Source organism: Frigoribacterium sp. 2355 (genome assembly GCF_054060695.1).
On the sequence record NZ_JBSSDL010000015.1, the window covers coordinates 1 to 57,671 of the forward strand.

A 57,671-nucleotide genomic window follows, 5' to 3' on the forward strand; every position below is an offset into this window, starting at 1 on the left:
ACCCCCCCGGGGGGGGCCCCCCCGGCCCCGGGGGGGGGGGGGCGCGGGCCGCCCCCCCCCCCCCCCCCGGGGGGCCCCCCCCGGGGGCCCCCCCCCCCCCCCCCCCGCGGGGGGGGGGGGGCGGGGGGCCCCCCCGCCTCCCGTGTGTCGGGGCGGGGAACGCCTAGAGCTGCACGCCGTCCTGCACGGACGCCGCGCGGTGGCGGCGACGCAGCACGAGGGCCGCACCGGTGCCGGCCAGCATCAGCGCGAGCAGCAGGGCGGGCAGGGCGTCGGAGCCGGTGAACGCGAGGGGGCCGCTTCCGTTGCCGGCCGTCCCCGCGCCTCCTGCGCTCGAGCCGTCACCGGGGACCGCCGCGGGCGGGGTCGTCGGAGCCGGGGTGACGGCGCCTTCGACGACGGCGACGGTCGTCGCCAGCGTCGTGCCGCTCTGCGTGCCGGTCAGCGTGATCGTGTAGCTGCCGGGCTCGGTGGGGGCGGTGACGGTGTAGGTCGCGACGCCGTCGATCACGTCGGCGATGCCGAGGTCGGTCACCGTGCCGTCGACGTCGAGCGTGCCCGTGACCTGGCGGTCGCCGGCGAGGCCGGCGGTGCTGACCGGGAACTCGGCGCCGGGGGCGACCTCGGTCGGAGCCGAGATCGTCGCGTCGGTGCTGAGGCCGTCGAGGTCGCGGTCGAGCTGCAGGGCGTTCACGATGGTGAAGAAGTTGTCGGTCTGGTCGATCAGGCCGACGACGTTCGCGGCACCGGGGCCGTAACCCGCGACGCGCAACTGCGTGCCGGTGTGCTGCTGCGACCCGCCCGCCGCGGCGGTGCCGTAGGCGATCTTCATCGTGGTGCCGTCGACCGTCGTCAGCGCGGTGCTGAGCGTGGCGGGCGGCGTCGAGTCGACGATCTGGCTGGTGTGCGCGTGGTCCGCCGTGACGATGACCATCGTGTTGCCGTCGGCCTTCGCGAAGGCGAGGGCGGACTGGACGGCCTCGTCGAGGTCGAGCACCTCACCGATCTGACCGCAGGCGTCGGCGCTGTGGTCGCGCTTGTCGATCGAGGCGCCCTCGACCTGCAGGAAGAAGCCCTGGTCACCGGTGTCGAGCAGGTCGATCGACTTCTCGGTCAGCGACTGCAACGAGAGGCCGGTGGACAGGCGGGCCGGGTTCGGCTGGCAGGTCTGCGGGGCCAGGTCGGCGCCGCCGACGGTCGCCGTGGTGGCGGCGTACCGGGTCGGGAAGTTGCCGTCGGTGAAGGTGCCGAGCACGGGCTGCGCCTGGTCGGCGGTCGTCAGGGCGTCGAGGCCGGCCGCGTCGCGCACGACCTGGTAGCCACGGTCCTGCGCCTGGGCGAACAGGGTGTCGCCCTGCCACTGACCGGCGCGGGCGGACTGGCCGAACGAGGTCGCGCCTCCGCCGAGGGTCAGGTCGGCACGGGTGCCGATGATCTGCTCGCTGATCGAGCCGAGGCCGCCCTGGTCGAGCGCGTCGGCGCCGCACTGGGTGACGCTGTCGGGGCCGTAGCAGCTGCGGGCGGCGACGTGCGCGGCCTGCACGGCCGGGGTGGCGTCCTGCAGCTCGGCGGTCGAGACGTTGCCGGTCTTCTTGCCGTTGGCCTTGGCGATCTCGAGCAGGGTGTCCTGCGGGACGCCGTCGACGTCGACCGAGATGGCGTTGTCGTAGGTCTTGGTGCCGGTGGCCCAGGCGGAGCCGGTCGCCGCGGAGTCCGGCACGTAGTCGGGCTTGCCCTTGTTCGCGCCGTCCCGGTAGACCGAGTACGTCGTGTACTGGCCGGTCAGGGGCAGGGCGTCGATGCCGGGCAGCGTTCCGCCGGCGCCGTAGGCGTAGTTGCGCGCCGACGTGATCTCGCTGTCGCCCATGCCGTCGCCGATGAGCAGGATGACGTTCTTGGCGGGGCCGGCCTCCACCGAGTCGAGCAGCAGCTGCGTGCTGTCGTCGATGCTGCGGGCGGCACCACCGTTCTGGGCGACGTTCGCGGGGGTGGCCGCGAACGCGGCGACGGGGCTGAGGGCGAGGGCGGCGGCGGCGGCCGTCGCGACGACCCCCGTCGTCAGGGCCACACGCCGGCGGTTCGGGGTGTTCTTCGACACGGTTCTGCTCCTGTGATCGTGATCGTGATCCGGTCGCCACGCGACGGAGTCGCCGCGGGGCGGGGACCAGCAGACTCCTGCCGGGTGGCCGCCACGTGAACGAGGCCGTGCGCGCGGGTGAACACCCTCGGACGGGGGTCGCCCGCTCGGCTGGCACGCACCGCCGCCCCGGCCGGCCGGCCCGCCGCGCTGCCCCGCCCCGATGCCCTGCTCAGCCGACCCGTCCCGCTCAGCCGATCCGCGCTGCCCTGCCTGCTCAGCCGGCCGTCGAGCGGAGCACCGACGACCCGTCGGGGCGACGGCGCACCTCGACCCGGTCGGCGATGCGCTGCTTGAGCTCGTCGACGTGGCTGACGATGCCGATCACCCGCCCCGAGGCACTCAGGCGACCGAGCTCGCTCATGACGGCGTCGAGGGTCTCGGGGTCGAGCGAGCCGAACCCCTCGTCGACGAACAGGGTGCCGAGCTCGAGCCCGCCGGCCTCGGCCTGCACGACGTCGGCGAGGCCGAGGGCGAGGCTGAGCGAGGCGTAGAAGGTCTCACCGCCCGAGAAGCTGCCGGGGTCGCGGGTGGTGTCGGTGGTCGCGTCCCGGATGACGAGCGAGAGCCCCGTCTTGCGCGAGCGCGACCCGACCTCGCGCTCGTCGGACGAGGCGAGCTCGTACCGCCCGCTCGACATGACCGACAGCCGGACGTTCGCCGCCGCCACGACCTCGTCGAACCGTCGCAGCAGCACGTAGGTGCCGAGCGTCACGCCCTTGACGTTCTCGCCGGTCGAGGCGCTGGCGAGGTTCGCCATGCGCACCACCGCCCGGGCGTGCTCGACGGCGGCGTCGGCCGCGGCCGTCACGGCCTCGAGGGCGGCCAGGGCCTGGCGCGCCCGCTCGGCCCGGTCGCCGGTGCGCGTCGCGCGGTCGGTGACCTCGTCGAGCTCGGCCTCGACCCGGTCGAGGGCCTCGACGGCCGACGGGACGTCCGCCACCTCGTCGCCGGTCAGCACCGCGACCTCGGGCTCGACCAGCCCGGCCGCGACGATCGCCCGTTCGCGTTCGTGCGCCGAGACCCGCGCCTCGAGGGCGGTGAGGTCGCCTGCCTCGAGGGCGGCGTCGGCGACCTGGTCGACGTCGTCGAACCCGCTGCGCTCGAGGGCGGCCGCGAGCTCGGCACGTCGGACGGCCGCCGCGTCGGACGCCACGTCGGCGGCGTCGAGGAGGGTCAGGAGGCGCGTGTCGCGTTCGACCCCGTCACCGACCGCTGCGGTGAGCTCGGCGATGGTCGGGGCCCGACCGTCGAGCAGTCGCGCGATCTCGGCCTCGTCGTCGAGCAGGGCCCGCCGGTCGGCGGCCACGCGCTCCCGGCCGGTGGCGGCTCGCTCGCGGAGGTCGTCCCGCTCGGCCCGCAGCTCGTCGACCTCGCGGTCGTGGGCCACGAGCGCCGCCTCGGCCGCCGCGAGGGCGGTACGGGCCCGGGTGGCCTCGGACACGCGCAGAGCGAGCCGGGCCAGGTCGGACTCGACGTCGTCGCGGGTCAGGTCGCCCAGGGCGCGGCGGGCCTCCGCGGCCCGCCCCTCGGCGGTCGCGTGCCGTGCGGCGGACTCGCGCTGACGGGCCTCGGCCGCTCGGGACGTCCGCGACGCGGCCTCGACCTGGTCGTCGGTGGGGTGCTCGGTGCCGGGAGCCGCCGGGGCCGGATGCTCTCGCGAGCCGCACACGGGGCACGGGTCGCCGACGACCAGAGCCGCGGCCAGGTGACCCGCCATGCCCTCGATCTGCCGACGGCGGAGGCCCGCCTCGTCGTCGAGGGCCCGCAGGGCCGCCGCCGAGTCGTCGGCCAGTCGTGCGGACGCCGCGTCGACGGCCCGGCCGAGGGCGTCGAGGTCGTCGAGGTCACGCAGGCGGAGCCGCGCCTCGGCCGTCGCCTGCTCGGCGGCGACGAGGTCGGTCGAGGCGTCGGCCAGGGCGTCGCGCTCGACGACGAGCGACGCCCGCACGGCGGGGGCCGCGACGAGGTGCGCGTCGAGCTCCCGGCGCCGCTCGTCAGCCTCCATCAGGGACTGCTCGGCCGCCTCGAGGGCCGTCCGGCGACCGGGCAGGGCCTTCTCGGTCCGGGCCGCCTCGGTCAGGAGGGCGAGTTCCGACAGTCGGGCGTCGCGACGGGCGGCGACGTCGGCTCGGATCGGGATCTCGCCGTCCGCCGCCCTCGTCTCGCCGTCTGCGACGGCCCCGGCGGCCCCGGCGGCCGCGACGACCCCGGCGGCCTCGGCGGCCTCGGCCAGGCGTGACGCCGCATCACGCTCGGCCTCGGTCGCTCGCGTGACCGCGGCGAGGGCGTCGGTCACGGTCGCGGCCCGGGTCGCCGCGGCCACGCGCGAGCGGACCGTGGCCATCTCGCCGTCACCCTCGTCGAGACGCGTCCGCCGGACGATCAGGTCGGCTCGTCGGTCGAGTGCCGCCCCCAGCGCCCGCACGCCATCGAGCGACCGTCGTGCCGCGTCTCGGGCCTCGACCACCCGTGACCGCTGAGCCGACGCGGCGACGGCCTGGGCCTCGAGATCCGCGAGCAGGGCGACCCCGCCGTCGGCGGCCAGCCCCTCGTCGAGGGCCTCGGCCTCGAGGCCGCTGGCCTCGAGCAGTCTTGCGCGCGCCAGCTCGATGTCGCGGTCGGCGGCGGCGACGGCGGCGTTCGCGACCTTCCGCCGGTCGACGAGCTCGGCCGTGGTGCGTTCGTAGATCTCGGTGCCGAAGAGCGACTGCAGGACCTCTTTGCGCTTCTCGCCGGTCGAGCGGAGGAAGGCGGCGAACTCGCCCTGGGGCAGGACGACGGTCTGCACGAACTGCTGGCGCGTGAGGCCGAGGATGCGCGAGACCTCGGCGCCGGCCTCTTGCGTGCTGATCGAGACGATCTCGCCGTCGACGGCGTCGGGCGACGAGAGGCGCCACAGCTTGGCGGTCGCGTTCGCCGGCGTCGTGCCCGTGCCGCGTGCCTTCGGACGGCGGTACGCGGGCGTGCGTCGGATGCGGTGCACGCCCGCGCCGTTCTCGAAGACGAGCTCGACGAAGGGCTCGACGTCGGGGGCGGCGTGGTGGCTGCGCAGGCGGTCGGGCGTCGAGGCCGAACCGGCGAGCCCGCCGTAGAGGGCGAAGACGATCGCGTCGATGATGGTCGACTTGCCCGAACCCGTCGGACCCTCGAGCAGGAAGGTGCCCGAGGCGCCGAGCGCGGCGAAGTCGATGCTGTGCTCGCCCGCGTAGGGCCCGATGGCCCTCAGGGTCAGCCGGTGGAGGTTCATTCGCCGACCTCGCTCGCGAGTGCGGCCTCGTAGGCGCCGCGCACCACGGCGAGTTCGGTCTCGCTCGCCGCCCCGCCCGAGGCGAAGGCGACGAACTCGGCCGCCACCTCGATCGGGTCGGACTCGGCCGTGACGGCGGCGAGCGCCGAGGCCTCGACCGCACCGACGGGCGTGTGGTGGATCGCGAGGGCGTGCGGGAAGTGCTCGGCCACCCGCGTGTAGAGCCGTTCGGGGTGCACCGGATCGGTGACGAAGACCCGGAGCCAGGCGTCGCGCAGGTCGTCGTGGCGCCCGTCGAGCAGGGCGTCGAGGGAGTCGGTCACCTCGGCCAGTCGTCGCGGGACGGGGGCCGGGACGAGCTCGACCGAGACCGAGCCGTCGGCCGTCAGCTCGACGATCGTGGACGACTTGACCTGGTTCCGCTCGCCGAACGAGAAGGCGAGGGGCGAACCCGAGTAGCGCAGGCGACCGGACGGGCCGACGCGTTGGGCACCGTGCAGGTGGCCGAGGGCGACGTAGTCGACGCCGTCGAACGCGGCCGACGGCACGGAGTCGACGCCGCCCACCCGGATGTCGCGCTCGCTCTCGCTGCGTTCGGGTGCCGGGGCGCCCTCGGGCTCGCGGTCGGCTGCGGGCCCCGCCACGACGAACGCGTGCGCCACCACGACCGACCGGGTGCCGGGTCGCCCGGCGAGGTCGTCGCGCACCCGCTGCATCGCCGCACCCACGACGGCCGCGTGCGACCGGGGCAACGGCTCGTCGGCTCCCGCCGGTGCCAGGGACCTGCGGACGCTGTCGGGGTCGAGGTAGGGCAGCCCGTAGAAGGCGACCGGCCCGTCCGGGTCGTCGACGACGACGGGCTCGTCGAGCAGGTCGACCGACGCCCGCAGGTGCAGGCCCGGGCGCATCAGCTCGGCCGCGAACCCCAGACGCACCGCCGAGTCGTGGTTGCCCGGCGTGACGATCACGGTGGCGTGCTCGGTCAGGCCGGCGAGGGCCCGGCCGAGGAGGCGCACGCTGGGCACCGCGGGGACGGCCCGGTCGTACACGTCGCCCGCGACCACCACGACGTCGATCGACCGTTCGACCACGAGCCCCACCAGGTGGTCGACGAAGGCCTGCTGGTGCTCGTGCAGGTCGACCCCGTGCAGCGTGCGCCCCAGGTGCCAGTCGCTGGTGTGCAGGATGCGCACGGCGCCCCTCTCGTGGATGTCGCGGTCGGTGCGGCAACGGGTGCCGGAGTCGGTGCCCCCGACTGTATCGGGGGCCTCCGACAGAGCCGTCCGCGCCTCCTCGGTCCGGCGCCGCGCCTCCTCGGGTCCCGCGCCGCGCCTCCCCACCGGTCGCCGCCCCGCCCACGGGAGTGAGATGGTCAGATGCCCGCACACCGCGGCGGGCCCGACGAGAGCGAGACCGTGAGCCACGACGCCCTGCAGCCCGACCAGGTCACCGCCCTCCGTCGCGAGGTCGAGGCCCGCCTCGACGCGATGGTGGCCGACCTGACGACCTACGCGAGCCTCGAGACGCCGTCCGACGACGTCGACCTGCTCGAGGCGGGGCTCCGCTGGATCGAGACCTGGCTCGGCGAGACCGTCGGGCCGCCGGCCGAGCGCCGGGTGCACGTCGTCGAGGGCTACGGCGACACGGTGACCCTCGACTACCCGTCGCCGTCGGGCTCGACCGAGTGGGTGTCGGCCCTGTGCCACTACGACACGGTCTGGTCCGAGGGGACGCTGGCCGGGTGGCCCGTCACGGTCGAGGGCGACCGCATGACCGGCCCGGGCGTCTTCGACATGAAGTCCGGGCTGATCCAGCTCGGCAACGCCCTCGCGATCGGCGACCGCCTGGGGCTGCCGCGTCCGAACGTGCGCCTGCTGCTCAACGGCGACGAGGAGGTCGGCAGCATCGCCTCGCGTGAGGCGATCGAGCGCGAGGTCGGACGAGGAGGCGCGGTGTTCGTCTTCGAGTCCGCCGCCGACGGTGCCGTCAAGACCGCCCGCAAGGGCGTCGGCATCTTCGAGGTCGAGGCCTTCGGGGTCGAGGTGCACGCCGGCCTGCACCCGCGCTCGGGTGCGAGCGCCGTCGACGAGATCGCCCGCGTCGTCCTGGCCCTGCACGCGGCCGCCGACGTCGAGGCGGGTACCTCGCTGAACGTGGGAGTGCTGCAGGGCGGCACCCGCACCAACGTCAAGGCCGGCTACGCCCGCGCGATGGTCGACGTGCGCGTCACCTCGTCGACCGAGGCCGAGCGCATCGAGCGGGTGTTCGCCGGGCTCGCGGCGCACGATCCCGCCGCGACGCTGAAGGTCACCGGCGGCTGGAACCGCCCGCCGATGGAGCGCTCGGTCGCGACCGGCGCGCTCTACGAACGCGCCGCCCGGGTCGCCACCTCGCTCGGCTTCGAGTTGCGCGAGGTGTCGGTCGGCGGCGCCAGCGACGGCAACTTCGCCGCCGCACTGGGCCTGGCGGTGCTCGACGGGGTCGGCGGCGTCGGTGGCGGAGCGCACGCCCGACACGAGTGGATCAGCGTGCACGGCATGGTCGAGCGCACCGAGTTCGTCAGCGCCCTGTTCACCGACCTCGCCTAGTCCGCCCCAACCAACCCCACCGCACCGCTTTGCAGTGCTTTGCACCGCTCTGCACCGCTCTGCACCGCTCTGCACCGCCGAGTGGACACGACGCCGCCGCGCGACACGGCGCCTTGTCCACTCGGCGGTTCGCTGCCGTGGCGCCGACGACGCTGTGCGAATAGCGCACCCTCACGACCACGACGCCGAGGTGCGGCCCGACCGCAGCGGCACCCCGCCACGGCGCACGATCGCCGCCAGCCGTCGCGGATCGAGCGCGTCGTCGATGTCACATCTCTCGATGCGTCGGACCCGCCCCGTGCCCAACAATCGAGCCTCGCGCTTCTTCTCACGGCGTACGACCTCGGCCGGGGACGAGCCCGCGAGCAAGCGAGGGTCCGAGTACTTGCCGAAACCGTCGAACTCGAGCACGAACCCGAACTCTTCGAAGAAGAAGTCGCATCGTCCGACGAATCCCCGGGCGTCGAAGAACTCCTCTTGCAGGATCGGCTGAGGCGCACCGAGCCGATGCAACGCGACTCGCACGAGCGACTCCCCGCCGTTCTCGGACAGGGGCGTGGCGAACGAGATCGCTCGCCCGAGTGCCAGCTCACCCCGCCGTCCGACCACGCCGTCGGCCATCGCCCCGAACCGGAGCCGGAACTCGTCACGCAGATCGTCGACTCGGGTGCGCATCTCGGCGGCCCTCGGAAGCCGACTCTCGACCAAGAGCCGACGACGCATCACGCCGTCGAGACAGAGGACGCCGTCGTCGAACCCGGATGACCTCGCGACGTCGAAGGCGGTGCGCAGCTCACTCGTGACCAGCAGGTCGCCCACCGACTCGATCTCGTCGTCCTCGAGACCGGCCCCGTGCTTGACGAGGACCGGCGTGCACTGGGTCGAGGCCCGACGTCGGTCGATCACGTGCACCCGGCGCGGGTCGCCCTGGACGCTCGGCAGCCCGTGCACGGCGACGGCCGAGCCGTGGGACACGACGCAGTCGGCGGGGAGCGCGGACACGGCGGCCCGCACCCGGACGACGTGGCGACGCCAGGGCCTCAGTCGGCCCCAGTCCTCCGTCGCCACGTAGACGCCCCGTTGGACGCGCACGAGACGTCCCGCGGCGGCGTCGCGTCGCAGGGCGCGCGCCTCACGGGACTGCGCACCCGGCGTGGCGGAGAAGATCAGATCGGGGAGGTCGTCGTCCATCCCTCGATGCTCGCGCGTCGATCGGACCCGGCCGCGCCTCCAGAACTTCGCTGTGGACGACCGCCCGCCCACCGCGTCATGTCGACGAGACGACCTATGCGCACCGAGAACCGCCGAGTGGACAGCGCGCCGCCGCATGACGCGGCGCGCTGTCCACTCGGCGGCGTCCAGCACCGGCGCCCGACCTCAGCCCTCCAGCGTGAAGTCGTAGACGCCGGCGTCGAAGCGGGCGTAGCCGGGGTAGTCGATCAGCTCGTAGAGCTCGGCACGGGTCTGCATCGTCGGCACCTGCGAGTCGAGCGACCCGTCGGCCACGAGCGCGTCGAGCGCCCGGGACGCCGCGCCCATCGCGGCACGCATCAACGACACCGGGTGGATCACCATGCTCACGCCCACGTCGTGCAGCTGCTGGTGCGTGAAGAGGGCGCTCTTGCCGAACTCGGTCATGTTGGCGAGCACGGGCACGTCGAGCGCCGAGCAGATCGCCTCGAACTCGCCGAGGTCGGCCATCGCCTCGGCGAAGACCGCGTCGGCCCCCGCGTCGACCAGGGCCCGGGCCCGGTCGACCGCGGCCTCGAGCCCGTCGAGCGCCCGGACGTCCGTGCGCGCCATGATCACGAGCGACGGGTCGCGGCGCGCGTCGACCGCGGCCCGGATGCGCCCGGCCGCCGTCGCCGCGTCCACGACCTGCTTGCCGTCGAGGTGGCCGCAGCGCTTGGGGTTGACCTGGTCCTCGACGTGCAGTCCGGCCACGCCGGCGGCCTCGAGCGCCTGGACGGTGCGGGCGACGTTCATCGGCTCGCCGAACCCGGTGTCGGCGTCGACGAGCACGGGCAGGTCGGTCATCGACGCGATCTGCCCGGCCCGCGTGGCGACCTCGGTGAGCGTGGTGAGGCCGATGTCGGGCAGCCCGAGCTCGTTGGCCATCACGGCGCCCGACACGTAGACGCCGTCGAAGCCCTTCTGCTCGATCAGGCGCGCGGTGAGCGGCGTGAACGCGCCGGGGAAGACCAGGGTGCGCTCGTCGGCCAGCCCGGCCCGGAACGCCGCACGCTTGTCCGCCGGCGACACCGTCGAGTACAGCATCAGAAGAGCCCGCCCGGCTGGGCGGCGGCACCCGCGAGGGCGTCGGGAGCGACGATGCCCAGCTGCCGCACCTCGGCCGCCGTCAACGAGGGGAGGCGCGTGGCCAGGTCGACGAACCGCTCGACCTCGGCGTCGGGCAGCACGCCCTCGGCCAACGTGCGGAACTTGCGCACGTAGTCCTCGCGTCCGAAGGGCCGCGCCCCCAGGGGGTGGGCGTCGGCGACGGCGATCTCGTCGACGAGGGTCGTGCCGTCGACGAACTCGACCTCGATGCGGCCGCCGAACGCCTTCTCGGCGGGGTCGGTCGAGTGGTAGCGGGCCGTCCAGGCGGGGTCCTCCGCCGTGGTGATGCGCTGCCACAGCTCGACGGTGTCGGGACGTTGCGCCCGGGCCGGGGCGTAGCTGCGCTCGTGGTGCCATTCGCCGTCCTGCAGGGCGACGGCCACGATGTAGGGGATGGAGTGGTCGAGCGTCTCGCGGCTGGCCGTGGGGTCGTACTTCTGCGGGTCGCCGGCGCCCGAGCCGATCACGACGTGCGTGTGGTGGCTGGTGTGCAGCACGATGCGGCGCACCTGCGCCGGGTCGCGGAGGGCGGGGTGCGCGCGGCCGAGCCGCCGGGCGAGGTCGATCCAGGCCTGGGCCTGGTACTCGGCCGAGTGCTCCTTCGTGTACGTGTCGAGGATGCCCCGCTTGGACGCACCCGGCGCCGGCAGGGGCACGTCGTACGACGCCCCGGGTCCGTCGAGCAGCCGGGCGATCACGCCGTCCTCACCCTCGTAGATCGGGGCGGGACTGCCCTGGCCGCGCATCGCGCGGTCGACGGCCTCGACCGCGGCCTTGCCGGCGAAGGCCGGTGCGTAGGCCTTCCACGACGAGATCGCCCCCTTGCGGGACTGCCGCGTGGCCGTCGTCGTGTGCAGCGCCTGGCCGATCGCCTGGTGCACCACCTCGGTCGAGAGCCCGAGCATCGTGCCCAGGCCGGCCGCGACCGACGGACCGAGGTGGGCGACGTGGTCGATCTTGTGGGCGTGCAGGCTGATCGCCCGGACGAGGTCGACCTGCACCTCGTAGCCGGTCACGATGCCGCGTAGCAGGGCCGCACCGTCGAGTCCGCGGTGCTGGGCCACGGCGACGAGCGCGGGGACGTTGTCGCCGGGGTGCGAGTACTCCGCCGCCAGGAACGTGTCGTGGAAGTCGAGTTCGCGCACGGCGACCCCGTTCGACCAGGCGGCCCATTCGGGCGAGACGGGGTGCTCGGGCGCGACGCCCGTGACCTGCGAGCCCGCGCCTCCGGTGGTCGGCGGATGCGCGAGCGCCTGGTCGCGTGCGACGGCGACCGGCGCGCGCAGCAGCGATGCGGCCGAGACGGCGGCGTTGTCGATCAGGCGGTTGATCACCATCTCGGTCACGTCGTCGTCGACGGGTGCGTCGTCGGTCGCGAGCGCGGCGAGGCGCCACGCGAGCTCGTCCTCACGGGCCAACGGCTGGTCGCTGCGGTGCACGCGCACCGTGTGCACGACGAGATCGCCGGTCGGGGTGCCCGACTCGCCCATGACCCCGGACGAGGAGGCGCGGGTCGCGTCGCTCCCGCCGCTCTCGTCGGTCGTCGCCCCGGCGTCGTGTGCGTGCTCGGACGCCTGCTCGTGCTGCGTGCCCATCGGCCACCCTCTCTGGTGGGGCGGGCGTCGTGCGGCCCGCCGTGCGCCGTCGTCGGTGACGGCCGTGTCGTTGCCGACCAGTCTCGCACCCGGTCCGGGCGACGCGTCTCGTCCCCGCCCCGGACGATGCGCCTGGCGTCCCCCGGCCCGCCGACGCGCCCCGTTCGGGGGTGAACCCGTCTGTTCGCCACCTGGCAGGCTGGGAGCATGACGACCGAGAGCCCGCTGGGGGGCGGCTCCGACGAGCGACGCCCCTCCGCCGACCAGCCGACCACCTCTTACCCCGCGACGGGGACGTCGACCCCGCCGCCGCGACCGGGCCGCCCGATCGGGCTCGCGATCGCCGCCCTCGTCGTGGGCGTCGTCGCGTTCCTGCTCGGCCTCGTGCCCGTGGTGGGCACGATCGTCGGACTCGCCGCCGTGGTGCTCGGCATCATCGCGCTGCTGCGGCACCAGTCGAAGGTCATGGCGTGGATCGGCCTCGGCCTGGGAGCCGTCGCCACCATCGTGTCCATCGTCGTCGCCGTCGGCCTCGGCGCGGCGATCGACAGCGTGCAGCAGGACGACCCGGCCGTGACCGCCACCTCCGAGCCCGCCCCCGTCCGCACCTCGTCGACGCCTGCGCCCACCCCGTCGGCCACGCCGTCGTCGGCGGCCGCCGACGTGCCGGCCGACCACTCGGACGCCCTGGCGGACGCCGAGACCATCGCGAACGGCCTCGGCAGCAGCAAGCTCGAGACCTACGCGAAGCTCGTGGCCGGCGGCGCCTCCGAGGCCGCGGCGCAGTACGCGGTCGACACGGTCGACGCCGACTGGCAGGCCAACGCAGTCCGCAAGGCCAAGGCCTACGCGGCGGACGGCATGACGGGCGACGTGCTGCGCAACCAGCTCGTCAGCGAGTACGGCGAACAGTTCACCGCCGAGGAGGCCGACTACGCCCTGGCGCACCTCGACGACTGACGCCTCGTGACGCGATCGTGATCCTGGCCGGCCCGACCTCATCCTCTGGGACGAGTGCTCGGGCCGGACCGGTCTGTAGCGTCGAGAGCGACCGCCGGGGGACGACCGGAGGCCAGGAGGGCACGACCATGAGGAGCACGACCACGATGCGCACCGCCATCGGCACGGGGGCCACGGCCTGCCTGATCATGGTGTTGACCGCGGGCTGCACGGGCGGGGCCGACGACGCGACGCCGAGCCCGTCCGAGACGAACTCCGCGTCGCCGTCCTCGACCACCGGCACGGCCACCGCCACACCCGCACCCACGCCCACCGAGACCGCCGGCCCGGTCGCCCTCCCGGTCGACTGCACCGACATCGTCGACCAGGCCACCTACGCCTCGACCTTCGGCGACATCCCGCTCAACCCGGTCGAGTTCGGCGGCTCGGGCACCAGCTCGGGCGTGGTCACGCCGACCACCCCGCCCGCGGGGGCCGGCGCTCGTGACGTCGTCGGGGCGGCGACCGAGCTGTCCTGCCTCTGGCGCGACCCGCGGGCCGACGTCTCGGGCATCTCGGTCGCGATGGGTCACCTCGAGCCCGCCGCCGGCGCCGCGGCCCTCGACGGTCTCGCCTCGCAGGGCTACACCTGCACCTCGGTCCACGAGGGGCGCAGCTGCCAACTCGTGACGCCCGACCCCCTCTACCCGGTGGACCGCGCGCAGACCTACTGGCTGCGCGACGACGTCGTCGTCACCGTCGACCAGACCAACGTGCCGACGGACGACCTGATCGGCTCGATCGCGACGCGCCTCTTCGGCTGAATCCGCGCCTCCTGCACCTGTCGCACCGTGGACCGGACGGGGGGGGGCCCCCCCCCCGGGGGGGGGGGGCCGGGGGGGGGGGGGGGGGCGGCCCGCGCCCCCCCGCCGCCCCGCCCCCCCCGGCCCCGCCGCCCCCCCCCCCCCGCCCCCGGGCCCCGGCCCCCCCGCCCCCCCCCCCCCCCCGGGGCGGCGCCCCCCCGTCCGGTCGGCGGTGCGGCGCACGCGCGGCGCACGCGCGGCGCACTCGCGACGGGCGCTACAGCACGTGCTTCGGCACGCGGTGCAGCGTGACCGCGCCGACGGCGTCGAACGGGTGCAACGGGTCGGGGGCGACCGAGCCGGTCGGGCCCCCGAGCCTCGAGTGCCCCACGGCGCTGAGCACGGCGTAGGCGTCTCCGCGCGACCAGCCGTGGTCGTCCACGAGGAACGAGAAGGCGTCCTCGTACCCGCGGCGGATGCTCTCCTGCACCGGGTCGCCGAGGCCGACGAAGATCCAGTCGTCGGCGGTCTCGATGCGCGGCGCCCGCAGGCCGAGGCCGGGCACCAGGTCGATCGAGACGACCGCCGTGCCCTCGGCCTCGATGGCCACGAACGACGACTCGCCCTCGGCCATGATCGCGTGCACGTCGCCGATCGACAGGTACGCCCCCTCGACCATGACCGGCAGGTAGACCGTCGACCCGACCGTGTTCTCGGTGACGTCCATGTTGCCGCCCTGGGCGTACGCGGGCATGATCGTCGAGTTCTCGCCCTCGGCGGGCGCCGTGCCCATGCAGCCGATCATCGGCCGGGCCTCGAACACGTGCCGGTCGGTGACGTGGACCCCGTCGGAGTCGATCGGCACGCGGCGGGTGAACATCTCGTCGCCCATGACGTGCTGCAGGGCCCCGGACCCGGGCAGGCTGACCGACCAGCCGTGCTCGATGAGTCGGATCTCGTGCACCGTGACGGCGAGCGCGTCGCCCGGCTTCGCGCCCTCGACGTAGACCGGCCCGGTGACCGGGTTGATCGGCACGGACAGCTTCGCGAGGTCGTGGTGTCGGTGCAGCTCGGCGTAGACCGCGTCGCTCGTCTCGAACCCGATGCGTTCGCCGGTGCCCGGCTCGATGCGCAGGGCCGGTGGCACCGTGGCCGTGAAACCGGGGCGTCCGTGCTCCTTGCCGAGGAAGTGGTCGATCCCGTCGCGGGCGGCGTCCTCGGCGGTCATGCGTCGCGCCGTTCGGAGTCGGCCGCGGGCACCGACGTGACCGCCGGCTCGTCCGCAGCCTGCCCGAGGGACGGCGCCGCGCCTCCTCGGCTGCGGTAGTAGAGGAACACGCCCGCGCCGAGCACCAGCCAGACGAGCCCGCCGATCTTGGCCTCGGGTGCCGCGTTGACCAGCACGTAGCCGATGATCAGGAACCCGACCACGGGCACGACGAGGTGCAGCAACCAGTTGCGCGACTTCTTCTTCACGACGTAGTGCACCACGACGGACACGTGCAGCAGCATGAAGCCGAACAGCGCCCCGAAGTTGACCAGCGACGAGATGACGTCGATCTGGCCGACGAAGAACAACACGAGCACGGCCGAGAGCGCCGACACGACGAGGATCGCGGCCTGCGGCACCTGACGCGTGTTGATCTTCGACAGGAACGCCGGCAGCTGCCCGTCGCGGCTCATCGAGAACAGCAGACGCGACGTCGCGGCCTGGGCGGCCATGGCGTTCGCGATGCCGACGGCCAAGACGTTGACGACGAAGAACGCCGTCGCCCACCCGCTGTTCGACGCCTCGCGCACGAGGTCGAAGAAGGCGTTCCCGGCCTCGCCCTCGGGGAACGAGTCGCGGCCGCCGGCGAGCGCGCTGGCCAGCCAGGTCTGCAGGATGAAGCAGAACGCCACGATGAACAGCGCGATGATCATGGCCTTGCCGGCTCCGCCGCGCTTGCCGGTGCTCTCCTCGGCGAGGGTCGAGATGCCGTCGAAGCCGAGGAAGCTCAGCACGGCGATCGACAACGCCGAGGCGATCAGGGGGGCGGTGACCTTGCTGGAGTCCCAGATCGGGTCGGTCGTGAACTCGGCACCGGGGATCGTGCCGCCGTTGAGCGCCGTCACCGCGATGATGACGAAGATCACGATGAAGACGACCTCGATGGCGAGGAACACCCGGTTCATCAGCTTGATCGAGCTGATGCCGAGCAGGTTCACGGCGGTGTTGACGGCGACGAAGATCAGCGCCCACATCCAGCGGGCGGTGCCCGGGAAGATGCCGATCATCGACTCGGCGGCGAAGACGTAGAGCAGCGTCGGCACGAGCAGGTAGTCGAGCAGGATGGCCCAGCCGGCGAAGAACCCGGCCACGGGGTGGATGCCCCGCCCGACGTACGAGAAGACCGACCCGGCGAGCGGGATCGACTTGGCCATCTGCGCGTAGGCGAGCGCGGTGAAGATCATCGCGACGAGGCCCACCAGGTAGACCAGGGGCACCATGCCCGAGGAGGCGTTGTACACGGTGCCGAAGATCGCCCAGGGCGCGATCGGCACCATGAAGATCAAGCCGTAGATGAGCAGGTCGACGGTCGAGACCGACCGCTTGAGTTCTTGCTTGTAGCCGTACTGCTCGAGCTGCTGCTGGTTGCTCAGCTCACCGCCGGAGGCGGCCTTCGTGGGCAGGGACATGGTGTGCTCTCTCGCTCGGGTGGGGATCGGGTCGGTGCGGATGCGGGTGCGGGTCGGGGGTGCGGGTGGGGTCGGGGGTGCGGGTGGGGTCGGGGTGCGGGAGGCGCGGGCCGCGTCGGTTCAGGAGGCGCGGCCCGCGCCGGTCAGGAGGCGCGTGCGGCGTCGCGCAGCTCGTCGTACGCCGTCAGGAACGGCGCGACGACGGCCCGGAACTCCTCGGGCTGTTCGAGGTGCGAGCAGTGGCTGGCACCGGCGAACACGTGCGACCGGACGTCGGCGATGCCGTCGACGAAGGGCTGCCAGGTGGCGGGCGTCGCCTCGTCGAACTCGCCCGCGACGACGAGGGTCGGCGTCGTGATCGCCGGCAGGCGGTCGACGACGGTCCAGTCGCGCAGCGTGCCGATGACGTGGAACTCGTTCGGCCCGTTCATCGTGTGGTAGACCGTCGGCTCGGCCTCCATCTGCTCCTCGCTGTCGACGAAGTCCTGCGGCATGGGCACCACGCGGCAGACGTGCCGCTCGTAGAACGCCTGGGTGGCGGCGAGGTACTCGGGGTCGGTGGTCGTGCCGTCCGCCTCGTGGCGTGCCAGCGCCTCCTGGGTGTCGGTCGGCAGCTGGTCGCGCAGCTCGGCGGCGCCCTCGACCCAGAGCTGCATGGACGCGGGCGAGTTGCAGATGGCCAGGCTCGCCAACCCGTCCGGTGTCGTCACGGCGATCTCGGCCCCGAGCATGCCGCCCCACGACTGGCCGAGCAGGTGGTACCGCTCGAGGCCGAGGTGCGCGACGAGGTTGGCGAACTCCGAGACGAAGAGGCTCGGTTGCCAGAAGTCGACGGGCGCGTCGGGCAGGTGGGTGCTGCGGCCGCAGCCGAGCTGGTCGTAGTGCACGACGGTGCGGCCGGTCTCGTCGGCGAGGGCCTCGAGGTTGCGCAGGTAGTCGTGGGCCATCCCCGGGCCGCCGTGCACCACGACGAGGGGCAGCGCACCCTCGCGTGGCTCGTCGGGCGTGGTGACCCGGTACCAGGTCTCGGCGTCGTGGAAGGCGGCGGTGCCGGTGGTGATCGTGGACATGCGGGTGAGCATGCACCCGGCTAAGGTCTCGCGACAAGACCTTTCGCGATGCCTTAATCTGCTCGTAACACGACGAGACCTCGACGGCTGCACGCACGACGGGTCGGCGAGCCGGGACGGGGACGCGATGGGCCAGGACGACAGCCGAGGAGGCGCGGGCGGCGCGCGCTCGGACGTCCCGGTCGACGGCGCCCTCGGTGGCGCCCTCGGGGCCCCTCTCGCCCCCACGACCAGGGTCGACGACCTCACCGACCGCCTCGTCACGGCCATCACGATCGGCGAGTACCTGCCCGGCTCGCGCCTCCCCGCCGAGCGCGACCTCGCCGCCTCGCTGCGGGTCGGTCGCATGACGGTGCGGGCCGCCCTGGCCCGGCTCGTCGAGCAGGGGTTGATCGTGACGCAGCGCGGGCGCGGGGGCGGCTCGTTCGTCCAGGCGCCGGCACCGGGGTCGGGCACCGACGTCGTGCGCCGCACGCTCGCCGCGCGCTGGTCCGACCTGCGCGACACGAGCGAGGCGATCAGCCGACTGCACGGCGTCGTCGCCGAGGCCGCGGCCGAGAACCGCACCCCGGACGACGTCGACCGGCTGCACGACCGGCTCGAGGGCTACCGCGGCGCGGCGTCGGGCCTCGCGTCGCAGAAGGCCGACGAGGCGCTGCACGTCGCGATCGCCGAGGCCGCCGGCAACGCCACGCTGCGCGGGGTGCTGTTCGACCTCGAGGCCCGCGTGAGCATCTCGGCGCCGGCGCACCTCTGGGGCGGGCCGGACGGCATGCGCGAGATGGAGCTGCGCGCCCTCGCCGACCACGAGGCACTCGTCGCCGCGATCTGCGACGGGCGTGCGGCGGACGCCGCGGCCATCGCCCGCGAGCACGTCAAGATCGACCTCGAGCTGCTCGAGCGCGAGCTCGGCCGCGCCGCGCCCTGACCCCGCACCCGCGCCTCCCCGCCTCCGTCCCCGCGCCTCCTGAGCCCCCGATGCCCCTGGGGTCTCGGCGCCGCAGCGTCGCCGAGGCCGACCGTGACAGGCTGGGCGCGTGAGCGACTCGACGACGAACGACACCACCCCCACGACCGCGGGAGGCGCGGCGCACGACGCCCCGCCCGTCACCGCCCCGCCCGTCCCCACCCCGCCCGCCTGGTGGACGACCGCGACGGTCTACCAGATCTACCCGCGCAGCTTCGCCGACTCGAACGGCGACGGGGTCGGCGACCTCGGCGGCATCCGGCAGCGGCTCGGTCACCTGCACGACCTCGGGGTCGACGTGATCTGGCTGTCGCCGATCTACCGCTCGCCCCAGGCCGACAACGGGTACGACATCAGCGACTACGACGACGTCGACCCGCTGTTCGGCACGCTCGCCGAGTTCGACGCCCTGATGGACGAGGTGCACGCGCTCGGCATGAAGCTGGTCATGGACCTCGTCGTCAACCACACGAGCGACGAACACCCGTGGTTCGTCGAGGCCCGGTCGTCGCGCGACTCCCCGAAGCGCGACTGGTACCTCTGGCGCGACCCGGTGCCGTCGGGCGAGGGGACCGACGCCGCGGGCACGCCCGGGGCCGGCACGCACCCGACCGCCTGGCGCAGCGCCTTCAGCGGCCCGGCCTGGACCCTCGACGAGCCCACCGGCCAGTACTACCTGCACATGTTCGCGTCGAAGCAGCCCGACCTCAACTGGGAGAACCCCGACCTGCGCCGGGCCGTCTACGACATGATGAACCGCTGGCTCGACCGGGGCGTCGACGGGTTCCGCATGGACGTCATCAACCACATCGCGAAGGAGCCCTCGTCGCTGGCGCCCGGAGCCCCGCACTTCGTCATGGGCGGGCAGATCCACGACCACCTGCGCGAGATGCACCGCGAGGTCTTCGCCCACCGCACCGACCGCGAGCTGATCACGGTGGGCGAGATGCCGGGGGTGACGGTCGACGACGCCCGGCTGTTCACGGCCGCCGACCGGCACGAGCTCGACATGGTGTTCCAGTTCGAGCACGTCGGCCTCGACCACGGACCGGCCTCGAAGTTCGACAACCTCCCGTTCGACCTCGTGGCGCTCAAGCGCTCGCTGTCGCGCTGGCAGGAGGGCCTCGCCGACCAGGGCTGGAACAGCCTCTACCTCGGCAACCACGACCAGCCGCGGTCGGTCTCGCGCTTCGGCGACGACGGCCGGTACCGGTTCGAGTCGGCGACGCTGCTCGCCACCGTGCTGCACCTGCACCGGGGCACGCCGTACGTCTACCAGGGCGACGAGATCGGCATGACGAACGCCGGGTTCACCGCGGTCGAGCAGTACCGCGACATCGAGTCGATCAACTGGTTCGACGAGTCGGTCGCGGCGGGAGCCGACCCCGAGTACCTGCTCGAGGCGTTGCGCTTCCGCAGCCGCGACAACGCGCGCACCCCCGTGCAGTGGTCCGGAGGTGCGGCGGCGGGCTTCAGCACCGGCACCCCGTGGATCGAGGTGGTCGCGAACCACGACACCGTGAACGTCGACGCCGACCGTGCGGCGGGTGACCGATCGGTGTTCGAGCACTACCGGCGGTTGATCGCGCTGCGGCACGAGTCGCCCGTGGTGGCACTCGGGTCGTTCGAGCTGCTCGCTCCGGACGACGGACGGCTCTACGCGTTCACCCGCACGCTCGGCGACGAGCAGCTGCTCGTGCTGGCGAACTGGTCCGGCGAGGCGTACGAGCTCGACCCGGCGCTCCACCCGGCGCTGCGGCGCCGGTCCGTGCCGCAGGTCGTGATCGGCAACGTGCCCGATGGGGGCGGGCTGACGCTCGCGCCCTGGGAGGTGCGCGTCCTGCGGGGCTGACCCGCGCCTCCTCGGCTCCCCCGCGCCGCGCCGCGCCGTGGGCTCGCATCGCACCGTCCGCTGAACGTCGCACCGCCGATGTTCGCGGTGGGACGTTCAGTCGACGGTGCGACTCGCGCCCCCGGGACGCGCTAGCGTCGGCGAGGTGAGCGATCCCGACGACGCGCCCGCGCCTCCCGACGACCCGGCACCCGCCGAACCGGCACCCGCCGAGCTCCCGCACGGCTGGGTGCGAGTCGGCGAGCGCCGCTGGTGGTCGACGTGGGTCGGCGCGACGACGGCCTTCGCGTTCCTCGCGGCGTTCCAGGGCGTCAACTTCTTCTTCCGCATCGCCGAGACGACCTTCCGCTGGGACCTCGCCCTGCTGATCGCCATCGGCGTCACGGTCGGGATCGTCGCCGTGATCACGCTGATCCGCAACGCCCTGGCGCCGCAGCCCTGGGTCGACCTCGACTCCGGGCAGCTGCGCGCCGGCACCCGCCGGCCGATCCCGCTGACTCAGGTCGATCGTGCCGTCCTCACGACGGCGCCCGTCGGCAACGGCGGCCGCGTGCTCGTGCTGCGCCTGACGGCGAAGGAGGCGCGGGTCGAGTTCATCCTGCGCGACCGGAAGGACGCGACCCTCGACCCGACCTCGACCGCCGTGTTGGCGGAGGCGCTGCGCCGCACCTCCGTCGCCATGCCGACCTCGATCCACGACCCGACCGGCCGGTTCGCGCGGTACAACTTCCCCGGCCACGTCGACCGCGACGATGCCGTCGCCCTCGTCGAGCACCCGCCCGCGGCCGGCGACCCGCTGCCCGCGGCGTGGTGACCGCGGCTGGCGCCCGGGGCGTGGTGACCGCGGCTTGGTGACCGCGGCCTCGTGACCGGTTCGCCCTCGAGCGCCCTCGTCCGCGACCACGTCGCACCACCGTCGCGTCGTCGAACCACGCGAGAAGGTGGTTCCCCGACGCGACGGTGGTGCGACCTCGCCGGCGGGTCCCGGACTCAGCGCTTCCAGTACCCCGAGAACGTGATGCGGTTCTTCGGCAGCCCGGACGCGTGCAGGTGCCGCCGTCCGCCGGTCGCGAGCGCGGACTCGCCCACGACGTAGGCGTAGGCCCGTGGGTCGGCCGCCGACCGCGAGAGCAGTGCGGCGAGCGCCCCCTCCCCCGGCGCGACACCCCCGTCGCCGCCGGCGCCCCGACCGTCTGCGTCGTCGTCGTCGCCGCCGAGCGCCCGGCTGCCGGACCCCAGGCCGGCGAGCTCCCGGGCGTCGAGCTCGTCCCGCACCACCCACGTCACCTCGACGCCGTCGGGCGCGTCGAGCGGACGCACGTCGGCCCGGGTCGGCACCTCCTGGATCACCGATCCCACGGAGGCGCGGTGCAGCGATCGCACGATGCCTTCGGTCCCCGGCAGCCCGGTCTCGTCGGCGACCAGGTGGATCTCGGTCGCGTCGTCGGGGGCGTTGAACAGCACGCCCTGGTCGAGCAGGCCGAGGGCGTCGCCGGGGCGGGCGGCGCAGGCCCAGATCGCCGCGCCTCCTTCGAGTTCGCCGGACTCGCCACGGTGCAACACGAAGTCGATGTCGAGCTCGGCACGCGACGCGCCGGCCGCACCAGCACCCGCACCAGCACCCGCACCCGCACCCACACCGGCACCCGCTTCCGTCCCGGCCGAACCCGCCGGCCGGAACTCGCGCACCGTGTAGTTCGCGCAGTGCGGCCGCTCGGCCTCGGGGATCGCCAGGTACTGCGCGTACCAGAGCGACGTGGTCGCCCGAGGCAGCCTCAACGAGTCGCTGCCGGGCACCGGCAGGAACAGCCGGAACCACTGGTCGAAGCCCATGCCGCCGAACTCGTGGAGGTCGGCGCCGACGACGGTGACGCGCTGGAAGCTCGGCGAGACGCGCTCGGAACGCAGCACCTCGAGGCGGTGCACTCGGGGGTCGGCGGGCTTGACGGGCGGACGGCGGGTCGACATAAGGTAAGGCTAACCTAATGAACCGCGGGTCGCATCCGACGTCGTCGACCGCGCCTCCGACGGGCACGCCGACGTCGAGCCACCCGCACGACCAGAACGACCCGCACCATCCGCACTACCCGCACTACCCGCACGACCAGCACCACCCGCACCACCCGCACGACCAGAACGACGCGCGACACCGCGCCCTGCCCCACCGCTCCACGATCCGAAGGAGACCCGTGTCCGAACGCCACGCGTCCGCACTGCTGACCACTGCGACCGCCGACGAGTACGAGCGCCTCACCGGCGCCGCCGTCGCCCGGATCGCCGACCGCTTCCGCACGACGCGCCAACCCTTCTCGGGCGAGAGCCGTGCGCACCTGCAACACCTCGTCGACGCCGTCGACCTGGACGCCCCGGGCACCGGCCTCGACGACGCCCTGCGCGAGGTCGACGAGCTCTTCACGGCGAACGCCGTCTGGTTCCACGACCCCGCCTACCAGTCGCACCTCAACTGCCCGGTCGCCCTGCCCGCGGTCGCCGCCGAGGCCGTGCTCGCCGCCGTCAACCCCTCCGTCGACACCTACGACCAGTCCGCCGTCGGCACCCTGATCGAGCGACGACTCGTCGACTGGACCGCCGAGCGCATCGGCTTCGACCCCGCCACCCGCGACGGCGTCTTCACCTCGGGCGGCACGCAGTCGAACCTGCACGCCCTGCTGCTCGCCCGCGAGCACGCCACGGCCCGCGCCCGCGCCGACGCGAGGGACGAGGAGGCGCGGCTGCGGGGCACCGCCGCCCCCGGCCACCGACCCGTGCCGCGCGCCACGGCACTGCACGACCTGCTCGGCCGCATGGTCGTGGTCGCCACCGCCGAGAGCCACTTCAGCGTGCAGAAGTCGGCCCGGCTGCTCGGCCTCGGCGAGGACGCCGTCTTGACCGTCCCCACGGACGACGCCGGTCGGATGCGACCCGAGGCCCTCGCGGTCACCCTGGACGCCCTCGTGCAGGCCGGACACCTGCCGGTCGCCGTCGTCGCGACCGCCGGCACGACCGACCGCGGCTGCCTCGACCCGCTCGCCGCCGTCGCCGAGGTCTGCGACCGCACGGGCGTGTGGCTGCACGTCGACGCGGCGTACGGCGGTGGCCTGCTCGTGTCGCCGACGCGTCGGCACCTGCTCGACGGCATCGAGCACGCCCGGTCGGTCACGGTCGACTTCCACAAGACGTTCTTCCAGCCGGTGTCGTCGAGCGCCCTCATCGTGCGCGACGGGCACGACCTCGACCCGGTCGCCTGGCACGCCGACTACCTCAACCCGCTCACCGACCCCGAACCGAACCAGGTCTCGAAGTCGCTCCAGACGACCCGACGGTTCGACGCGCTCAAGCTCTGGGCGACGCTCCGCGCCCTCGGCGCCGACGGCGTCGGCGAGCTGGTCGACCGGGTGATCGACCTCGCGACCGGCGCCCACGACCTGCTGCGGGGCGACGACGAGTTCGTGCTGCTCGCCGAGACCCAGCTCAGCACGGCGCTGTTCCGCTGGCAGCCGGCCGGCGTCGACGACGCCACCGCCGACCGGCTCGTCCCGCTCGTCCGACGCGTGCTCTTCGAGTCCGGCAGGGCGGTCGTCGCGAAGACCGTGGTCGACGGGCGTCCCTGCCTCAAGCTGACGCTGCTCAACCCGGACGCGGGTCTCGACGACGTGAGGGGCGTGCTCGAGCTGGTCCGCGCCTCCTCGTGGGCCCTGCTCGAGAGCGCCGCCCCCGCCCTCGTCACCGCCGGGACGGAGGTCGCCCGATGACCGCCGCCACCGCTGCGGCCGCCGCCACCGCTGCGGCCGCAGCCGCCGCCACCCCGCGCGACGCCCCGCGCCTCCACGACCTGGTCGGCATCGGCCTCGGCCCGTTCAACCTCGGACTGGCCGCCCTGACCGACCCGCTCGACGACGTCGACGCGGTGTTCCTCGACGAGAACGACGGCTTCGCCTGGCACCCCGGCATGATGATCGAGGGCGCCACGATCCAGGTGCCGTTCCTGGCCGACCTCGTGACCATGGCCGACCCGACCTCGCGCTTCGGCTTCCTGAACTGGCTGAAGGCGACCGGGCGGCTCTACCCGTTCTACATCCGCGAGGAGTTCTCCCCGCTCCGCGCGGAGTACGACGCCTACTGCCGCTGGGTCGCCGACCAGCTCGACACCCTGCGGTGGGGTCGACGCGTCACGAGCGTCGACGAGCAGCCCGACGGGACGTACGTCGTGACCTCGCGACGTGCTGCCGACCAGGCCGTCGAGACCTGGCACGCCCGACACGTCGTGCTGGGGGTGGGAACCGAGCCGCGCCTCCCCGAGCCGCTGCAGCGCCTCGCCGACCGGGGCGACGCCCACGGCCGGGGTGACGCCCACGGCCGGGTCGTGCACAGCGCCGACTACCTGACGGCCCGCGACCGCCTGCGCGCCGCCGACTCGGTGACGATCGTCGGCAGCGGACAGTCGGCCGCCGAGATCTACCGCGACCTGCTCGACACGACCCGCGTCGGCGACCGACCGGGGCACCGGCTCGACTGGGTCACCCGTTCGCCGCGGTTCTTCCCGATGGAGTACACGAAGCTCACGCTCGAGCTCACGAGCCCGGAGTACACCGACCACTTCCACTCGCTGCCGCGCGAGACCCGCGACCGCCTCGGCCGCGAACAGCGCAGCCTCTACAAGGGCATCAGCGGCGACCTCGTCGACGACGTGTACGACACGCTCTACCGGCTGAGCGTCGACGGGCCGGTCGACTCGACCCTGCTGACCGAGACCGAGCTGGTCGACGCCCGGTGGGTCGACGCCGACGAGCAGCTCGAGATCACGGTCCGGCACGCGCAGCTCGGCACGACGACCACCCGCCGCACGGACGCGCTCGTCGTCGCGACGGGCTACGCCGCACGGCTGCCGTCGTTCCTCGACGCCCTCGGCGACCGCGTCGACCGGGACGACCTCGGCCGCCTCGCCGTGGCCCGGGACTACTCGATCGACGGGGGCCGGGGACGGCTGTTCGTCCAGAACGCCGAGGAGCACACCCACGGCCTCACCGCCCCCGACCTCGGCTTCGGCGCCTGGCGCAACTCGAGCATCATCGCCTCGATCACCGGCCGCGAGGCCTACCCGATCGAGCGCCGCATCGCCTTCCAGACCTTCGGCCGGCCCGACGGACCGACACCGACACCGACACCGACACCGACGCCGACGCCGGCAGCGACCTAGGAGGCGCGGGTCACCCGATGAGCACCACCCACGACACCGAGGCGCTCGCGCCCGAACTCGCGCCAGCCGCCTCGCCCGCGGCGCCCACTGCACCCGCGGCGCCCGCAGCGCCGTCCCGCACCGACGAGGGGGCGACGGGCGTGGCGTTCTCGCGCCGCGCCTCCTGCGGTCTCGTCACGATCGAGCCGTTCGCCGCGGACCCCTACGCCGTCTGCCTCCGCCGGTGGTTGGCGCACCCGGCATCGGCCGCCTGGCAGATGGCGGGCCTGAGCACCGACGAGGTGCGCGCCTACCTGGCCGCGATCGACGCCGACCCGCACCAGCAGGCCTGGCTCGGGCGGGTCGACGGCGAACCGACGTTCTTCGTCGAGACCTACGACCCGGCCGAGGTGCTGCTGACCGAGGTGCACGACGCCGAGCCCGGAGACGTGGGCATGCACCTGCTCGTCGCTCCCCCGCGCGGGCAACGGGTGCACGGCCTGACCAGCGCCGTCATGGCGAGCGTCGTCGACTTCGTCTTCGAGATCGAGCGGGCGAGGCGCATCGTCGTCGAGCCCGACGTGACCAACGACCGCATCGCGGCGAAGAACGACGAGGTGGGGTTCCGGGCACTCGTCGACGTCGAGCTGCCCGACAAGACGGCTCGGCTCTCGGTCCTGACGCGACACGACCGGGCGGCGGCGCACCTCGCCCCCGGCCCCGTGGACTGGGCTCATCGGCACCTGGTGACCAAGGCGCTGAGCGAGTTCGCCCACGAGCGGCTGATCGCCCCGGTGGCCGACGACGACGCCGCGACCGCCCCCGCAGTCGACGACGACGCCGCCGCGACGGACGGCGCCTGGCGGGTCGCCCTCGACCACGACGGCCACCGGATCGACTACCGGTTCACGGCCCGCCGTCTGGCCCTCGAGCACTGGGCGATCGACGAGACGACGGTCACCCGCGCGATCGACGGCCGCCCCGAGCCCCTCGACGCCCTCGCGTTGGTCGTCGAGCTCGACGACCTGCTCGGCATCCCCGAGTCGCTGCTCGCCACCTACCTCGAGGAGGTCTCGTCGACCCTGGCGAGCGCCGCCTACAAACGTCACCGGGGCGGCCCGACCGCCGAGCGGTTGACCACCGCGGACTTCCAGACGGTCGAGGCGGCGATGACCGAGGGGCACCCGGGCTTCGTCGCGAACGCCGGGCGCATCGGCCTCGGACTCGACGAGTTCCACGCGTTCGCCCCCGAGGCCGCGGCTCCCGTCCGGCTGGTCTGGCTGGCGGCGCGTCGGTCGGTGACGAACCTCGCACTCGGCGCAGGACTCGACGAGAGGACGCTGTGGCAGGCCGAGCTGGGCCCCACGACCGTCGCCCGGTTCGACGCGACCCTCGCCGCGAAGGGCCTCGACCCGGCCGGGTTCCACTACCTGCCGGTGCACCCGTGGCAATGGCAGCACCGCGTCTCGATCTCGTTCGCCCCCGACGTCGCCCGGCGTGACCTCGTGCTGCTCGGCGAGGGCGACGACACGTACCAGGCGCAGCAGTCGATCCGCACCTTCGCGAACCGCAGCCGGCCCGACCGGCACTACGTCAAGACGGCGCTGGCGATCCAGAACATGGGCTTCGTCCGCGGTCTCTCGCCGGCCTACATGAGGCCGACGCCCGCCATCAACGACTGGGTGCACGACCTCGTGCACACCGACGCGACCCTGCAGGAGGCGCGGTTCCGGGTCCTGAGGGAGCGCGCCTCCGTCGGCTACACCGGTGACGCCTACCACCGGACGACGACGTCGTCGCCGCACCGGAAGATGATCGCCGCGCTCTGGCGCGAGAGCCCGGTGCCGCTGGTCGGCCCGGGTGAGCGGCTCGCCACGATGGCGGCGCTGCTGCATCGCGACGGTGCCGGCGACGCACTCGCCTCGGCCCTCGTGAAGGCCTCGGGGCTGTCGGCGGAGGACTGGCTGCGGTCGTACCTGCACGCCTACCTCCGACCGGTGGTGCACTGCCTGCGGGCGCACGACCTGGCGTTCATGCCGCACGGCGAGAACGTCATCCTCGTGCTCGAGGGGTGCGTGCCGACGGCCGCGTTCATGAAGGACATCGGCGAGGAGATCGTCGTCGTCGCCCCGCGCGAGGTCCCCGAGGCGGTGCGGCGGACCGTGCACCCGGTCGACGACCGCGAGAAGGCGTTGGCGGTGTTCACGGACGTGTTCGACGGGGTGTTCCGACACCTGGCCGCCATCCTCGACGGCGACGGCGTGCTGCCCGCGGCCCGGTTCTGGGCGCTCGTGGCCGAATGCGTCGATCGGCACGCCGACGAGCACCCCGACCTGCCGGGGTCGGTCGACCTGCGGGCGGCGCGCTTCGACCACTCCTGCCTCAACCGGCTGCAGCTGCGCGACACGCGCCAGATGGTCGACCTCGCGGCGCAGTCGTCGTCGCTGATCTTCGCCGGGACGCTGGCGAACCCGATCGCGAGGTAGGGGCGGCGCCCCGGGGCGGGGGCGGTCGGGCCGCCTCCGCCCCTGGGAGGTGGCGGTCGATTCACGGTCGACCATCACCCCGATCCGCGCAGGGCCGCGGGCCGTGCGGGCCACCGCCGATCACAGGGGGAGAACCATCGGCGGCGGGTCGAGCTGCTCGAGCGACGATACCGCCGTCGAGTTGCTTGGGTTTGAAGATACTCGCCCGACAAGGGGAAGGCAACGACCGAGCGCTGGGCATTCGCTGCACAGGGGCGGGTGATTCGAAGCTCGAACAACTCACTCGGCGAGGTATCGTGGCCTCCGTGGCGTCCGTCGCCGCGCCTCCTCGTCTTCGCTCCGTCCTCGCGTCGCCGTCCCGCCAGCAGAGAGCCCACCATGTCCGACGTCTCCCCCCAGCCGCCCGCCGGCTCCCCACCGCCCCTCGACGACGAGGGCCAGCTCGACGTGACCCTCGTGCTCTCGGCGTACGCGTCGTTGCAGCGACAGGGCGAGCGCGTGCAGAAGGTCGTCGCCGACCACTTCGGCATGGGCACCACCGACCTCCGCTGCCTGACCTTCATCGCCACCGACCACGACACGACCCCGAAGCGCGCCGCCGAGTTCCTCGAGCTGTCGACCGGGGCGACGACCAGCCTGGTCGACCGGCTCGAGAGCGGCGGGTACATCTCGCGCCAGCCGCACCCCTCCGACCGGCGGAGCGTGCTGCTCGAACTGGCCCCGGCCGGACGCGAGGCGATCGACCAGATCCACGACTTCTACCGCCGGGCGTTCCGCGACGCGGTCGACCCGAACCACCTCGACTTCCTCGCGGCGGCGATGCGTGCGATCGGCGACTCGTTGACGCGCGCGGCGGCCGGCGACGACGCCGTCGGCTGAGCGACCACGCCGCCACCGCCACCGCCACCGCCGGGTCGAACCACCGATGAGGCGTCGAACCACGCACTCCGGTGGTTCGACGCCACATCGGTGGTTCGGTGCCGTCGGGATGGTCCGCGCGACCTGCACGGGCGCACGCGGCCGGTCGTAGGGTGGGTCGATGACCCCCTCGGACGTCCTCGTCGAAGCCTTCTCGCGCCTCCCCGCCATCGCCGTGCGGGCGGTCGCCGACCTCTCCGTCGACGACCTCGCCTGGCGCCCCGACGACGAGGCGAACACGATCGCCTGGCTCGTCTGGCACACCGCGCGGGGGCAGGACGTCCAGATCGCCGACCTCGCCGCGTCGGAGCAGGTCTGGACGGCCGACGGCTGGGCCGAGTCGTTCGCGCTGCCGTTCTCGCCCGCCGAGATGGGCTACGGCATGTCCCCGGCCGACGTGGCCGCGGTGCGGGTCGACGCCGAGCTGTTGATCGGCTACCTCGAGGCCGTGACGCTGCGGACGCGCGGCTACCTCGACGACCTCGACGGCGCCTCGTACGACGACGTGGTCGACGAGGCCTGGGACCCTCCGGTCACGGCCGGCGCCCGTCTCGTCAGCATCCTGAACGACTGCGTGCAGCACCTCGGCCAGGCCTCCTACGTGCGCGGCCTGCTCGACCGCCGCTAGCCGCCCGCCGCCGCGCCGAGACCCCACCAATCCATCGAGACCTTCTCGCGCGCACGGGTGTCTCGGCGACCCCCTGGGGTCTCACGAGTGCAGGAGGCGCGGGTTCAGTCCTCGAGGGACGGCGGGAAGTCGGCCGGCACCGTGAAACCGAGCCGTGCAGCCAGCTCGTCGAGTTCGGCCCGGCGATCCTCGTACTCGGCGGCGAAGATCGGGTCGACGACGGCGGCCGCGTGCGCCCAGCTGCCGTCGGACGTCGCGTCGCGCCACAACTCGATCGACGTGAGCGCGGATCGCGTGGCCACGCAGGCTCTCGCGAGGTCCACGACGTCCGCCACGGGGGCGTGCCCGGCATCCGCCCACTGCCGCACCTCGACGGGCACGTACTCGAGGACGCCGGGCGTCTCTGCTCGTGAGCGATGCCCGGCACGCACCCGTCCGCGCGTCCCGAGCCCGCCGATCCAGCGGGCGAGGGCACGGAGACCCGCCGACGTCGCCGCGCCCGCGGATGCTCCGGCGGCCGCGGGCACGACGAACGACGGTGGTTCCCGCCAGCCCGCCACGTCCCAGGCGAGCCACCAGGCGACGGCCACCCCGAGCGTCACGCCTGCCCAGGAGGCCACGCGGCTGCCCGCCGAACCGTTCGAGACGAAGGCCCGGCGACGCACGACCTCCAAGGCGACGTCGAGAGGGACGGACGAATCGGTGACGAGGTAATGGGTCTCGTCGCCTGCGCGGGCGACGCTCACGAAGGCCGTCATGCCGCGTCGTCCCTCATGAGCACGGGGTCGGGGTCGAACCCCAGCGGTCCCGCGACGACCCGGAGCGCCTCGGCGGCGTCGCCGATCGCCGAGCTGAGGGCGACGAGCGGCCGGGCGTCCGTGCGGCGGTCGAGTGGGAACTCGAGCTGAGGTCCCGGGTCGCCCACGAATTCCAGTGCTCCGTCGCCGTCCACGTCGACGTACCCGTGGAGGAGTTCCTCGACCGTCCAAGAGGCCTCGACGAGTTCCGTGTACAACGACACGGCCTCGTTCAGCCGCCACACGTCCGAGGCGGGTGTCCCGTCGCCGACCCACTCGAGCAGCTCGTCGTCCACCTCGACGATGCCGGGCGCCGTGACCGGTACCGGCAGGTCGGGAGTCGTCACCGCCCACACCCCCCTCGCGGCGAGACCAGCGGCGCCGAACAGGACGATCCCGCCGACGACGTTGACGGTCCCCTCCGCCAGCGCCTCGGTCAGCTGCAACGCATCGACCACGTCGTCGATGCCCGCGCCACCCGCCACGACCACCAGCACGAACGCGAGCAGCGGCGCGTACCGCACCACCCTCCGCACCGGCCCGACGTACGTCTCCGCGTTGCGCCGCCGCAGCTCGGCCACCGCCGCCTCGGCCGACGCCGCGTCGAGCGACGGGTCGACCACGTGCCAGCGCCGCCGGTTCCCCAGGCGTACGCGCAGCAGGCCGGGGCGGTCGCGGGTCGGGGGCACATCGAGAGACTAGGGGGCGTGCGGCCTGCCAGCCGCGCCCCCGTCCACGGGACGTCCGCCACGGGCCGGCGGCGCGCCTCCTCGGCTCGTCCGCCTCGCGCGGCGCCCCCACGACGAAGAACCCCGTTCCGGACGATCGACCCTCGCGATGCGGGGTCCGTCTTCCGGAACGGGGTCCGAGAGCAGGAGGCGCGGTGTGCGCCCCCGGGGAGGGCTCGCTACGCCTGCACTCCCGCGAGCTCGTCGATCAGGCGGTCGCCGGAGCGGGCCTCGATCATCTCGGCGTCGATCTCGGCGCGGTCGAGCAGCTCCTCCATGCGACGGCGGCGCTGACGCGTGATGAGCGTGACGACGGTGCCCTCCTTGCCCGCGCGGCCGGTGCGGCCCGAGCGGTGCATGTAGGTCTTGTACTCGTCGGGCATGTCGGCCTGGACGACGAGCTCGATGTCGTCGACGTGGATCCCGCGGGCGGCGACGTCGGTCGCGACGAGCACGTTGACCTTGCCGCTCGTGAGCAGCTGGAGGTTGCGCGTGCGGCGGGCCTGGTTCAGGTCGCCGTGCAGGCTCGTCGAGCGGATGCCGGCGTCCTCGAGCTGGTCGGCGAGCTGCTCGGCGAAGGCGCGGGTGCGGGCGAAGACCAGGGTCTTGCCGCCGCCCGAGGCGAGCTGCTCGATGACCGCGGTCTTGTCGCGCTGCTCGATCAGGAGCACGCGGTGGTCGATCGTGGCGCTGGCCTGGTCCTCGCCGGCGACCTCGTGGACGGCCGGGTCGACCAGGAACTCGTCGACGAGCTTCGCCACGCCCTTGTCGAGCGTCGCGCTGAAGAGCAGCTTCTGGGCGCGGGCGCCGTCGGGGCGGACCGTCGCGGTCTCGCGGATGATGCGCTGCACCGGCTCGAGGAACCCCAGGTCGCACATGTGGTCGGCCTCGTCGAGCACGGTCACGACGACCTCGCTCAGGTCGAGACGACCCTGGTCGATGAGGTCCTCGATGCGGCCGGGGGTGCCGATCACGATGTCGACGCCGCGGTTGAGGGCACCGACCTGGCGCTGCTGGGGCACGCCGCCGTAGACCTGCGTGGTGAACAGGCCGACCGAGCGGGCGATGGGCTGCACGGTGCGGTCGATCTGCATCGCGAGTTCACGGGTCGGGGCGAGGATCAGCGCGCGGGGCTTGCGGCCCATCTTGCGGTTCTTCGCGCCGTTGTTCTCCATCAGCTTCTCGACCAGCGGGGCGCCGAAGGCGATCGTCTTGCCCGAGCCCGTGCGGCCACGGCCGAGGACGTCACGACCGGCGAGCACGTCGGGGATCGTCGCGGCCTGGATCGCGAAGGGAGCCGCGGCACCCATCGAGGCCAGCTGACGCTCGATGTTGTCGCCGAGGCCCAGGTCGCCGAAGCTCACGCCCTCGACGTCGGCCGCGGTGACGACCTCGGCCTTGAGCTTCTCGAGCTTGACGTCGTCCTCGGGCGAGTAGTGGGTCGCCGCATCGCGCTTGGGGTAGAAGTCGCTCGAGCGGTCGCCGACGCGTGCCGGGCGGTCGGTGCGGTCGAAGCTGCGAGGCGCGCGGTCGTCGCGAGCCGGGCGGTCGCTGCGGTCGCTGCGGTCGAAGCTACGGGCCGGGCGGGCGTCGCGGTCGACACCACCGGAGGCGCGGCCACCGCGCTCGGGACGGTCACCGTACGAACGCTGGGCGCGGTCGTCACGCGCCGGGCGGTCGTTCCGGTCGTACGAACGAGGGGCACGGTCGTCGCGAGCCGGGCGATCGCTGCGGTCGAACGAACGAGGGGCACGGTCGTCGCGAGCCGGGCGATCGCTGCGGTCGAACGAACGAGGGGCACGATCATCGCGGGCCGGGCGGTCGCTGCGGTCGTAGCTGCGGGGGGCGCGGTCGTCGCGTGCCGTGCGGTCCGAGCGGTCCCACGAGCGGGGTCCGCGGTCGGAGCCCCGGGCGGCGTCGCGGCCACCGTCGCGGCCGTAGCCGCGGGCGGCCTCGCGACCACCGTCACGGCCGAAGCGGGGAGCGGCGTCGCGGCCACGCTCGCCGTTGCGGCTGTCGAAGTCGCGGTTGCCGAAGCGGTTGCCGCCGGCCGGCTTCTCGCGGGGCTCCCAGTTGGGGCGGCGGTCGTCGGAGCGGGCCGCGCCGGGGGCACGGTTGCCGCCGCCGTCACGGGTGCCGAACTCGCGGCGTCCGCGGTCGGCGCGCTCGCTGGCGTCCCAGCGCTTCTTGGGGGCAGGGGCCCCGGCCTCGTCGGCGCGGTGGCCGCGGTGCTTGGGGCTCTTCGAGCCGGCCTTGGGGGCACCACCGGTGCGGTCGGTGCGCGGGCGGGAGTTGTCGTAAGGAGACATGGAGGAGTTCTTTCCGGGCTTGTCAGAGATGACGCGAAGAAATACCCGGGCAGCCATTGACCAGGACCGTTCACAATCGTGAATTCATCCCGTCGTGACTCGACGGGAATCCGGCCCACAAGACTTACAAACCCTCGTGCTGTTCAAAGCTGTGCATGATCGGCACCACCAGGTGCCGATGTGCTCGCGCCACAGGCGCGGTGTCTTGAGCCGACCCACCTACGATACCCGAGCCTCCCCCGAACCGGAAGCCCCGCCTCCTCGGGCACGCCGACCGAGGTCACCCCCGGGCGGCAGCCGTCTCGGCACCCTCGGCACGCTCGGCACCCGCGGCGCCCTCGCCCGACTCCGCCGCCCGTCGATCGGCCCGGCGTTCGCCGATGCGCTCGAACAGGTAGTAGATGACGGGCAGCACCACGAGCGTCAGCAGGGTGGACGACACGAGCCCGCCGATCACGACGATGGCGAGCGGCTGCGAGATGAAGCCGCCGTGCCCGGTCACGCCGAGCGCCATCGGGGTGAGCGCGAAGATCGTGGCCGCCGCCGTCATGAGGATCGGCCGCAACCGCCGCGACGCTCCCTCGAGCAGCGCCTCGCGCACGCGCAGACCCTTCTCGCGGTACTGGTTCACGAGGTCGATCAGCACGATGGCGTTGGTCACCACGATGCCGACGAGCATGAGCACGCCGATCAGCGACGCCACCCCGAGCGGCACGCCCGAGGCGAGCTGCAGCAGGATCGCCCCGGTCGCCGCGAACGGGATCGACACGAGCAGCAGCAACGGCTGGATCAGGCTGCGGAACGTCGCCACCATCACGATGTAGACGATCAGGATCGCGATCAGCACGGCGAGACCGAGCTGCGAGAAGGCGTTGGCCTGGTCGGCCGTCGCCCCGCCGATGGTCGCGTCGGTCCCGTCGGGCAGGTCGACGGCGGCCACGGCGTCGGACACCTCGGTGCCTGCGGCCGAGAGGTCGTCGCTCGACGGCGTGATCGTCACGGTCGCCGAACGCACCGCGTCGGTCGTCGTGACGGAGGTCGGCCCGGCCGTCTGCTCGACCGTGGCGATGGAGTCGAGGCGCACGGGCCCGGTCGGGCTCGGCAGCTCGAGGGCCTTCAGCTCGTCGATGGTCGCCGGCGGCGTCGGGTCGACCGTGTAGACGTCGACCGAGCTGTCGTCGATCTCGAGCGACCCCACCCGGAAGGGCTGGATGGCCTGCGACACGATGCCCCCCACGGCGACCTCGCTGTAGCCGAGGGCCGCGGCGGCGACGCGGTCGACCTGCACGCCGATGACCGGCTGGGCCGCCTGCAGGTTGGAGCTGGCCTCGGCGGTGCCGGGAAGCCCCTGCACCTTCTTCAGCACGGCGTCCGTCGCGGTCTGCAGGCTGTCGGGGTCGGGTGCCGTGACGTCGACGGTGATGTCGTTGCTCGTGCCGAAGCCGCTCGACGCCGAGACCTCGATCTCGCCCCCGTCCGTGACGTCGTCCAGCCGGGACCGGACGTCGGCCTGCAGGGCGTCCTGGTCGGCGCTCTCGTCGGTGGTGATCGAGTAGGTGACGGTGCTGTCGCCCGATCCTCCGAGGAAGCTCGCGATCGACGTCCCGCTCGAGCCGATGGTCAGCTGCACCGTCTCGATGCCGTCGACGCCCTCGAGCACCTGCTCGACCCGGTCGGCGGCGTCGGACTGCGTCTGCAGGCTCGACGCGGGCGGCAGGGTCTGCGTCACGCTGAAGGTGTTCTGCCCGCTCGCCCCGAGGAAGTTCGTCTTCATGAAGGGGATGACGGCGCCCGTGCCCACGAGGACGAGCAACGCCACGAGGATCGTCACGACCGGACGCTGCAGGGTGCCCCGCAGCACCGGGACGTACGCGCGACGCAGGCGGTCGAGCGGCCGGGTGTCGGACGGGTCGGAGGCGCGGGTCGTCAACGACTCGACCGTCTCCCCCTCGACGGCGGTGGCCTCGCCCCCCGGCGCGTGCTTGCGGGCCTTCGGTGCCCGGAGGAACCAGTACGCCAGCACGGGCACGATCGTCAGCGCGACGAACAGCGACGCGACGAGCGCGATGGTGACCGTCAGGGCGAACGGCCGGAACAGCTCGCCGGTGATGTTGCCGACGAACGCCAGCGGCAGGAAGACCACGACGGTCGTGACCGTGGATGCGGTGATGGCACCCGCCACCTCGCGGACGCCGACCTTGATCGCCTCGAGCCGGTCGACGCCCGCGGTGAGGTGCCGCTTGATGTTCTCGATGACGACGATCGAGTCGTCGACCACGCGACCGATCGCGATCGTCAGCGCACCCAGGGTCAGGATGTTGAGGGTGTAGTCCGCCGCCTGCAGCCCGATGAACGTGATGAGCACGCTCGTCGGGATGCTGATGGCGGTGACGATGGTCGACCGGATCGACAGCAGGAAGACCAGGATGACGATCACGGCGAACACGAGGCCGAGCAGCCCCTCTTCGGCGAGAGCGTCGATCGACTGCTGGATGAACGGCGCCTGGTCGAACACCACCGACAGCTCCACGCCGTCACCCAGGTCGGAGGCGAGGCCCGGGATGGCGTCGCGCACGGTCTGCGACACGTCGACGGTGTTGGCGTCGAGGGTCTTGGTGATGGCGACCGTGAGGGCGTCCTGCCCGTCGACGCGGCTGATCGAGGTGACGGGTGCGCCGGTCAGCTGCACGTCGGCGACGTCGCCGATCGTCGTGGCCGAGGTGCCGCCGAGGAGCGGCAGGGCGCGGATCTCGTCGACGCTCGTGAGTCTCTGACCCGCCTGGATGGACAGCGTCTTGCCGTCCTGCGTGAGGGTGCCGCCGGGGATCAGCGTGCCGTTGGCGTCGAGGGCGTCCTGGAAGGCGGCCGTGGTCAGCCCCGCGGCGGCGAGCGCCGTCTGGTCGGGCGAGATGGTGACGCGTTGGCCGGCGTCGCCGTAGATCGAGGCTTCGCGGACGCCGTCGAGCTTCTGCAGGTCGGGCACCGTGACGGTGGTCAGCCGGTCGACGAGGGCCTGCGAGTCGGCCGAGTCGTAGCCGGTGACGGCGATCTGGATGACGGGCAGGTCGTCGAGGCTGCCCGTGACCACCTGGGTGTCGACGGAGTCGGGCAGCGAGAGCCGGTTGATCGCCGACTGGATCTTCTGCTCGGCCGAGTCGAGGTCGGTGCCGTAGGTGAACTCGGCCGAGACCGTGCTCTGCGAGGTGCTCGAGGTCGCCGAGGTGCCCTCGAGCCCGGGGATGATCTGGACGGCCTGTTCGATCGGGGTCGAGACGTCCTCGTTGACGACCTCGGGCGTGGCCCCCGGGTACGAGCTGACGATCGCGATCTGCGGGAACTGCACGTTGGGTGCGAGCTCTTGCTTGAGCGAGGTGAGGGCGATGCCGCCGAAGACGGCGACGACGATGGTGACGAGGGCGATCAGCGCGCGGTTGCGCAGGCTGAAGACGGACAGCAGGTGCACGGTGCTCCGGTGGTGAGAGGGAGAGCGGAGGAGGCGCGGTGAACGACGTGCACCGCGCCTCCATTGTCACCAGCCTCTCTGGGAACTGGCGGCGGTTCCTTTCACGCTGTGCAGATCCCTGCCTGGCCACCGTGATGGGGACGAGCCGACCGCAGGACCCGGCTCAGACGACCTCGGCCAGCAGGGGCGAGGTCGGCGCCTGCACCCCGTCGACCCCGTCCCACGCCGCGCGCAGGGCGGCGAGCGCCCGGTCGGTGTCGCTGTCGGCGTACGAGAACGGCACGCGGAGGAACCGCTCGAACGCCCCGTCGATGCCGAACACCGGGCCGGCCGCGAGCAGCAGGCCCTCCCGGCGGGCCGCGAGGGTGAGCTGCGAACTGACCGGCGCCCCGAGCCCCACCCAGGTGGTGAGGCCGCCCGCCGGCGACGGCACCTGCCACGACGGGAACGCCTCCCTCAGGCCGTGGACGACGCGGTCGCGACCTCGTCTCAGGTGGCCGGCCCGCGCCTTCAGCACGCGGTCGAAGTCGCCGAGCAGCTCGGCGACCACCAGCTGCTCGAGCACGGGGGTGCCCAGGTCGCCCGCCGAGCGGGCGCGCACGAGCCGCTCGACGAGGGGGCGCTCGGCACGGATCCAGCCGATGCGCAGCCCACCCCAGAGCGACTTGCCGACCGAGCCGATCGTGACCGCGCGTCCGTACGCGGCCATCGGCGAGGGGGCGTCGCGACGGTCGTCGATCGCCATCTCGGCCATGGTCTCGTCGGCGATCACCACGGTGCCCTCGGCGGCCGCCGCCTCGAGCACGCGCACCCGCTGGTCGGCGGGCATCGTCGCGCCCGTGGGGTTGTGGAAGTCGGGCATCAGGTAGGCCACCGGCGGGCTGGTGCGCCGCAGGGTCTGCATCAGCGCCGCTTCGTCCCAGCCGTCGTCGCCGGTGACGCTGACCGGCACCAGGCGGGCGCCGGCGCCACGGAGGGCCTCGAAGGCGTGCGGGTAGCCGGGTGCCTCGACGACGGCCCGGTCGCCGCGCGAGACCAGCACGCGGGCGAGCAGCGCGATCGCGTGCTGCGCCCCGAGGGTCACGACGATCTGGTCGGCACTCGTCTCGAGCCCCCGCCGTCGGTACCGTCCGGCGATCGCCTCGCGCAGCACCGGCCGCCCGACCGGGTCGTAGCCCGGGTCGTCCAGGTACGCGCCGAGCCGCCCCGCCGCCCGTTGCGCCGCCTCGGCGATGCCGTCGACCGCGGGCAGCGCCGCCTTCGTCAGGTCGAGCAGCCCCTCGGTCGTCGTCGGACGCGGCACCGAGGCGCGGGCCGGCAGCCGGACGACGCTGCCGCTGCCCCGCACGCTGTCGACGTGCCCCGTGTCGCGGAGGGCGGCGTAGGCCGCGGCCACGGTCGTGCGACTGACCCCGAGGTGCGCGCAGAGGTCGCGTTCGGACGGCAGGCGGGTGCCGACCGGCAGCCGGCCGTCGAGCACGAGCAGGCGGATGCGGTCGGCGAGCGCCAGGTAGCCGGGAACCGAGGAGGCGCGCCACGAGTCGAGCAGGACGCCGAGCGCCCGCGACGAGACCGTGGTGGCACCGTGGTCGAGGGTGGTCACGCAGCCACCCTAGGCGGATTGGACCCTTGCCGCCAGGCCAGTCGAGCGATTGGATCGACCCCATGCTCCTCTCGCGTCGCCTGCTGCAGTTGTTCGTCGGCCTCACCGCCTACGGCTTCGCCATCGCCCTCATGGTCCGGGCGGGCATCGGCGTCGCCCCGTGGGACGTGCTGTCACAGGGGCTCGTCCGCCACACCGGGCTGACGTTCGGCACCGTCACGTTCGTCACGAGCCTCGTCGTGCTCCTGCTCTGGATCCCCCTGCGCCAGCGACCCCGCTTCGGCACGATCGCCAACACCCTGATGATCGGTCCGGTCGCCGACCTCGGCCTGCGCGTCCTGCCGCAGCAGACCGAGTGGTGGGCACAAGGCCTGACCTTCGCGGGCGGCCTGCTGTTGCTCGCCGTCGCGAGCGGCCTCTACATCGGAGCCGACTTCGGGCCGGGCCCTCGCGACGGGCTCATGCTCGGCCTCCACGCCCGGTTGGGCTGGCGGGTGGGCGTCGCGCGCACCGTCATCGAACTCACGGTCCTCGTCGCGGGGTGGCTGCTCGGCGGGCAGGTCGGCATCGGCACGGCGGCCGAGGCCCTGCTCATCGGCCCGCTCGTGGCGATCACGTTGCCGCTCTTCGCCCGGCGCCGGGTGGCGACCTCCGTGGTCGCCCCGGCCCGCGCCTCCTCGCCCGCCTGAGCCGCGGCCGGTACGAACCAGTTCGGACCGACCCGCGCTGACCGGGAATAAACCGTCCACGAGCGAAGTTGACAGGCCCTCGCACGGGAGTAGAGTCGCCGCTCGTGACCAACGACACCCGGTCGCCGAAGCGTTGGCTGATCGGTGAACCCCTCCCCTCGGAGAAGCTCGAGGGGCAGCTGCTCCCGAAGCACCTCGCACTGCCGATCTTCGCCAGCGACCCGCTCAGCTCGGTGGCCTACGCGCCGCAAGAACTGCTGATGATCCTGCTGATCGGCGGCCTCGGGTTCCTGACCCTCGCGCCGTGGGTGGCCGTCGCGGTCGTCGTCCTGCTGCTGGTCGTGGTGGCGTCGTACCGTCAGCTGATCAAGGCGTACCCGTCGGGCGGCGGCGACTACGAGGTCGCCCACAAGAACCTCGGCGAGAAGGCCGGGCTCGTGGTCGCCTCGGCGCTGCTCGTGGACTACGTCATGACGGTGGCCGTGTCGGTCGCCTCGGGCGTGGACAACATCATCTCGGCCGTGCCCGAACTGGCGCCGGTGCGCGTCGAGCTCGCGATCTTCTTCGTCGTCCTGCTGGCGGCCGTCAACCTCCGGGGCGTGCGCGAGTCGAGCAAGGCCTTCGCGATCCCCACCTACCTCTTCGTGTCGAGCGTCTTCGTCATGATCGTCATCGCCCTGGTGCGCACCGCCCTCGGCGACCCGCCCGTCGCCGAGAGCGCCGAGTACACGGTGCAGGCCGACCAGCTGACGCAGGCCGCCTTCATCCTGCTGTTGCTGCGGGCCTTCTCGAGCGGCTGCTCGGCCCTGACCGGCGTCGAGGCGATCGCCAACGGCGTGCCCGCGTTCCGGCGGCCCAAGGTGCAGAACGCCCAGAAGACCCTCGTGCTGATGGGCAGCATCGCCATCGTCCTCTTCGCCGGCCTCGTCGCCGTCGCCTTGATCGCGAAGGTGCACTACGCCGAGGACGCCTGCGACCTCCAGGGGTTCGTCGACTGCGCCACCACGCCGCAGCGCAGCCTCGTCGCGCAGATCGCGAGCGCGGTCTTCGGCGGGTCGCTGTTCGGCATCCCGTTCTACGTGATCCAGGCCTGCACCGCGGCGGTGCTGTTGCTGGCGGCGAACACGGCCTTCAACGGGTTCCCCTTGCTCGGGTCGATCCTGGCCCGCGACCAGTACGCCCCCAAGGCGCTCAACACGCGCGGCGACCGACTGATCTACTCGAACGGCGTGATCGTGCTGGCGCTGGTGGCCTGCGCCATCCTGCTCGTCTACCAGGCCAGCGTCACCGGGCTGATCCAGCTGTACATCATCGGCGTCTTCGTCTCGTTCACGCTCGGCCAGACCGGCATGGTCGTCCACTGGACCCGCATGCTGCGCGAGGGATGCGCCGACCGTGGAGCGGTGTACCGCGCCCGCGGCATCAACGCCTTCGGCGCCCTGCTCACGGCGTCGGTGCTGATCGTCGTGACGGTGACCAAGTTCACGCACGGCGCCTGGCTGGTGTTCGTCATCATGCCGATCCTCTTCGTCCTGATGCTCGGCGTGAACCGCTACTACCGGGACGTGCTCGTCGAGATCGAGCCCGACGCCACGACGCAGTTCGGCTCGCACGGCGACCACGCGATCGTGCTGGTGGGCACCATGCAGAAACCCGTGCTGAAGGCCCTCGACTACGCCATCGCCGCACGCCACGAGTCGCTCGAGGCGATCCACGTGGGCATCGACGACGAAGCAACGGCGCTCCTGCAGCGTCAGTGGGCCGAGCAGGACATCGAAGTGCCCCTGCGCATCGTCGCCTCGCCCTACCGCGACATCAGCATGCCGCTGATCAAGTACATCAAGGCCCACCGTGAAGAGCACGGCAGCGAGGTCGTCACGGTCTACACGCCCATCTACATCGTCGGCCACTGGTGGGAGGCCGCGCTGCACAACCACAAGAGCCGCCGCATCCGCCAGAAGCTCATGCTCGTGCACGGCGTGACGATCTCGCTCGTGCCGTGGCTGCTCGACTCGTCCGAGGTGCTCTACGGGCGTCGATCGCGGCCGATCCCCGGCCAGGACCGCCGTGGCGAGCCGATCCGCCCCCGCCCCGTGCCGCGCCGCGTGCTCGAGCCGGCCGGTCGCCGGTCGGGCGCCGCCGGCGGGGCCCTGGGCGCCGACGCGGGCCCGGACGGCCGCGCCGGGGCGGCGGTCGAAGGAGGCGCGGTGCAGCGAGGCCTCGACGTCCAGCCCGCGCAGAACGGCACCAAGCCCGGCCCGAAGCAGACCCCGCGCGCACCGGGTTCGGCGGCCGGCAACCGCGGAGGCGGCGCCGCGGCACGCAAGGCCCGCTCGGCCGCCCGCAACTCGACCGGCACCTCCCCCCGCAAGAAGAAGTAGCGCCGGCGCCCGGGAGCGTCAGCGCCAGACGGTGCGGGGCGGCAGCAGCCGGTGCCGCGGCTCGCTGTCGTCGAGCAGCAGCGAGAGCACGGCTCCTGCGACGTCGACGAGTGGTTGCTCGACGCTCGACAGGCCGAGCGCCGAGGCGACCGGTGTGTCGTCGTAGCCCACGACCGGCACCGACGATCCCAGCACGACCGATGCCCCGAGCGCGAGGGTGTCGCTCGCGCACACCACGGCGTCCACCGCGACTCCCGCGTCGAGCACCGACCGGACCGCAGCCGAGGCGAGCGGCACCGAGTCCTCGACGGCCAGGTCGAGCGCGTCGATCGAGGCCGGATCGAGCGTGCCCCGTGACGCGAGCGCCTCGCGCCACCCGCGCCTCCGGTCGTCCCCGGCGCCCGAGCCGGCGGGCCAGCCGAGGAAGGCCACGTGCGTCGCACCCCGGTCGAGCAGGTCGTCGGTCGTCGAGGCGAGGCCGGCGCGTCCGTCGACGTCGACCCAGCGGTGTTGCGGGTCGCCCATGTCGTCGATCCCCCAGGGCCGACCGAAGGTGACGAAGTCGGCGCCGGCGTCGATCAGCCATTCGGTGCGCGGGTCGTCGAAGAACGTCGAGGTGAGCACGAACCCGTCGACGTCGGCGCCGTCGAGCAGGCGGCGGAACTGGGCGATCTCGTCGTCGGGCCCGGCCGCCGTGTACAGCAGGATGCGGTGGTCGCGAGCGTCGGCCTGCTCGGTGACCGCGTGCAGGAACCGGTCGAGCACCGCGCCCGAGATGCCGTTCTGCACGGGGTCGAGCCGGATGCCGATGGTCGAGCTCTTGCGGGTGCGCAATCGTCGCGCCGACGCGTGCGGCCGGTAGCCGAGGTCCGCGATCGCCCGCTCGACCCGGCCCCGCGTGTCCGGTCGGACGATGTCGGGCGCGTTCAGCACGTTCGAGACGGTCTGCCGCGACACCCCCGCGACCGAGGCGACGTCGCTGACGGTCGGGAGGCGCGGTGTCGGAACCCGAGTCATCGTGCCCTCCACCCCGGCGCCGGTCGGCGGCCTCGGGTCACGTTACCCCAGCGCCCGGGTGCCTCTCGGCTCTCCGGTCTTGACACCCACGGGGCGGCCTGCCTACTCTGACGACACGGATTTGATCGATCAAATCGCACGTCTGCCCCCGCTCCATCCCGAGGCGCCACCCCGGCACCACACCCCGACCACAGCACCCGCACCATCGCAACGACGCGACGAGAGGCCCACCATGCGACGACGCACGACCCGCCTGGCGGCAGCAGCCGCCCTCACCACCATCTCGGCCCTGACCCTCACGGCCTGCGGCTCCGGCTTCAGCGAGGGGTCGGGCGCCGCGAGCGACGGCGCCCTCACCAGCAGCGACGACTCGCTGACCGTGCTGATCGGCTCGAGCGGAGACGCCGAGACGAAGGCCGTCACCGACGCCGTCGCGAGCTGGTCCGACGACTCGGGCACCGGCGCCGAGGTCAGCGTGGCCTCCGACCTGCCGCAGCAGCTCAGCCAGGGCTTCGCCTCGGGCGAGCCGGCCGACGTGTTCTACGTCTCGACCGACACGCTCGCGGGTTTCGCCGGCAACGGCAGCCTGCTGGCCTACGGCGACCAGCTCGCCAACGAGGGCGACTTCTTCCCGACCCTCGTCGACAGTTTCACGCTCGACGACCGGTTCTACTGCGCGCCCAAGGACTTCTCGACCCTCGGCCTGATCATCAACACCGACATGTGGGCCGCGGCCGGCCTGTCCGACGCCGACGTCCCGACCGACTGGGACTCGCTGAAGGCGGTCGCCGCGAAGCTCACGACGGCCGACCACGTCGGCCTGGCCTTCAGCCCCGAGTACGCCCGGGTGGGCGCGTTCATGGCGCAGGCCGGCGGCGCGGTGACCACCGCCGACGGCACCGAGGCGACGCTCGACTCGTCCGAGAACGTCGAGGCGCTGACCTACGTGAAAGACCTGCTGACCAGCGGCGACGCCGCGTTCTCGAGCGACCTCGGCGCAGGCTGGGGCGGCGAGGCCTTCGGCACGGGCAAGGCGGCGATGACCATCGAGGGCAACTGGATCACCGGCGCACTCACCAACGACTACCCCGACGTGTCGTACCAGGTGGCCGAGCTGCCCGCCGGCCCCGGCGGCCAGGGCACGTTGCAGTTCACCAACTGCTGGGGCATCGCCGCCGACAGCCCCAACCAGCAGGCCGCCGTCGACCTCGTCGAGCAGCTGACGAGCACCGACCAGCAGCTCGCCTTCGCCGACGCGTTCGGCGTCATGCCCTCGATCCAGTCGGCCGCCGACACCTGGAAGTCCGACAACCCCGACCAGGCCGCGTTCCTCGACTCGGTCGAGTTCGCCCAGGGCACGCCCACGCAGGACGGGTCCGCCGCCGTGATCAGCGACTTCAACTCGCAACTCTCCGGCCTGAAGGACGGAGACCCGAAGACGATCCTCGAGTCCGCGCAGAAGAACTTCGAGGCGATCCTCCAGTAACCCTCGGGGCACCGCGCCTCCCCCGGCGCGGTGCCTCGCACTCCCCGCCCGACGGGGGCGGCCGGGGCCGCGACGCGTCCTCCCCAGGGCGGTCGCGCCTCCGTCCCTCCCCGGTCCCGCTCCCCGCCTCCCCCGGGGCCGCGCCTCGTCGGCGATCATCCGAGGAGGCGCGACCCATCGACCCGAGACAGCGCACGAAAGGCAGTCCCCATGACCGCGATCTCGACCAAGGCCCCCCGCCGGCGCAGCGCCGTCTCGCGCGGCGAGGGCCTCTCGGGCTGGCTGTTCGTCTCGCCCGTGCTGATCGTCCTGGGCCTCTTCCTGGCCGTGCCCGTCCTGATGGCCCTCTGGGTCAGCGTCTCGGACTGGACCGGCCGGGGCTCCCCCTTCGCGGCCGGCGTCGGCTTCGTCGGGGCGCAGAACTACCGAGACCTGCTCGGCGGCGGCGGCCTGGCCGAGCGCGACTTCGGCCTGAGCCTGCGCAACAACGCCTGGTACGTGATCCTCGTCGTGCCGATCCAGACCGCTGTGGCCCTGCTGCTCGCCGTGTTGGTGAACCGCCAGGTGCTGCGCGGCCGCGGGTTCTTCCGCACCGCGTTCTACTTCCCGTCGGTGACCAGCTCGGTCGCCATCACCGTCCTGTGGCTGTTCCTGTTCTCGCAGAGCGGCGCGGTGAACAAGCTGCTCTCGTTCGTCGGCATCACCGGGCCCGCGTGGTTCAACGACGCCAGCGGCGTGCTGCACAACCTGCTCGCCGTCGTCGGCGTCACGCAGCCCCCGGCCCTGCTGGCCGACCACACCGCCCTCGGCGTCAGCTGGTGGGACTGGCTGGCCGGGCCGTCGGTCGCGATGTCCGCGTTCATCCTGATGGCCGTCTTCACCACCAGTGGCACGTTCATGCTGCTCTTCCTGGCGGCCCTGCAGAACCTCGGTGGCGACGTCCAAGAGGCCGCGATGATGGACGGCGCGAGCGGCTGGCAGCGCTTCTGGCGCATCACGCTGCCGCAACTGCGACCGACGCTCTTCACGGTCCTCACCCTCGGCCTCATCGGCACCTGGCAGGTCTTCGACCAGATCTACACCGGCACCCAGGGCGGCCCGCAGAAGACCACGCTGACGCCCGCCTACCTCTCGTACACCTCGGCGTTCGGCGAACAGGAGTGGGGTCGCGGCGCGGCCATCGCCTTCGTGCTGTTCGTCATCATCGTCGCCTTGACGATCCTGCAGCGCATCGTGCTGCGCGAACGGGCCGTGTCGAAGAGACGCACCCGGCTCTACACGACAGGAGTCGAGCGATGACCACGACCGCACCGATCGCCGACCGGACGAACCCCTCCTCGCCGGTCGCGCCTCCCCCGGCCCCACCTCACCCGGCCGGGCGCGAGCCCCGCAGCACGCGACGCATCGCCGGCACCTCGGTGCTCTACGCCGTGCTGATCGTCATCGCGGCGATCTACATCCTGCCGTTCCTGATCAACGTGGCGACGTCGTTCAAGACCGACCCCGAGGCGGCCTCCGACCCGCTGGCGTTGATCCCGATCACGCCGACGGTCGCCGCCTACCGCCAGCTGTTCCTCAACAGCGACTTCCCGACCTGGTTCCAGAACTCGGCGATCGTGACGATCGTGGTGACGCTCGGGCGGGTCTTCTTCAACTCGCTCGCCGGCTACGCCCTGGCGCGGCTGCAGTTCCGGGGGCGCAACGTCATCTTCGTGCTGCTGATCGGCGTGATGGCGGTGCCGACGGTCGTGCTGCTCATCCCGAAGTTCCTGGTGATCAACCAGCTCGGCATGTACGACTCGTACTCGGGCATGATCGTGCCGCTGCTGGCCGACGCCGCCGGGGTCTTCATCATGAAGAACTTCTTCGAGTCGATCCCGCGCAGCGTCGAAGAGCAGGCGCGCATCGACGGCGCCGGCACCTTCCGGGTCTTCTGGTCGATCGTCCTGCCCATGGCTCGCCCGGCCCTCGTGACGATCATCATCCTGTCGTTCCAGGGGTCGTGGAACGAGCTCTCGCACTTCATCGTGTCGACCCAGTCGCCCGAGCTGACCACCCTCACCAAGGGCGTCGCGAGCCTCGCCTCGGGGCAACTGAGCCAGGGGTCGCAGTACCCGATCAAGCTCGCGGCCGCCGCGGTCATGACGATCCCGGTCGCCATCGTCTTCTTCGTGTTCCAGCGCCGCATCATGAACGCCAGCGCCGGGGCCGTCAAAGAGTGATGCACGCCGCGACGCCCACCCCGTCGCACCCCACGCCCGCCACCCGGAGCCCCAGGAGCCCCCGATGACCCAGACCTTCCCCCTCGATTCCGACCACGCCGACCGGTCGACCCCGACACCCGGCCTCCAGCCGTTCCTCGCCGCCGACACCGTCGTGCTGAGGGCTCCCGTCCAGGCGTGGTCGGCCGCCGACGGGTCGATGGGCGCGGCGACGATCCACGGCGTCTACCTCGGCGACGTGCGTCTCGTCGCCGGGCACGGCGTCACCGTCGACGGTCTCGTCCCCGAGCACGTGGCCACGGTGCCCCTCGGAGCCTCGTCGGTCCGCTTCGAGTCGCTGCTGCGTGGCCTCGACGACGCCGGAGCCGACCCCGACGTCCGCCTGAGCTCGCTCCGTGACGTCACGACCACGGGCGTCCACGAGCGCCACGCGGTCACCTCCCGGCTCGACCGCGAGCTCACGGTCACCCTGGCCGCGACCCTCCGACCCGACGCCTCCCCCATGGACCACGTGAAGGCCGGGATCGTGGGCGCGCCCGTGCGCGACGCGACGCTCACGTCCGACGGCACCCGCGCCTCCTGGCGGGCAGAAGGAGTCCGGGTCGACCTCGAGGCCCGAGGAGGCGCGGTGCGGGACACCCCCGCCGGCCTCGTCGTCGAGTGGGTCGCCGTCGTCCCCGCCCGGGGTTCCGTGACGGTCGGTCTCGACCTGGTCGCGACCGCCCCCGACGCCGTCGTCCGGGGCGTGCGGACGCCGCCGCACTGGGCCGACCTCGACCCGGCGCCGCGTGACGACCGGCTCGCCCGCTGGGTCGACCGTGCCCGCGACGACCTGGCGGCGCTCCGGCTGACCACGACGACGGCACCCGACGACGTGTTCTACGCCGCAGGTGCGCCCTGGTTCTTCACGCTCTTCGGCCGCGACTCGCTCTGGGCCGCCCGCTTCACCCTGCCCCTCGACCTCACGGTCGCGGGGGGCACCCTGCGGGTGCTGGCGGGACTCCAGGGCACTCGACACGTGCCGGGGACGGCCGAGCAGCCGGGCAAGATCATGCACGAACTCCGTCAACGGACGTTGACGATCCCCGGTGAGGACGTCAGCCTGCCCCCGCTCTACTACGGCACCGTCGACGCGACCGCGCTCTGGATCTGCCTGCTGCACGACGCCTGGTGCTGGGGCCTGCCGCAGACCGAGGTCGAGGCACTGCTGCCGCACCTCGACGCAGCCCTCGCCTGGATGCGCGACTCGGGCGACAGCGACGGCGACCTGCTGCTCGAGTACGTCGACGAGACCGGTCACGGCTTGGCGAACCAGGGCTGGAAGGACTCCGGGGACAGCGTCCAGTGGCGCGACGGAACCCTCGCCGAGGGGCCGATCGCGCTCTGCGAGGTGCAGGCCTACGCGTACGAGGCGGCCGTGCACGGGGCCGACCTGCTCGACGCCTTCGGTCGGGCGGGCGGCGACGCGTGGCGCGACTGGGCGGGGCGCCTGCGCGACCGGTTCCGCGCCTCCTTCTGGGTCGACGACGACGCGGGCGCCTACCCGGCGATCGCCCTCGACGCGGCCAAGCGGCCGGTCGACACGGTCACGAGCAACCTCGGGCACCTGCTCGGCACGGGTCTGCTCGACCCGGACGAGGAGGCGCTGGTCGCTTCCCGCCTCGTCTCGCCCGAGCTGTCCAGCGGTTTCGGCCTCCGCACGATGTCGACCGACAGCGCCGGCTACTGGCCCCTGAGCTACCACGGGGGCAGCGTCTGGACCCACGACACGGCCATCGCGGTGCAGGGCCTCGCCCGGGCCGGGTTCGCCGACGAGGCCGCGGTGCTCGCCGAGGGCCTGCTCGCGGCGGCGCCGACCTTCGACTACCGGATGCCCGAGCTCCACTCGGGCGACCCGGCCCGCGAGATGCCGTCGCCCGTGCCGTACCCCGCCTCGTGCCGCCCCCAGGCCTGGTCCGCCGCAGCCGCCGTCGCCGTCTGGTCCGCCACGCACGCCGTGCGCCCGCCCCGCCACCCATGACCGCTCGCCCCGCTCGCCCCGCCACCGATGGTGCGCGCACCCTCCCGCCGAACGCGGGCGAGCCCGCGCACGCACATCGCCTGCGTCACCCCTGCCGTCGGCGCTCGGCGTCGCTCTCCGACAACCGCGCGACCACCTGACGGGCGATCGCCCGTCCGGCCCGGTTCGCCCCGATCGTCGAGGCCTGCGGGCCGTAGCCCGCGAAGAACAGCCGCGGGTCGAGGGTGGAGGCGCCGCCCTCGACGCTCACGCCCCCGTCGGCCGAGCGCAGTCCGAGCGGCGCCAGGTGCCGCAGCTCGGGTCGGAACCCGGTCGCCCAGACGATCGCGTCCGCGTGGGCGGAGGTACCGTCGGCCCACCGCACCCCGTCGGGTTCGACGGACGCGAACATCGGCCGCTCGACCAGCACGCCGCGCTCGATGCCCGACACGAAACGCCGGGTGCGGGGCACGCCCGTCCCGCTGACGATGCTCGGCAGCGCCTGTCCCGCCCGTGCCGCGCGGTCCTGCGCCGCGACCGCCGCGACGGCCGACTCGACGTCGAGCTCGCCCTGGTCGAGCCAGTCGACCGGCCGCCGCGTCACCCACGTCGTCGAGGCCGCGACGCCGTCGAGCTCCAACACGAAACCGATCGCGCTCGTGCCGCCGCCGACCACGATGACGTCGAGCCCTTCGAGCTCGGAGGCCGCCCGGTAGTCCGAGGTGTGCAGTTGGCGCCCGCGGAAGGTGTCGCGCCCGGGGTACCACGGCACGAACGGGGCACCCCAGGTGCCGGTCGCGTTCACGACGACCTCGGCCCGCAGAGAGCCGGACTCCGGCCCGGTCGACGCAGCCGGAGCGACCTCCGAGGAGGCACGCCCCGCCCACCGCACCGAGAATCCGTCCCCCAGCCCGGTCACCCCGGTCACCTCGACCGGGCGCCGCACGTCGAGCCCGAGCGCGTCCTCGTACCGGGCGTACCGGTCGGCGACGACGTCACGCGCCGGGGCCGACCGGTCGGCGTCGGCGAACCCCAGCCCCAGCTCGGCCATGCCCGGCAGGTCGTGCACCCGGTGCGCGGCACCCAGCCGCAGGCTCTCCCAGCGGTGCTGCCACGCGCCTCCGGTTCCGGGGCCCCGGTCGAGGACGACGAGATCGCGCCCCACCTCGAGTCCGAGCCGGCGCAGGTACCACGAGACCGACAACCCGGCCTGGCCCGCACCGATCACGAGGACCCTCGTCCGCTCGCCTTCGCCCCCTGCAGTCATCCGGACCATCATGCCCGTCCGAGGCGGCAGCCGGGGCTAGGGGTACATGATAAGATCGGTCCAGTTTTTCACCAGCATCCTGTCGGCAGTTCCCGGGTCGTCCGACACCGTTTCCGGGCCGAGTTCAGAGGGGGTCACGCATGGGGCGCGGCCGTCAAAAAGCCAAGCACACCAAGGTCGCCAGAGAGCTGAAGTACTTCAGCCCTGACACCAACTACGGTGCACTCGAAAAAGAGTTGGCGACGAAGAACGACTCCGGCGACGAATACGTCGACAAATGGGCCGACGACTTCGACGACGAATACGACACCGAGCACGACCAGAACAAGAGCGCCTGAGGCCGGCTGGCTGATGACCTCTTCGTCCTCGTCCCTCGCCTGGGAGCAGGTCGTCGTCGATGCGAGCGACCCGGCCGGGCTCGCCCGTTGGTGGGCCGACGCCCTCGGGTGGGTGTTCGTCTCGGTCGACGACGACGAGCCCGAGATCCGTCCGACGGCCGACACGCTGCCGGGGCTCCTCTTCGTGAGCGTTCCCGAGGCCAAGACGGTCAAGAATCGTCTGCACCTCGACTTCCGTCCGACGCCGGTCGACGGCCAGAGCCGCGAGGCGACGCAGGCCGACGAGGTCGCGCGACTCGAGTCGCTCGGGGCCGTCCGCGCACAGGTCGGCCAAGACGACACGGACGTGTCGTGGGTCGTCCTCGCCGACCCCGAGGGCAACGAGTTCTGCGTCCTCTGAGTCCGCACCACGCACACCACACGACGACGGCCCCTCGATCTCGAGGGGCCGTCATCGTGTGTCACCAGCTCACCGGGTGACGGGCCGAACGGGCGCCGGGGCCGCCGTCAGGAGGCGCGGCTCAGCCGCCGACGAGCGTCGCGACCGCGGGCAACAGCCCCACGACCAACAGCAGGATCATGCCGCCGGCCGTGAGAGCCGCGACCTTGCGCCCGCCGGTGACGGGTGACGCGGACGAACGCAGCGGCGCGGGCTGGGCGGGGACGCGGCTGACCCGGGCGCTGCGCGGAGCGGCGACCGCCGCGCGCGAGACGGTGGAGAGGGGGATGCGGGTGGTGCTCATGGGTCGACTCCTTCGTCGTCCGGTCTGACGTCGTCGTCAGGACGCCCGGCAGGGGCGCGGGTTCATCGTACGTCCGCCGCCGGACGAACGCCACGCGACGTCGCCGGCGATCAGCCCGCGTAGGACCCGACGAGCCGCACCGCGCCTCCGTCGACCCCCTTGGCGCCCTGGTCGAAGCCGGACAGGTCACGCGCCCGGGTCGAGACGGTGCCGACGGGCCACGTCGCGATGCCGTCGGCCTCGAGGGCCGCGGTGACCGAGTCGGCCTGTCCGGCGGCCACGACGGCGATCATGCCGATGCCGAGGTTCCAGGTGCCCTCGCTCGACTCGAGGGTCGAGCCGGCCAGGTCGCTCAGCACCCGGAAGACGGGCAGCGGCGACCAGGTCGAACGGTCGACCTCGGTCCACGACCCGAGGGGGAGCACGCGGGCGAGGTTGGCCGCGATGCCGCCCCCGGTGACGTGGCTGAGCGAGTGGATCGCGCCGTCGAGCGCAGGGTCGTCGAGCACGCGCAGCAGGGGCGAGGTGTACAGGCGCGTCGGTTCGAGCAGTGCCTCGCCGACGGTGCCCGAGAACTCGGGCAGGGTGTCGTCGTAGCCGAGGTCGCGTGAGGCCAGGATGTGGCGCACGAGCGAGAAGCCGTTCGAGTGGACGCCCGACGAGGCGAGGGCGAGCACGACGTCGCCGTCGCCGACGAGGTGCGGGCCGAGCTGGCGCCCCGACTCGACCGCACCCACCGCGGCGCCGGCCACGTCGTAGTCGTCGGGCCCGAGCAGGCCGGGGTGCTCCGCCGTTTCGCCGCCGACGAGGGCGGTACCCGTCGCGCTGCAGGCGCGGGCGATGCCCTCGACGATCGAGGCGATGCGGGTCGGCACCACGCGGCCGCAGGCGATGTAGTCGGTCATGATCAGCGGCCGGGCGCCGACGACGACGATGTCGTCGACGACCATGCCCACGAGGTCCTGCCCGATCGTGTCGTGCTTGTCGAGCGCCTGGGCGATGGCGACCTTCGTGCCGACGCCGTCGGTCGACGTCGCGAGCAACGGCTTGTCGAAGTCCTTGAGGAACGACACGTCGAACAGCCCGGCGAACCCGCCCACGCCACCGACGACGCCGGGGCCGTGCGTGGCGCCGACGGCCGCCTTCATCAGCTCGACCGCCCGGTCGCCGGCGGCCGTGTCGACCCCCGCTGCGGCGTAGGAGGCGCTGGTCGAGTGGGCAGAGGAGGTCGCCATTCGTTCATCCGTTCGGTGTCGCTCTAGACTGTCGCGGTAACCCCAACTCTACGGTCTGGAGCCAGATCCGCATGTGCGGCATCGTCGGTCTCGTCGCGCACGAGCCAGCAAATCAACTCGTCTACGACTCGCTCCTCCTGTTGCAGCACCGGGGGCAGGACAGCACCGGCATCGCGACCGCCGAGGGCGGCATCTTCCACGTGCACAAGACCAAGGGTCAGGTGCGCGAGGGCTTCCGCACCCGCGACATGCGCGCCCTGCTCGGCAACATGGGCCTCGGTCACGTGCGGTACGCCACCAAGGGCGCGGCCAGCAACGAGCAAGAGGCGCAGCCGTTCTACGTGAACGCGCCCTACGGCATCGTGCTGATCCACAACGGCAACCTGACGAACACGCGCGAGCTCACCAGCGAGCTCTTCCACGTCGACCGTCGTCACCTCAACACGAACAGCGACACCGAGCTCCTGGTCAACGTGCTGGCGCACGAGCTGCAAGAGCAGGTCAACGGCAGCGAGCTCGACCCCGAGCAGATCTTCGCCGCGGTCTCCCGCGTGCACGACCGGGTGCAGGGCTCCTACGCGGCGATCGCGATGATCGCGGGCCACGGTCTGCTGGCCTTCCGCGACCCCTTCGGCATCCGCCCGCTGGTCCTGGGCCGCCGTCTCGCCGCCGACGGCGTCCGTGAAGAGTGGATCACCGCCTCCGAGTCGCTCGTCCTCGAGTCCGGCGGCTACGAGATCGTCCGCGACGTCGCCCCCGGCGAGGCCGTCTTCATCTCGCTCGACGGCCAGATGGTGTCGAAGCAGTGCCACGCCAGCCCGCGCCTCATCCCCTGCTCGTTCGAGTACGTCTACCTGGCCCGCCCCGACTCGATCATGAACGGCATCTCGGTCTACGACGCCCGCCTGCGCCTCGGCAACCGGTTGGCCGACACGATCGCCGCGCACTCGCCGATCGGCGACATCGACGTGGTCATGCCGATCCCCGACTCGTCACGCCCCGCGGCCATGCAGGTCGCCCAGAAGCTCGGCATCGAGTACCGCGAGGGCTTCTACAAGAACCGTTACGTGGGCCGCACCTTCATCATGCCGGGGCAGGCCGAGCGCAAGCGGTCGGTGCGCCAGAAGCTCAACGCGATGTCGAGCGAGTTCAAGGGCAAGAACATCCTGATCGTCGACGACTCGATCGTCCGCGGGACGACCTCGCGCGAGATCGTCGAGATGGCCCGCGCCGCCGGAGCGAACAAGGTGACGTTCACCTCGGCCGCTCCCCCGGTCCGGTTCCCCCACGTCTACGGCATCAACATGCCGTCGCGGCACGAGCTGGTCGCCCACGACCGCAAGATCCCCGAGATCGCCCGCGAACTGGGTGCCGACCACCTCATCTACCAAGAGGTCGCCGACATGCAGGCGGCCATCACCGAGGGCAGCGACGTCACCGAGCTCGAGATGAGCTGCTTCACGGGCGAGTACGTCACCGGCACCGTCAGCCCCGAGTACCTCGCCTGGGTCGAGGCCAACCAGCTCAGCTGAGTCGCGCCGCCGTCGCCACCCGCACCTCGCCCCTGCTTCCACCCGCCGGGGGAGGTGCGGTGTCGGCAGGCGTCCCTAGGCTGGGGGCCATGAGCGACGTCGGCATGCCCCGCCCCGAACCGACCGCGACGCCCCCGGCGTCCGCCCTGCAGATCACCGGTCTGCGCAAGGCGTTCGGCGACAAGGTCGCCGTGGACGGAATCGACCTGACCGTGCCGACGGGCTCGTTCTTCGGCCTCGTCGGCCCGAACGGCGCCGGCAAGACGACCACGCTCTCGATGGCGACCGGTCTGCTGCGTCCCGACTCGGGCAGCATCGCCGTGCTGGGCGTCGACGTCTGGTCCGACCCGACGCACGCCAAGTCGCTCGTGGGCGTGCTGAGCGACGGCATCTCGCTGTTCGACCGCCTCACCGGCGAGCAGCTCGTCACGTACCACGGCCTGCTCAACGGCATGAGCCGCGAGACGACGGCCCAGCGGGTCGGCGACCTGCTCGACCTGCTCGACCTGCGCTCGGCCGGCGGCACGCTCGTCGTCGACTACTCCGCGGGCATGACCAAGAAGGTGGCGCTCGCCTGCGCGCTCGTCCATGCCCCGCGCCTCCTCGTCCTCGACGAGCCGTTCGAGTCGGTCGACCCGATCTCGGCCGCCAACATCCGCGACATCCTGCACGGTTACACGCAGAACGGCGGCACCGTCATCGTGTCGAGCCACTCGATGGACCTCGTCCAGCGCATGTGCGACCACGTCGCCGTCATCGCGGCCGGGCGCGTGCTCGCGGCCGGCACGACCGACGACGTGCGCGCCGGCTCCACCCTCGAAGACCGCTTCGTCGAACTCGTCGGCGGCCGTCAGCACAACGAGGGGCCGTCGTGGTTGCGCACCTCCTGAGCCTGCGCTGGCGGGTGCTGCTGAACGGCTTCAAGCGCAGCACCTGGCAGATCGTCGCGGCCGTCATCGGCGGGCTCTACGGCCTCGGCGTGCTCGCCGCCGTCGTGGTCGGCCTCGTCGCACTCTCGTTCGCGCCCGAGCGCTGGGCCTGGACGGCCGGCGTGCTCGGCGGGTCCCTCGCCGTCGTCGGCTGGATCGTCGTGCCCTTCGTCGCCCGGGGCTACGACCAGACCCTCAGCGTCTCGAAGCTGCGCCCGTTCCCCCTGCCCGCCGACAGGCTCCTCGTCGCCCTGTTCGTCACCGGGTTGCTGGGCATCCCGGGCATCGTCACGCTCGTCGCCGCCCTCGCGACGACCTTCAGTTGGCTGCACCACCCTCTCTCGGCCGTCCTCGCGCCGTTCTGCGGGGTGCTCGGCGTCTTCGTCTGCGTCGCGGCGTCCCGCGCGGTCGAGACCGCCACCAGCGCGCTGGGTGCCAAACGTCGCTACCGCGAGTTGATGAGCGTCGCGATCTTCGTGCCCCTCATCCTGGCCGGGCCGCTGATCGGCCTGGTCGGCCAGGGGCTCAGTTCCGTCGGCGACGACCTGCCCCGTGTCGCCCACGCCCTGTCGTGGAGCCCGCTCGGCGCCGCCTGGTCGATCCCCGGCGACGTCGCCCTCGGCCGACCGGGCGAGGCAGCACTCAAGGCCCTCATCGCCCTGGTCACCCTGGGGGTGCTCCTCCTGCTCTGGCGACGCGGACTGGCGACGGCGCTCGTGGCTCCCCCCGCCGTCACGGCCACCGCGGCGTCCAAGGGCCTCGGGCCCTTCGCCCGCTTCCCCGCGACGCCGACCGGTGCGGTCGCCGCCCGGACGGCCGTCTACTGGTTGCGCGACCCGCGGTACGGCGGGTCGCTGATCGTCGTCCCGCTGATGCCGGTCCTGGCGATCTTCCTGTCGTTCTCCCTCGAGACGACCTGGCCGCTGTACGCCATCGGCCCGGCCGTGGCCGCGCTCCTCGCCATCACGCTGGCCGCCGACGTCTCGTACGACGGCACGGCCTTCGCCGCACACCTGTCGACCGGCTTGGCGGGTTCGGCCGACCGCGCAGGTCGCGTCCTCACGCTCTCGCTGTTCGCCGTGCCCTCCGTCGTGCTCGCCACGCTCGTCCCCCTGGCCGTGGTGGGCCGATTCGACGTGGCCCCGGCCCTGCTCGGCATCGGCCTGGGGCTGCTGCTCACCGGCTTCGGCGTGTCGAGCGTGGCCTCGGCGCTGTACCTGATGCCCGTGCCGGCGGCGGGCGAGAGCCCCTTCAAGTCACCGCCCGGGGCCAACGTCACCTCGACCCTCGGGCTCTACGCCTCGTGGGCGATCGTCTTCGTGCTGTCGCTGCCCGAGCTCGTGCTCGGAGTCGTGGCGCTGGTCCAGGGGTCGGTGATCCTCGGGCTGGCGACGCTCGTCGTCGGCGTCGTCCTCGGTCTCGCGCTGACGATCATCGGCATCCGGCGCGGCGGACGCCTCCTCGACGCCCGTGGCCCCGAACTGCTCACGAGGTTGCGGCGGGCTCGCGGAGCCTGACCCGGGCCGTCAGCCGCGCACGCGGCAGGCTGGCGGGGCCTGGCGCGGCTCGGTGAGGCCTGGCTCGGCAGGGGCTGGCGCGGCTCGGTGAGGCCTGGCTCGGATCGGTTCGGCGAGGCGAGGTCAGTCGCGGTCGGGTTCGCCGTCGGTGACCTGGCGGGGCGCCGTGTCGACCTCGTCGCCGATCGGCATCTCGAGCCGTTCGCGTTCGACCTGGACGCGCTTCGCCCCTCGGCTGGTCACCTGCTCGGCGACGATGGCCACGACGCAACCGACGGCTCCGCCGATGGTGAGCCCCCAGAGCGAGATGTACCCGTAGGTCTGCGCGACGCCCTCGCCCGAGTCGAACGGGAAGAGCGAGGTGACGATCAGCGACACGACCACGCCGAGCGCCGCACCGATGATCAAGAACACGGGCACCTTGGGTGCCCGACGCACGGTGACCTCGTCGCGTTCGACGATCGACTCGGCGGCGCGATCGGCGGAGGGCTCGACGACGGGCTCGGGTCGCTGCTGGTCGTCGGGTGCGTTCGTCACCCGCCCATCATCCCAGAGGAGGCCGACCACCGCCGCCGCCCCTCTCGACGTCGAGCAGGGCCCTGGAAGGGCGACCACGGCGGAGGCACCGCCGAGGAGGCGCGGGTCAGCCCCGCTGCCAGGCGATCGGCACGTAGCCGGTCAGGTCCGCCCTGCTGCCGGAGGCCGACACGAGAGCCCCGGCCCGCGCCTCCTCCCAGCTGAGATCGCCGGTGGCGAGTCGGACGAAGGTGGCGGCGTCGGTCTCGACGACGTTCGGCGGCGTGCCCCGCGTATGACTGAGCCCTTCGCGGAACTGCACCGCGCCGAACGGTGGGACGCGCACCTCGACCGTTGCACCGGGTTCGCCGTCGGCGAGCACCTGCAGCAACCAACGGACGGCCATGGCGGTCACCGGCCGTGGCGCGGTCTCGTCGGCGGCGAGCGCCGCCCGCACCTCGCCCACCGCGGCCGATCCCGCCGCGTCCTCGATCCGTGCCCTGGCCATGCGCCCACGCTACCCGCGCCTCCTCGTCTCGCCCCGGCCCGGCCCGCCCGCGCCAGCCCTCCCCGGCCCGGCCCGGATGACGGACTCGGCATCGCCGCACGCCCTCGGTAGGCTGTGGCGCGTGCGAATCCTCGTCCTCGGTTCCGGTGCTCGCGAGCACGCCATCATCACCGCCCTGCTGCGCGAAGACGCGGGCCACGAGATCACCGCGGCCCCCGGCAACGCGGGCATCGCCGACCAGGTCGGCATCGTGCACCTCGACCCGTCGAACGGCGCCGTCGTCACCGAGTACGCCCTCGAGAACGACGTCGAGCTGGTCGTCGTCGGTCCCGAGGCCCCGCTCGTCGCCGGTGTCGCCGACGCCCTCCGCACCCGGGGCATCCCCGTCTTCGGGCCGGGCAAGAAGGCCGCGGCGCTCGAGGGCAGCAAGACCTTCGCGAAACGCATCATGGACGAAGCCGGCGTACCGACCGGGCGGGCCACGCGCGTGGGCACCCTCGACGAGGCCCTCGGCGTGCTCGACGACTTCGGCTCCCCGTACGTCGTCAAGGCCGACGGGCTGGCGGCCGGCAAGGGCGTCCTCGTCACCGACGACCGCGACGCGGCGGTCGAGCACACCACCTACTGGCTGCAGCACGGGCCCGTCCTCGTCGAGGAGTTCCTCGAGGGTCCCGAGGTCTCCCTGTTCTTCCTCAGCGACGGCCACACGGTCGTGCCGCTCAGCCCCGCGCAGGACTACAAGCGCCTGCTCGACAGCGACGCCGGTCCCAACACGGGCGGCATGGGTGCCTACTCACCGCTGCCCTGGCTCGCCGACCGCTTCGGCAGCGAGAAGGACTTCGTCGACGAGGTCCTCGACGCCATCGCCACCCCGACGGTGCGGCAGCTCGAGTCCGAGGGCACGCCGTTCATCGGCCTCCTCTACGCCGGGCTCATCCTCACCGAGCGGGGCGTCCGCGTCATC

Annotated in this window: 44 protein-coding genes (1 of these 44 running past the window's edge); 23 read left to right on the forward strand and 21 right to left on the reverse strand. The window is 72.9% G+C overall.

Annotated features, from left to right (window positions below; translation table 11 throughout):
- Positions 1–163: 163 nt before the first annotated feature.
- The 3 genes from phoA to ACVJ1F_RS14110 all read right to left on the reverse strand — a co-directional run bounded on the left by phoA (position 164) and on the right by ACVJ1F_RS14110 (position 6,580).
- Positions 164–2,098 carry an alkaline phosphatase gene (phoA, locus tag ACVJ1F_RS14100; RefSeq protein WP_456886972.1) on the reverse strand — a complete coding sequence of 645 codons (1,935 nt, stop codon included), beginning with the start codon at positions 2,096–2,098 and terminating at the stop codon, positions 164–166.
- Between the two features lie 256 nt (positions 2,099–2,354).
- On the reverse strand, positions 2,355–5,387 hold the full coding sequence (locus tag ACVJ1F_RS14105) for an AAA family ATPase (protein WP_456886974.1): 3,033 nt from the start codon (positions 5,385–5,387) through the stop codon (positions 2,355–2,357).
- Entirely contained in the window at positions 5,384–6,580 is a 1,197-nt protein-coding gene (locus tag ACVJ1F_RS14110; protein WP_456886976.1) for an exonuclease SbcCD subunit D, read from the reverse strand. The genes ACVJ1F_RS14105 and ACVJ1F_RS14110 overlap by 4 nt, the downstream gene beginning before the upstream one ends.
- 183 nt (positions 6,581–6,763) lie before the next feature.
- Here ACVJ1F_RS14110 and ACVJ1F_RS14115 point away from each other — a divergent pair, with 183 nt between their 5' ends.
- On the forward strand, positions 6,764–7,975 hold the full coding sequence (locus ACVJ1F_RS14115) for a M20/M25/M40 family metallo-hydrolase (protein ID WP_456886978.1): 1,212 nt from the start codon (positions 6,764–6,766) through the stop codon (positions 7,973–7,975).
- A gap of 171 nt (positions 7,976–8,146) precedes the next feature.
- Here ACVJ1F_RS14115 and ACVJ1F_RS14120 read toward each other — a convergent pair whose 3' ends face one another.
- From ACVJ1F_RS14120 to ACVJ1F_RS14130, 3 genes are all read right to left on the reverse strand, one after another.
- Complete coding sequence (locus ACVJ1F_RS14120; RefSeq protein ID WP_056049415.1) at positions 8,147–9,166, reverse strand: hypothetical protein; 1,020 nt, start codon at positions 9,164–9,166, stop codon at positions 8,147–8,149.
- Between the two features lie 186 nt (positions 9,167–9,352).
- A complete protein-coding gene (gene prpB, locus ACVJ1F_RS14125) occupies positions 9,353–10,252 on the reverse strand; it encodes a methylisocitrate lyase (RefSeq protein ID WP_456886980.1) in 900 nt (299 codons plus the stop codon).
- Positions 10,252–11,805, reverse strand: coding sequence for an MmgE/PrpD family protein (locus ACVJ1F_RS14130; protein ID WP_456887047.1), 1,554 nt, complete (start codon positions 11,803–11,805; stop codon positions 10,252–10,254). Before ACVJ1F_RS14130 ends, prpB begins: the two co-directional genes overlap by 1 nt.
- 312 nt (positions 11,806–12,117) lie before the next feature.
- Between ACVJ1F_RS14130 and ACVJ1F_RS14135 the strand changes: the two genes are divergently transcribed.
- Both ACVJ1F_RS14135 and ACVJ1F_RS14140 read left to right on the forward strand, forming a co-directional pair.
- A complete protein-coding gene (locus ACVJ1F_RS14135; protein ID WP_456886982.1) occupies positions 12,118–12,870 on the forward strand; it encodes an Ltp family lipoprotein in 753 nt (250 codons plus the stop codon).
- Positions 12,871–12,998: 128 nt separating this feature from the next.
- Positions 12,999–13,673, forward strand: a complete 675-nt coding sequence (locus ACVJ1F_RS14140) for a hypothetical protein (RefSeq protein ID WP_456886984.1) — start codon at positions 12,999–13,001, stop codon at positions 13,671–13,673.
- Positions 13,674–13,929: 256 nt separating this feature from the next.
- On the opposite strand, the gene ACVJ1F_RS14145 is transcribed toward ACVJ1F_RS14140, so the two are convergent.
- From ACVJ1F_RS14145 to ACVJ1F_RS14155, 3 genes are all read right to left on the reverse strand, one after another.
- Entirely contained in the window at positions 13,930–14,880 is a 951-nt protein-coding gene (locus ACVJ1F_RS14145; RefSeq protein ID WP_123572045.1) for an acetamidase/formamidase family protein, read from the reverse strand.
- A complete protein-coding gene (locus tag ACVJ1F_RS14150) occupies positions 14,877–16,331 on the reverse strand; it encodes an APC family permease (RefSeq protein WP_456886986.1) in 1,455 nt (484 codons plus the stop codon). Before ACVJ1F_RS14150 ends, ACVJ1F_RS14145 begins: the two co-directional genes overlap by 4 nt.
- A gap of 143 nt (positions 16,332–16,474) precedes the next feature.
- Positions 16,475–17,401 carry a proline iminopeptidase-family hydrolase gene (locus ACVJ1F_RS14155; protein WP_456886988.1) on the reverse strand — a complete coding sequence of 309 codons (927 nt, stop codon included), beginning with the start codon at positions 17,399–17,401 and terminating at the stop codon, positions 16,475–16,477.
- Positions 17,402–17,528: 127 nt separating this feature from the next.
- Between ACVJ1F_RS14155 and ACVJ1F_RS14160 the strand changes: the two genes are divergently transcribed.
- From ACVJ1F_RS14160 to ACVJ1F_RS14170, 3 genes are all read left to right on the forward strand, one after another.
- Positions 17,529–18,329 carry a FadR/GntR family transcriptional regulator gene (locus ACVJ1F_RS14160; RefSeq protein ID WP_456886990.1) on the forward strand — a complete coding sequence of 267 codons (801 nt, stop codon included), beginning with the start codon at positions 17,529–17,531 and terminating at the stop codon, positions 18,327–18,329.
- Positions 18,330–18,438: 109 nt separating this feature from the next.
- Positions 18,439–20,220 carry a glycoside hydrolase family 13 protein gene (locus tag ACVJ1F_RS14165; protein ID WP_456886992.1) on the forward strand — a complete coding sequence of 594 codons (1,782 nt, stop codon included), beginning with the start codon at positions 18,439–18,441 and terminating at the stop codon, positions 20,218–20,220.
- A gap of 145 nt (positions 20,221–20,365) precedes the next feature.
- Positions 20,366–21,034, forward strand: coding sequence for a hypothetical protein (locus ACVJ1F_RS14170; RefSeq protein ID WP_456886994.1), 669 nt, complete (start codon positions 20,366–20,368; stop codon positions 21,032–21,034).
- Positions 21,035–21,210: 176 nt separating this feature from the next.
- Here ACVJ1F_RS14170 and ACVJ1F_RS14175 read toward each other — a convergent pair whose 3' ends face one another.
- Positions 21,211–22,188 carry a siderophore-interacting protein gene (locus ACVJ1F_RS14175; protein WP_456886996.1) on the reverse strand — a complete coding sequence of 326 codons (978 nt, stop codon included), beginning with the start codon at positions 22,186–22,188 and terminating at the stop codon, positions 21,211–21,213.
- A 17-nt stretch (positions 22,189–22,205) separates the two neighbouring features.
- Between ACVJ1F_RS14175 and ACVJ1F_RS14180 the strand changes: the two genes are divergently transcribed.
- From ACVJ1F_RS14180 to ACVJ1F_RS14200, 5 genes are all read left to right on the forward strand, one after another.
- Complete coding sequence (locus ACVJ1F_RS14180) at positions 22,206–23,972, forward strand: pyridoxal phosphate-dependent decarboxylase family protein (RefSeq protein ID WP_456886998.1); 1,767 nt, start codon at positions 22,206–22,208, stop codon at positions 23,970–23,972.
- Entirely contained in the window at positions 23,969–25,417 is a 1,449-nt protein-coding gene (locus ACVJ1F_RS14185; RefSeq protein WP_456887000.1) for a lysine N(6)-hydroxylase/L-ornithine N(5)-oxygenase family protein, read from the forward strand. Before ACVJ1F_RS14180 ends, ACVJ1F_RS14185 begins: the two co-directional genes overlap by 4 nt.
- Positions 25,418–25,434: 17 nt before the next feature.
- Positions 25,435–27,882 (forward strand): GNAT family N-acetyltransferase, encoded by a 2,448-nt coding sequence (locus tag ACVJ1F_RS14190; RefSeq protein ID WP_456887002.1) that lies wholly within the window; start codon positions 25,435–25,437, stop codon positions 27,880–27,882.
- Positions 27,883–28,260: 378 nt separating this feature from the next.
- Positions 28,261–28,761 (forward strand): MarR family winged helix-turn-helix transcriptional regulator, encoded by a 501-nt coding sequence (locus tag ACVJ1F_RS14195; protein WP_056049447.1) that lies wholly within the window; start codon positions 28,261–28,263, stop codon positions 28,759–28,761.
- 160 nt (positions 28,762–28,921) lie between these two features.
- Positions 28,922–29,428, forward strand: coding sequence for a mycothiol transferase (locus ACVJ1F_RS14200; RefSeq protein WP_159825830.1), 507 nt, complete (start codon positions 28,922–28,924; stop codon positions 29,426–29,428).
- A 104-nt stretch (positions 29,429–29,532) separates the two neighbouring features.
- Here the strand turns inward: ACVJ1F_RS14200 and ACVJ1F_RS14205 are convergent, their stop codons facing one another.
- From ACVJ1F_RS14205 to yczR, 5 genes are all read right to left on the reverse strand, one after another.
- Positions 29,533–30,186 (reverse strand): hypothetical protein, encoded by a 654-nt coding sequence (locus ACVJ1F_RS14205; protein ID WP_456887005.1) that lies wholly within the window; start codon positions 30,184–30,186, stop codon positions 29,533–29,535.
- Positions 30,183–30,914, reverse strand: a complete 732-nt coding sequence (locus ACVJ1F_RS14210; RefSeq protein ID WP_456887006.1) for a hypothetical protein — start codon at positions 30,912–30,914, stop codon at positions 30,183–30,185. Before ACVJ1F_RS14210 ends, ACVJ1F_RS14205 begins: the two co-directional genes overlap by 4 nt.
- Positions 30,915–31,132: 218 nt before the next feature.
- Complete coding sequence (locus tag ACVJ1F_RS14215; RefSeq protein WP_456887008.1) at positions 31,133–33,262, reverse strand: DEAD/DEAH box helicase; 2,130 nt, start codon at positions 33,260–33,262, stop codon at positions 31,133–31,135.
- Between the two features lie 280 nt (positions 33,263–33,542).
- On the reverse strand, positions 33,543–36,725 hold the full coding sequence (locus ACVJ1F_RS14220; RefSeq protein WP_456887009.1) for an efflux RND transporter permease subunit: 3,183 nt from the start codon (positions 36,723–36,725) through the stop codon (positions 33,543–33,545).
- A gap of 163 nt (positions 36,726–36,888) precedes the next feature.
- Complete coding sequence (gene yczR, locus ACVJ1F_RS14225; protein ID WP_456887011.1) at positions 36,889–38,328, reverse strand: MocR-like transcription factor YczR; 1,440 nt, start codon at positions 38,326–38,328, stop codon at positions 36,889–36,891.
- Positions 38,329–38,390: 62 nt separating this feature from the next.
- On the opposite strand from yczR, the gene yczE reads away from it, so the two are divergent.
- Positions 38,391–39,017: a membrane protein YczE gene (yczE, locus tag ACVJ1F_RS14230; protein ID WP_456887013.1), complete on the forward strand. Its 627-nt coding sequence runs from the start codon at positions 38,391–38,393 to the stop codon at positions 39,015–39,017.
- A gap of 104 nt (positions 39,018–39,121) precedes the next feature.
- Positions 39,122–41,398, forward strand: coding sequence for an APC family permease (locus ACVJ1F_RS14235; RefSeq protein ID WP_082460630.1), 2,277 nt, complete (start codon positions 39,122–39,124; stop codon positions 41,396–41,398).
- 18 nt (positions 41,399–41,416) lie between these two features.
- On the opposite strand, the gene ACVJ1F_RS14240 is transcribed toward ACVJ1F_RS14235, so the two are convergent.
- Positions 41,417–42,415 carry a LacI family DNA-binding transcriptional regulator gene (locus ACVJ1F_RS14240; protein ID WP_456887015.1) on the reverse strand — a complete coding sequence of 333 codons (999 nt, stop codon included), beginning with the start codon at positions 42,413–42,415 and terminating at the stop codon, positions 41,417–41,419.
- A gap of 232 nt (positions 42,416–42,647) precedes the next feature.
- Between ACVJ1F_RS14240 and ACVJ1F_RS14245 the strand changes: the two genes are divergently transcribed.
- From ACVJ1F_RS14245 to ACVJ1F_RS14260, 4 genes are all read left to right on the forward strand, one after another.
- Positions 42,648–43,901: a sugar ABC transporter substrate-binding protein gene (locus ACVJ1F_RS14245; protein WP_456887017.1), complete on the forward strand. Its 1,254-nt coding sequence runs from the start codon at positions 42,648–42,650 to the stop codon at positions 43,899–43,901.
- A 210-nt stretch (positions 43,902–44,111) separates the two neighbouring features.
- Positions 44,112–45,200 carry a carbohydrate ABC transporter permease gene (locus ACVJ1F_RS14250; protein ID WP_043597416.1) on the forward strand — a complete coding sequence of 363 codons (1,089 nt, stop codon included), beginning with the start codon at positions 44,112–44,114 and terminating at the stop codon, positions 45,198–45,200.
- Positions 45,197–46,123: a carbohydrate ABC transporter permease gene (locus ACVJ1F_RS14255; RefSeq protein ID WP_456887019.1), complete on the forward strand. Its 927-nt coding sequence runs from the start codon at positions 45,197–45,199 to the stop codon at positions 46,121–46,123. Before ACVJ1F_RS14250 ends, ACVJ1F_RS14255 begins: the two co-directional genes overlap by 4 nt.
- Before the next feature lie 64 nt (positions 46,124–46,187).
- Positions 46,188–48,143, forward strand: coding sequence for a glycogen debranching N-terminal domain-containing protein (locus tag ACVJ1F_RS14260; RefSeq protein ID WP_456887021.1), 1,956 nt, complete (start codon positions 46,188–46,190; stop codon positions 48,141–48,143).
- Positions 48,144–48,228: 85 nt separating this feature from the next.
- Here the strand turns inward: ACVJ1F_RS14260 and ACVJ1F_RS14265 are convergent, their stop codons facing one another.
- On the reverse strand, positions 48,229–49,389 hold the full coding sequence (locus ACVJ1F_RS14265; RefSeq protein WP_456887023.1) for an NAD(P)-binding domain-containing protein: 1,161 nt from the start codon (positions 49,387–49,389) through the stop codon (positions 48,229–48,231).
- A gap of 140 nt (positions 49,390–49,529) precedes the next feature.
- Between ACVJ1F_RS14265 and ACVJ1F_RS14270 the strand changes: the two genes are divergently transcribed.
- Entirely contained in the window at positions 49,530–49,727 is a 198-nt protein-coding gene (locus ACVJ1F_RS14270; RefSeq protein ID WP_056227242.1) for a DUF3073 domain-containing protein, read from the forward strand.
- 13 nt (positions 49,728–49,740) lie between these two features.
- Positions 49,741–50,127, forward strand: a complete 387-nt coding sequence (locus ACVJ1F_RS14275; protein WP_456887025.1) for a VOC family protein — start codon at positions 49,741–49,743, stop codon at positions 50,125–50,127.
- A gap of 121 nt (positions 50,128–50,248) precedes the next feature.
- Here the strand turns inward: ACVJ1F_RS14275 and ACVJ1F_RS14280 are convergent, their stop codons facing one another.
- Both ACVJ1F_RS14280 and purM read right to left on the reverse strand, forming a co-directional pair.
- Complete coding sequence (locus ACVJ1F_RS14280) at positions 50,249–50,470, reverse strand: hypothetical protein (RefSeq protein WP_056049486.1); 222 nt, start codon at positions 50,468–50,470, stop codon at positions 50,249–50,251.
- 110 nt (positions 50,471–50,580) lie between these two features.
- Positions 50,581–51,705 (reverse strand): phosphoribosylformylglycinamidine cyclo-ligase, encoded by a 1,125-nt coding sequence (gene purM / locus ACVJ1F_RS14285; RefSeq protein ID WP_456887027.1) that lies wholly within the window; start codon positions 51,703–51,705, stop codon positions 50,581–50,583.
- 71 nt (positions 51,706–51,776) lie between these two features.
- On the opposite strand from purM, the gene purF reads away from it, so the two are divergent.
- The 3 genes from purF to ACVJ1F_RS14300 all read left to right on the forward strand — a co-directional run bounded on the left by purF (position 51,777) and on the right by ACVJ1F_RS14300 (position 55,683).
- Complete coding sequence (gene purF, locus ACVJ1F_RS14290; protein WP_056049492.1) at positions 51,777–53,237, forward strand: amidophosphoribosyltransferase; 1,461 nt, start codon at positions 51,777–51,779, stop codon at positions 53,235–53,237.
- 89 nt (positions 53,238–53,326) lie between these two features.
- Positions 53,327–54,127, forward strand: coding sequence for an ABC transporter ATP-binding protein (locus ACVJ1F_RS14295; protein ID WP_233568550.1), 801 nt, complete (start codon positions 53,327–53,329; stop codon positions 54,125–54,127).
- On the forward strand, positions 54,109–55,683 hold the full coding sequence (locus ACVJ1F_RS14300) for a transporter (RefSeq protein WP_456887030.1): 1,575 nt from the start codon (positions 54,109–54,111) through the stop codon (positions 55,681–55,683). The genes ACVJ1F_RS14295 and ACVJ1F_RS14300 overlap by 19 nt, the downstream gene beginning before the upstream one ends.
- A 123-nt stretch (positions 55,684–55,806) precedes the next feature.
- Here the strand turns inward: ACVJ1F_RS14300 and ACVJ1F_RS14305 are convergent, their stop codons facing one another.
- Positions 55,807–56,220: a hypothetical protein gene (locus ACVJ1F_RS14305; protein ID WP_456887032.1), complete on the reverse strand. Its 414-nt coding sequence runs from the start codon at positions 56,218–56,220 to the stop codon at positions 55,807–55,809.
- Between the two features lie 106 nt (positions 56,221–56,326).
- Positions 56,327–56,707, reverse strand: coding sequence for a sterol carrier family protein (locus ACVJ1F_RS14310; RefSeq protein WP_456887033.1), 381 nt, complete (start codon positions 56,705–56,707; stop codon positions 56,327–56,329).
- 121 nt (positions 56,708–56,828) lie between these two features.
- On the opposite strand from ACVJ1F_RS14310, the gene purD reads away from it, so the two are divergent.
- Positions 56,829–57,671, forward strand: the 5' portion of a protein-coding gene (purD, locus tag ACVJ1F_RS14315) for a phosphoribosylamine--glycine ligase (RefSeq protein WP_456887036.1). It continues 426 nt past the right edge of the window; 843 of the gene's 1,269 nt are visible here — the first part of the coding sequence; it begins with the start codon at positions 56,829–56,831; its stop codon lies off the right edge, out of view.

Coding starts and splice junctions, on each gene's coding strand:
- ACVJ1F_RS14105 (WP_456886974.1), bottom strand. CDS start 5,387: ATGAACCTCCACCGGCTGACCCTGAGGGCCATCGGGCCCTACGCGGGC.
- ACVJ1F_RS14115 (WP_456886978.1), top strand. CDS start 6,764: ATGCCCGCACACCGCGGCGGGCCCGACGAGAGCGAGACCGTGAGCCAC.
- ACVJ1F_RS14120 (WP_056049415.1), bottom strand. CDS start 9,166: ATGGACGACGACCTCCCCGATCTGATCTTCTCCGCCACGCCGGGTGCG.
- prpB (WP_456886980.1), bottom strand. CDS start 10,252: ATGCTGTACTCGACGGTGTCGCCGGCGGACAAGCGTGCGGCGTTCCGG.
- ACVJ1F_RS14130 (WP_456887047.1), bottom strand. CDS start 11,805: ATGGGCGAGTCGGGCACCCCGACCGGCGATCTCGTCGTGCACACGGTG.
- ACVJ1F_RS14135 (WP_456886982.1), top strand. CDS start 12,118: ATGACGACCGAGAGCCCGCTGGGGGGCGGCTCCGACGAGCGACGCCCC.
- ACVJ1F_RS14140 (WP_456886984.1), top strand. CDS start 12,999: ATGAGGAGCACGACCACGATGCGCACCGCCATCGGCACGGGGGCCACG.
- ACVJ1F_RS14145 (WP_123572045.1), bottom strand. CDS start 14,880: ATGACCGCCGAGGACGCCGCCCGCGACGGGATCGACCACTTCCTCGGC.
- ACVJ1F_RS14150 (WP_456886986.1), bottom strand. CDS start 16,331: ATGTCCCTGCCCACGAAGGCCGCCTCCGGCGGTGAGCTGAGCAACCAG.
- ACVJ1F_RS14155 (WP_456886988.1), bottom strand. CDS start 17,401: ATGTCCACGATCACCACCGGCACCGCCGCCTTCCACGACGCCGAGACC.
- ACVJ1F_RS14160 (WP_456886990.1), top strand. CDS start 17,529: ATGGGCCAGGACGACAGCCGAGGAGGCGCGGGCGGCGCGCGCTCGGAC.
- ACVJ1F_RS14175 (WP_456886996.1), bottom strand. CDS start 22,188: ATGTCGACCCGCCGTCCGCCCGTCAAGCCCGCCGACCCCCGAGTGCAC.
- ACVJ1F_RS14180 (WP_456886998.1), top strand. CDS start 22,206: ATGAACCGCGGGTCGCATCCGACGTCGTCGACCGCGCCTCCGACGGGC.
- ACVJ1F_RS14185 (WP_456887000.1), top strand. CDS start 23,969: ATGACCGCCGCCACCGCTGCGGCCGCCGCCACCGCTGCGGCCGCAGCC.
- ACVJ1F_RS14190 (WP_456887002.1), top strand. CDS start 25,435: ATGAGCACCACCCACGACACCGAGGCGCTCGCGCCCGAACTCGCGCCA.
- ACVJ1F_RS14195 (WP_056049447.1), top strand. CDS start 28,261: ATGTCCGACGTCTCCCCCCAGCCGCCCGCCGGCTCCCCACCGCCCCTC.
- ACVJ1F_RS14200 (WP_159825830.1), top strand. CDS start 28,922: ATGACCCCCTCGGACGTCCTCGTCGAAGCCTTCTCGCGCCTCCCCGCC.
- ACVJ1F_RS14205 (WP_456887005.1), bottom strand. CDS start 30,186: ATGACGGCCTTCGTGAGCGTCGCCCGCGCAGGCGACGAGACCCATTAC.
- ACVJ1F_RS14215 (WP_456887008.1), bottom strand. CDS start 33,262: ATGTCTCCTTACGACAACTCCCGCCCGCGCACCGACCGCACCGGTGGT.
- yczE (WP_456887013.1), top strand. CDS start 38,391: ATGCTCCTCTCGCGTCGCCTGCTGCAGTTGTTCGTCGGCCTCACCGCC.
- ACVJ1F_RS14240 (WP_456887015.1), bottom strand. CDS start 42,415: ATGACTCGGGTTCCGACACCGCGCCTCCCGACCGTCAGCGACGTCGCC.
- ACVJ1F_RS14245 (WP_456887017.1), top strand. CDS start 42,648: ATGCGACGACGCACGACCCGCCTGGCGGCAGCAGCCGCCCTCACCACC.
- ACVJ1F_RS14250 (WP_043597416.1), top strand. CDS start 44,112: ATGACCGCGATCTCGACCAAGGCCCCCCGCCGGCGCAGCGCCGTCTCG.
- ACVJ1F_RS14255 (WP_456887019.1), top strand. CDS start 45,197: ATGACCACGACCGCACCGATCGCCGACCGGACGAACCCCTCCTCGCCG.
- ACVJ1F_RS14260 (WP_456887021.1), top strand. CDS start 46,188: ATGACCCAGACCTTCCCCCTCGATTCCGACCACGCCGACCGGTCGACC.
- ACVJ1F_RS14265 (WP_456887023.1), bottom strand. CDS start 49,389: ATGACTGCAGGGGGCGAAGGCGAGCGGACGAGGGTCCTCGTGATCGGT.
- ACVJ1F_RS14270 (WP_056227242.1), top strand. CDS start 49,530: ATGGGGCGCGGCCGTCAAAAAGCCAAGCACACCAAGGTCGCCAGAGAG.
- ACVJ1F_RS14275 (WP_456887025.1), top strand. CDS start 49,741: ATGACCTCTTCGTCCTCGTCCCTCGCCTGGGAGCAGGTCGTCGTCGAT.
- ACVJ1F_RS14280 (WP_056049486.1), bottom strand. CDS start 50,470: ATGAGCACCACCCGCATCCCCCTCTCCACCGTCTCGCGCGCGGCGGTC.
- purM (WP_456887027.1), bottom strand. CDS start 51,705: ATGGCGACCTCCTCTGCCCACTCGACCAGCGCCTCCTACGCCGCAGCG.
- purF (WP_056049492.1), top strand. CDS start 51,777: ATGTGCGGCATCGTCGGTCTCGTCGCGCACGAGCCAGCAAATCAACTC.
- ACVJ1F_RS14295 (WP_233568550.1), top strand. CDS start 53,327: ATGAGCGACGTCGGCATGCCCCGCCCCGAACCGACCGCGACGCCCCCG.
- ACVJ1F_RS14310 (WP_456887033.1), bottom strand. CDS start 56,707: ATGGCCAGGGCACGGATCGAGGACGCGGCGGGATCGGCCGCGGTGGGC.